The sequence below is a fragment of the Pseudooceanicola marinus genome, from assembly GCF_020177265.1.
Taxonomy (GTDB): domain Bacteria; phylum Pseudomonadota; class Alphaproteobacteria; order Rhodobacterales; family Rhodobacteraceae; genus Pseudooceanicola; species Pseudooceanicola marinus_A.
Genome location: NZ_JAIVMC010000003.1, coordinates 226626 through 283874 on the forward strand (window position 1 = coordinate 226626; position 57249 = coordinate 283874).

The following is a 57249-nucleotide window of genomic DNA, read 5'->3' on the forward strand; positions in this document are numbered from 1 at the left end:
GCGCCTGCGTCGGCGCCGACGAGGCGGTCCTGGCGCATCTGGTCAGCATCGCGACCGGCGGCGACAGCGAGGACGCCATGCTGATGGCCTGCCTGCTGGTGCGCGCCGACATGGCGCCCGCCGTGGTCTCACAGGCGCGACTGCTGGGCCTGGAACTTCAGCGAGGTGCGCCGGATCACCCGCATCCGCCCGCGGCGCCGGGACGCGCCGTCACCCTGCACTGAGCCTGACGATCAAGACGACTGAAAACGCAGACAACATGCGAACAGAAGGGACTTCCATGACACGCATTCTGAAAGCCGCCCTGGCCACCACGGCCCTGGTTGCCGCCCCCAGCCTGGCGCTGGCCGTCGAGAAGGCGGAGGTGCTGGACACCTACGCCGACATCGCCGCCGCCGCCTACGGCGACAGCCTGAGCACCGCCAAGACGCTGCAGGCTGCCGTGGATGAGCTGATCGCGAACCCCTCGGCCGAGGCGCTGGAGGCCGCGAAGGCCGCCTGGCTCGAAGCCCGCGTGCCCTACCAGCAGACCGAGGCCTACCGCTTCGGCAATGCGATCGTGGATGACTGGGAAGGCAAGGTGAACGCTTGGCCGCTGGACGAAGGCCTGATCGACTACGTTGACGCCTCCTATGGCGGCGCCACCGACGAGAACGAATATGCCGTTCTGAACGTGATCGCCAACCCGACCTTCACCCTGTCGGGCGAAGAGGTGGATGCCGCCGCAATCACGCCCGAGCTGCTGGAAAGCACCCTGCACGAGGCCGACGCGGTGGAGGCCAACGTGGCCACCGGCTACCACGCCATTGAATTCCTGCTCTGGGGCCAGGACCTGCACGGCACCGAAAAGGGGGCGGGCGAACGCTCCTGGACCGACTACGCCGCCGGTGATGACTGCACCAACGGTCATTGCGACCGCCGCGGTGAATACCTGAAGGCCGCGACCGACCTGCTGGTATCGGACCTGGAATGGATGGCCGGCCAATGGGCCGAGGGCGGCGAGGCGCGCGAGACGCTGATGGCCGATGAGGACGCGGGCATCGTGGCCATGCTGACCGGCATGGGCAGCCTGTCCTACGGTGAACAGGCCGGCGAACGCATGAAGTTGGGCGTGCTGCTGAACGACCCGGAGGAAGAGCATGACTGCTTCTCCGACAACACCCACAACTCCCACTACTACGACGGTCTGGGCATCCGGAACGTCTACTTCGGCAGCTATACCGGCGTCGACGGCACCGTGACCGAGGGCCCGTCGCTGTCCGACCTGGTGGCCGAGGCCGACGCCGACGTGGATGCCACCCTCAAAGCCGACATCAGCGACACGATGTTCAAGCTGGCGACGCTGAAATCGGCCGCCGAGGCGGGCTTCAGCTACGACATGATGCTGGAGCGCGGCAACGAGAAGGGCGAGGCCCTGATCATGGATGCGGTCGACGCGCTGGTCACCCAGACCCGCGGCATCGAACGCGCCGTCACCGCCCTGGAGCTGGATCAGATCGGCTTCGAAGGCTCCGACAGCCTCGACAACCCGGACGCCGTCTTCGAGTGATCCGGCATGGGCGCGCGGATCGTCCCGCGCGTCCCCACACCTCCGGGTCGTGGCGGTGCGCCGCCCCGACCGTCTCCCCAAGAGCCTGCGAAGGACCCCTGCCATGATGGTCTGCCACTGCCACTCGCTCACCGATCGCGACATCCGTTCCGCCGTGGACTGGATGCGCGCCGCCGACCCCGAGACGATCATCACACCCGGTAAGGTCTACCGGGCATTGGGGAAAAAGGCCGAATGCGGGGGCTGCCTGCCGCTTTTCATGGACACCATGCGCGATTGCGATAGTTTCGAAGTACCAGACATTCTGCGCGGCCTGCGCCGCGCGACGACAAAGGAGACTTCGGATGAAAGGCGACGCAAAGGTCATCGAGTACCTTAACGCAGCGCTGCGTAGCGAGCTGACGGCGATCAACCAGTACTGGCTGCACTACCGGCTGCAAAAGGACTGGGGCTACGGCAAGATCGCGGCCAAGTCCCGTGAAGAAAGCATCGAGGAGATGCACCACGCCGACAAGCTGGTCGACCGGATCATTTTCCTGGAAGGCCACCCGAACATGCAGAAGCTCGATTCGCTTCGCATCGGCGAGACCCTGAAGGAAACGCTGGAGGCCGACCTGGCCGCCGAGCATGACGCCCGCAACCTCTACAAGGAAGCGCGCGATCATTGCGACAGCGTGGGCGACTACGTCAGCAAGAACCTCTTCGAGGAGCTGATGGCGGACGAGGAAGGTCACATCGACTACCTCGAAACTCAGCTGGAACTCTACACCTCGCTGGGCGCCGAGAAATACGGCCTGCTCAACGCCTCCTCGGCGGACGAAGCCGAGTAAGCGCCTCTGGCGACTCGATGTTAGGGGGAGGTCCGCTGGGCCTCCCCTTTTGCATTCAGGCAGGGGGGCTGCCCCTTGAGCCCGGGGATCTTCCCAGACGCGGTTCAGCCCCGGGGAACATTTGGGCCAGCATATCGAGAGAGTGGCGGGCAGGGGCGTACCCGCCGGGGCATAGGGCGGGCGTCATGCCGCAGGGCGGGGCCGCATTTCCGATTGAACCGCTCAGGAATTGGTGGCAAGCCACGGGGCATCCTGAAGAGCACGAGTTGCCGATGTCCACGCACCTGACCCATCCGATCCGTCCGGCCGGCAGAGGGCTGGCCTCCGTCCTGGCCATGACGCTGGCGCTGTCGCCTCTGGCCCTTCGTGCCGAGACCGTGCAGCTGTCCGACAGGCTGACCGCCCCGATCCTGGACGTCGTGCCCCGCACCGAGGCAGAGCGCGCGCGCATCGCCGCCGTCACCGCGCCCACGACGGATTTCAGCGCCCCCGAGCGGTTCGAGCAGAACCCGGCCGGCGCCGCCACCACCCGGGCACGCACCGATGCCGATGCCTTCAGCCAGTTCTCGGCCAATATCGGCTTCGAGGGGGAGATGAATTTCAAGCTGGGCAACGGGCTGTTCAAGAAGCTCTGGGTCAGCTCTCCCAGCTCCACCAAGGCCAGCGACGGGCTGGGGCCGCTCTACAATGCGCGCGCCTGCCAGCGCTGTCACCTGAAGGACGGGCGCGGCCATCCGCCCGAGGGTCCCGAGGATGACGCGGTGTCGATGTTCCTGCGCGTCTCCGTGCCTGCGGACGAGGCGGAGCCGATGTCGGAGATCGAGGCCTTCCTGCTGTCCGCCGGCGCGCCGAGCGCGGCGCGCACCCGGCCCGATCCGGTCTACGGCGGACAGATGCAGGACTTCTCGGTCCACGGGTTGCCGGCGGAATACCGGCTGGGCGTGACCTGGGAAGAAGAGGTGGTCGAGCTGGCCGGGGGCGAAACCGCCAGCCTGCGCCATCCCACCTGGACCGCCGAGGACCTGGGCTATGGTCCGCTGGCGCCGGGCGCCATGCTGTCCCCGCGCGTCGCGCCGCAGATGATCGGCCTCGGCCTGCTGGAGGCGATCCCGGCGGAGGACATCCTGGCCAAGGCCGACCCCGAGGACGCCGACGGCGACGGCATCTCGGGACGGGCGCAGGTCGTCTGGTCCTTCGAGAACGACCGTCCGGAACTGGGCCGCTTCGGCTACAAGGGGGGCGCGCCCAGCATCAAGGAACAGTCGGCGGCGGCCTTTGCCGGGGACATCGGCATCTCCACCCCGCTCTTCGACGCGCCCTGGGGCGATTGCACCGAGGCCGAGACGGGCTGTCGCGCCGCGCCCCATGGGGATGGCGACGTACGCGGCACCGAGATCGACGCAGAGGGGCTGGATCTGGTGACCTTCTACAGCCGCAACCTGGCCGTGCCGGAGCGCCGCGACGTGGGCGATCCGCAGGTCCTGGCCGGCAAGCAGGCCTTCTACGAGGCCGGCTGCACCTCCTGCCACACGCCGAAATACGTGACCCACCGGCTTGAGGGGCAGGACGCGCAGAGCTTCCAGCTGATCTGGCCCTACACGGACCTTCTGCTGCACGACATGGGCGAGGGACTGGCCGATCACCGGCCCGAGGGCCGGGCCGATGGCACGGAATGGAAGACGCCGCCGCTCTGGGGGATCGGGCTGACGCCGCAGGTTAACGGGCACAGCTACTACCTGCACGACGGCCGCGCGCGGTCGCTGCTGGAGGCGGTTCTGTGGCACGGGGGCGAGGCTTCACAGGCGCGGCAGAATGTGGTCGACATGGATCCCGACACCCGCGCCGCCCTGATTGCCTTCCTGGAGAGCCTGTAATGCGTTTCCTGCCCGCCGCCGCCCTGATCCTGAGCCTGACCGCCACCACGGCCACGGCCGATGTCGCAGACGCTGTGGAGCAGGAGATCCTGCCGGGCACCGCTGCCTTTGCCGGGGCCGCCGAGGCGCTGCAGGTGCAGGCCGGCGCCACCTGCACGCCGACCCCGGAGCTGGAGGCCGCGTGGAACGACGCCTTTGACGCATGGATGGGCGTCTCGCACCTGCGCTTCGGCCCGCTGGAGGTGGATGGCCGGGTCAACGCCATCGCCTTCTGGCCCGACAAGAAGGGCTTCACCCCGCGGATGCTGGGCCAGATGGTCGCCGACGCGGACGAGATCGTCGATCAGCCTGATGAGTTCCATGAGCTTTCGGTTGCGGCGCGCGGTCTCTTCGCCTTGGAATACCTGCTCTACGATGACCAGTTCGCCGGTTACGAGGCCGACAGCTATACCTGCCGTCTGGTGCAGGCCATTTCCGCCGACCTGGCGCGGATGGCCGAAGAGATCGACCAGGAATGGCACGACGAGGCCGCCCCGGCGCTGCTGAGCGCGGGGGAGGCGGGCAACACCACCTATCTCGACCGGGACGAGGCGGTGCGCGTCCTTTACACCTCCTTGCTGTCGGGGCTGGAGTTCACCGCCGACAGCCGTCTTGGACGGCCCCTTGGCACGTTCGACCGCCCCCGCGCCAGCCGCGCCGAGGCGCGCCGCTCGGGCCGGTCGCTGCGCAATGTCACCCTGTCGCTGGAGGCCCTGCAGGGCCTCGCCCGCGCTCTGATGGCGCCGGAGGCAATGCCGCAGAGCGAGGCAGCCTTCGCCTCCGTCTTCGAGGCAATCGAGGCGGTGGAAACGCCGGACCTGTCGCAGGTCGATGACATCTCGGGTCGCCTGAAGGTCGAGATCGTGCAGCAGCGCGTGCAGCTTCTGCGCCGGAGCGTCGAAGGAGAGGTCGGCGGGCATTTCGGGCTGTCCGCCGGGTTCAACTCGGCCGACGGCGACTGAGCGCGGCGACCGCGCCAGGCTCTCACATCCGCCCGTGCCGGCCGGACCGGCACGGGTCCGCATCCGAACGGAGTTCGCCATGATCCCCCGCCGCGCTTTCCTTGCCGCCATGGCCGCCTCGGCCCTGACCCCGCGCCTGAGCTGGGCCGACGCCGGGTCCCCTGCTTTCCTGGCCTTCGCCAAGGAACCGGACGGGCAGCATGCCCTCTTCGGGATCGACGTGATGGGCCATGACGTCTTCCGGGTGCCGATGCCGGGGCGCGGACACGCGGGCGCGGCGCATCCGGTGGCACCGGAGGCCGTGGGCTTCGCCCGCCGCCCGGGCACCTTCGCCCGCGTCATCGACTGCGCCAATGGCCGGGTCCTGACCGAGCTGCACAGCCCCGAGGGGCGGCATTTCATGGGCCATGGCACTTTCCTGCAGGGCGGCGACATCCTGGCCACGCTGGAGAACGACTACATCACCACCCGCGGCAAGATCGGGCTGTGGTCGCGCAGCCAGGGCTACAGGCGCGTGGGTGAGATCGAGACCCATGGCGTCGGCCCGCATGAGGCGCTGCAGATGGCTGACGGCACGCTGGTAGTGGCCAATGGCGGCATCCAGACCGATCCCCGGGTCGAGGACGGGCGGGGCAAGTTGAACCTGCCCACCATGCAGCCGTCGCTGGCCTATATCACGCCGGAGGGGGAGCTGCTGGAGCAGGTGGTTCTGGATCCCGATCTGCACCTGAACTCGATCCGCCACCTGGCGATGACCGGCGACGGCCTGGTCGGTTTCGCCATGCAGTGGCAGGGCGACACGATGGACGGGGTGCCCCTGCTGGGGCTGCACCGCCGGGGCTGGGCGGAGGCCAAGCTGGCCGAGGCGCCCCTGGGTGAGCAGCTGGCGATGAATGGCTATGCGGGCTCCGTCGCGCTGTCGGGCGACGGGCAGTATTTCGGTATCACCAGCCCGCGCGGCGGTCGGCTGCATATCTTCGACCACGATGCCAATTTCGTCGCCGTGCACCGTCGCCCGGACATCTGCGGCCTGGCGGCGGGGCCCGAAGGGTTCCTGGCCACCGACGGGCTGGGCGGTGTCTGGCATGCCACCGCGGAAGAGTTTCAGCCCTTCACCCGTGCCGAGCGGGCCTGGGACAACCACGTCGTCACGCTCTAACGCGGGGACAGGTGGCAAGGGGCAGGGGGCAGTTGATCGCGGCAGGGGCCTCGCCTAACGTGGTGCGACCCCGAGGAGGACGGACATGCCGCCCCGACAGTTTGATGCCCGTTTGCGCTCCTATCTCATGGGCTGTCTGGGCCCCCTGACCCTGGCCGCGCTTCTGGCCTTCAGCCTGAAAGGCGCCGCCATGGCCGATCCCTCCGCCCCGATGGGCACAGACCCCGCGCTGATGCTGGATTTCTCCGTCGCCCCGGAAAGTGGCCCCTTGAACTATTTCCTGGTGCCCGACGGCGTCGCCACCTTCTGCGCCGTCGACGCGGGACAGGATCCGGCGGCCCGGGCGGAGGCCGATCCGCAGGGTGCGGCCTTCTACGCCCGTCTGACCCCGGCACCGGTGGCCGAGGCGCATCTGCGCCTCGCGGCCTTCGATGCCCAGGGGGATCTGCTGTTGGAACTGGAAGTCGAGGAGAAGCGCGAGGATGGCATCTGGACCATGCTGTCGGGCGCCGACGCCGTCTGTGCCGCGCCCGAGGAGGTGTCCGCGCGTTTCTCGTTCTTCGAGGGCAAGCTGGTGGCGCTGATCGAACCCTGAGAGCCGCTGCCCGCGACCTGGGCAGAGGCGCACACGACGGGTCGGGTCACGTCACTTTCCGCTTTGCCGGGCGCCCGCGCTTCGGCTAGAAAACCCCCACGGACCCGCGTGCCGATGGCGTCGGCGCGCATTTCCGGTCCGATAGGTTCAACCCTGTCCTGTACGCCCGGACGTTTGCGCCGGGTCGTGGACGTCTCTCCCGCTCCGGCCTCCGGAATGAGGATTGAGACATGGCCGATCTGGCAACCCAACTGAACACCCGCGTCGATACCTTCACCTGCCACAATGGCGAAAAGGCCCCGCTGCCCTTCTCTGCCGCCGAATACGCCGCGCGTCTGGCGCGGCTGCGCGCGATCATGGCCGGGATGGATCTGCCCGTGGTCGTGCTGACCTCGATGCACAACATCGCCTATTATTCGGGCTTTCTCTATTGCTCCTTCGGCCGGCCCTATGCCTGCGTGGTGACGGCGCAGGCCTGCACCACGGTCAGCGCCAATATCGACGCCGGCCAACCCTGGCGGCGCAGCCATGGCGAGAATGTCATCTACACCGACTGGCAGCGCGACAACTACTGGCGCGCGGTGCGGAACCTGGCGGGCGGCGCGCGCCGTGTGGGGATCGAGGGCGATCACCTGACCCTGGCGCAATCGGCCAAGCTGGCCGAGTTTCTGGGCGCCCCCGAGGTGGTCGACGTGGCCCCCGCCACCATGCAGGCGCGAATGATCAAATCTCCCGAGGAGATCGCCCTGATCCGTGAAGGCGCCCGCATCGCTGACCTGGGCGGCGCCGCGATCCGCGCCGCGATTCACGAGGGCGCGCGCGAGATCGACGTGGCCATGGCGGGTCGCGACGCGATGGAGGCCGAGATTGCCCGCGCCCATCCCGACAGCGAGCTGCGCGACACCTGGGTCTGGTTCCAGTCGGGCCTGAACACCGACGGCGCCCATAACCCGGTGACCACCCGGGCGCTGGAAATGGGCGACATCCTGTCGCTGAACTGCTTTCCGATGATCTCGGCCTATTACACCGCGCTGGAACGCACTCTTTTCCTGGGCGAACCCGATGCGGGCAGCCTGAAGATCTGGCAGGCCAATGTGGCCACGCATGAGCTGGGCCTGTCGCTGATCAAGCCGGGCATTTCCTGTGCCCAGATCTGCGATGAGCTGAACCGCTTCCTGGCCGATGAGGGCCTGCTGCAACACCGCAGCTTCGGCTATGGCCACAGCTTCGGCGTGCTGTCGCATTACTATGGCCGCGAGGCGGGGCTGGAGCTGCGCGAGGATATCGACACGGTGCTGGAGCCGGGCATGGTCGTGTCGATGGAGCCGATGCTGTGGCTGCCCGAGGGGATGCCGGGCGCCGGGGGCTATCGCGAGCATGACATCCTTGTGGTGGGCGAAGAGGGGGCCGAGAACATCACCAAGTTCCCCTACGGCCCGGGGGCGAACATCATCGCCTGAGCGGGGCGGCGGAGGACGGGGAGTCCTCCGCCCTTTGTCTTGGGGGCGCCCACTCCGGCCATTCCTGGCGCGGGCTGCAAGCCCGGGCCGCGCCCGACCCTCCCCCCGGGAGGGCGCATGGCGATGTCGGAAAGAGCACAGGCGACAAATGAGTTTTGGGGTGCTTCCCCAGCAAAGAGGGATCAAGGCGCCCACCCAGGGTCGGGCGCGTCCCTCCTCGCTCCGATGCGCCCCCGGGGCTCCGCCCGGGCATTCAGTCAGCGCCAACAGGAAGGGTTGGAGGGGTTAATCCGACACAGGCGCGATCTGCCGCGCTCCGCCCACAGGGGCGATGCGCCGGGCGGTGCCGGCGTCGATGGCCGACAGCCGGTCGGTGCCATAGCGCGTGGTCGAGGCGAGGAAGCCATTTACCTCCGGGTTCTGCCGCGTCGTGCGTTGGCCTGCCGAGATCGACAGGTCGACCTCGGCCTCCTCCAGCGCCAGCCGGGTGGGAATGGCGTTCAGCCGGTCCTCCATCTGCCCGCCCAGATCGTCGAAACTGACCATGCCGACGAAGAACTTCAGGTCGCGGCAATCCCAGCCCGCCGCCGAGCCGCGCAGCCGAGCCACCTCGGCCAGGGTCAGGGAACAGCGGAAGTCCACCAGATCCTCCTGCCAGCGGTCCAGTTGCAGGCGCATGGCGTCGAACCCGGTGCGAGAGGCTGCCGTCATCGCCGATTGCACGATGGCCCGCGCCAGCTGCCCGCCGCCCGGGCCCTGCATCCGCGTGGTCCAGTCGTTGGGCTGCTCGACGCCCGCATCGGCCACCAGGAAGAGCAGGCGCGACAGCTTCACCGCCTCGCGGGCCGAAAGCGGGGCATGGGGAGCCTCGGCGCGGGCGCGCTCCACCGCCAGGCCGGTGGTGCCGAAGTTGTCGGTGATGCCCCCGTCCAGCAGCTTTACGAAGCGCATGTCGGGGTCGCTGGCATAGCTTTCCAGCGCCGCCGCATGGGCGCGCATGGCACCCGTCGCCTCGGAATTGTAGCGCGCCGCTGTCAGCCAGTCGGGCGCGCGGTAGGCGCAACCGCCCTGGTGGCTGTCCACGACGATGGGCGAGAAGACCAGCGGATAGGCGGCCGAGGCCGCAACCGCGTCGGAGATCGGGAAGCTGGCCAGGTCGGAACAGAGCGCATCGAAAGTCTCGGGCGTGAACAGGAAGGTGGTTTGATTGGCCACATCGGTGGCATTGATCCAGGTGGTGATCGGGGATCGCCGCGCCAGGTCGCCGAAGGTGGCGCCGTGGAACAGCGCCTCGTCGAGGAACCGTCCGAAGGTCTCGCGCCCGTTGGCCCCGCCCGAGAGGCCGCGCGCGATGGTCAGCGGGTTCAACGGATTGTTGGCCATGTAGCGTTCGGCGTCGCGCACCAGGTAACCGTCACGATAGCGATCCACGCCCTCGGCACCGTGGAGCCCGTAGTAGGCCGCCGTGACCGAGCCGCCCGAGACGCCGGTGACCAACCGCAGCTCCGACAGGATGCCGTCCGGGTCGCCGGGGCCAGCGGTCATGGCGCGAAGCTCCTCCACCACCCCATGGGCGAAGGCCGAGGCGCGCATGCCCCCGCCGGAGAAGGCCAGGCCGACCCACAGCTCTTCATCGCCCGCAGGCGCGGCGCGGGCGGTGTCGTTTGGGCCGTTGTCGCGCAACTGGTTCAGGGGCGGGTTCAGGACGGCGCAGGCCGACAAGGCGAGGGCCAGGGGCAGGGCGGTCAAAAGGCGTGTCTGAAATCGCATGCGGGTCCCGGGGTCGGGGGATCAATCCCGCGACAGCTTAGGCCAGGCGATCTCGATCCGGAAACCCTTTTCGCTTGCCGGCAGGGTGAGTTTGGCACCGTGGCGGGTGGCGATCGCCTGCACCAGCGCCAGGCCCAGGCCGTGACCGGCCACGTCGCGATCCCGCTCGGCCCGGACGAAGCGGCGGGTGATCTCGGCGCGTTGCGCCTCGGGCAGGCCGGGGCCGGTGTCGGCGAGGATCATCACCAGGCGGTCGCCCTCGGCGGTTAGGGTCATCGCGATGCTGTCGCCGGGGCGGCAGAACTTCATCGCGTTGTCGAGGAGGTTGGACAGAAGCTGGGCGATCAGGCTGCGTTCCCCCAGGACCTGCAGGCCGGGCGGGGCGTCGAGGGTCAGGGCCATCGCACGGTCTTCGGCCAGCGGCTGGTAGAGGTCATGCACCTCCGCCATCAGGGCCGAGAGGTCCACCGGCACCAGTCCGGGCCGCGCGCCACTGGCGGCCTCGGCGGCAGAGATGTCCAGCAGCGCATTGAAGGTGCGGGTGGTGGCATGGATCTCCGCCTCTAGCGCCTGTTTTTGCGGGGCGGGGGCGTCGAGGGTGCGGATGCGTTGCAGCAGGCGGTTCAGGGGCGTGCGCAATTCATGGGCAATGGTGTCCGACAGGCGTTGGGTGGCGCGGTTCAGCGCCTCGATCCGGTCGAGCATGGCATGCACATGGGTTTCCAGCAGACCGAATTCATCGCTGGACCGGGGCTCGGGCAGGCGGGCCGACAGGTCGCCTGCCGCCACTAGATCGGCCAGCCGGTTCACCCGCGCGATGCGCCCCAGCACCCAGCGGGAGGTCAGCCACCCGGCCAGCAGCGCCAGCGCCACCAGCCCGGCGGCCACTGGCCAGATCACCCGGCGGAGCCCGGCCAGTGTCGCCTCGCGCGGGGTTTCGGCCCGGGCGGTCAGGAAGCGAAAGCCGCCGGGCAGTTCCCGCGCGATGCCGCGATAGCGGATCGCCTCGCCGCCGGGGCCGAGGGGCAGGGCGTAGTGCAGCACGGGCGCCGGGTCGAAGCGCGCGCCCACGGGCGTGATGTCCACGGGCCAGCCCCCGATATTGCCCGCAAGTTTCACACCCGTACGATCCTGCAGCAGATAGATCGCCTCGCCCGGTTCCATGCTGCGGGATCGGAAATCGATGGCCTGGCGCAGCGCCGGGATGCGCCTTTGCTGATAGGTGGCGGCGAAGGCGTCGAGATCCGCGGTCAGCAGCTCGGCCTGGCGCGCGTCCAGCGCCCGGGCGGTCACCCGGTATTGCAGGCCCATGGCCGAGAGGGAGATCACGATGATGCCGGCCGCGATGGCCAGGGTGACCCGCAGGCTGGCGGAGCCGGCCAGGCGCCTCATGCCGGGGCGTCGTCCATGGGAGCGGCCCGTTGCGGGTCAAAGACATAGCCCGCGCCGCGCTCCGTATGGATCACCGGGCGCCCGGCGGCCTGCTCCAGCTTGCGGCGCAACCGGCCGACGTGGACATCGACCACGTTGGTCTGCGGGTCGAAATGCAGGTTCCAGACCTTTTCCAGCAGCTGCATCCGCGTCACCACCGCCCCGGCATTGGCGGCGAAGAAGGCGATCAGATCGAACTCCTTCGGGCTGACGGGGACGTGGGTGGCGCCGATATGGACGGTCCGCGCCTTCATGCGGATCTCCATCTCACCGAAGCTGACCAGGTCGTTGTCCAGTACCGTGATCGTGGCCCGGCGCAGCAGGGCGCGCAGGCGCGCGCGCAGCTCATCGGGGTCGAAGGGCTTGGCCAGGTAGTCGTCCGCGCCCTTCTCCAGCCCCTCGATCTTGTTCGCGGCCCGCCCCAGGGCGGAGACGATCAGCACCAGCGCGGTGGAGCCTGCGGCGCGGATCTTTGCCAGGGCGTCGATGCCGTCGCCGCCGGGCAGCATCCGGTCGAAGACGATGACGCGGAAATCGTCGGCCCCGGCGGCAGCCAGCCCCTCGGGGTAGGTCGTCACCCAATGCGGATCGGCGCCGAGGTCGCGTGCCGCCGCGCAAAGGGCCTGGCCCGCTTCGGTGTCGTCCTCGACGATGAGGATGCGGGGCGGCAGGCGGGGCGGGGTCGGGTCGGTCTCTGGCATGGTCACTCCGGATGGCTGGTCAGAAGGGCACGACGGCCGGGTCGAGCGCATTGCCCGTGACCGGCCGACCCAGCGAGGGGGCGGCGGCGGGATCCAGCAGCAGGTGCATCTGCCGTTCGTCCCGCTGGATGCGCAGCAGCTGCGCCGTGGCACTGCGCAGCGCGACTTTCGCCCCGGCGAGACCGTTAACCGCGCGGATCTCGTCCCCCGGCGCGAGGCCCGCGGCAAAGGCCGGGCTGTTCTCGGTGACCGACAGAATGCGGGCCGTGCCGGGCGCGAGGGTCAGGCCGAGGGGCACAGGTGCCGGAGCTGCTCTGGACGCGGCAGACGCTTCGGGCATGTCCGTGGGCGTCAGTCGCAGGGTCAGCTGCTGCTCCATCGGGTGCGCGCCCGGGCGCATGAGGACCAAAGGCAAGGTATCGCTGCGGCGGCCCTCCAGCGCGAAGGCCAGCGTGCCCGGGCGGTCCAGCCGCCGGCCATCCAAGGACAGCAGGACATCGCCAGGGCGAAGGCCGGCGCGTGCTGCGGCGCCGCCGTCGTCCACGTCGTCCACTAGGACGCCGGTTTGATCCTCGCCGAGGCCCAGCAGGCGCGCGGTCTCCCCGTCGAGCGGTCGCAGGCGCAGCCCCAGGCGGGGCACAGGCACCAGGGTGTCGTCGATCAGCCCCTGCAGGGTCGCCACGGGCACCGCATAGGCGACGCCGGTGAAGAAGCGTGAGCCGTCGGCAATCCGGGCATTGATCGCCACCACGCCCCCCCGCGCATCCAGCAGCGGGCCGCCGGAGGATCCAGGGTTGAGGGCCGCGTCATGCTGGTAAAGCTGCAACGGCACCGCCGGGTCCACCTGTCGCCCGACATGGGACAGGCTGCCCCGGGTCACGCTCTGCCCCAGCTCCAGCGGGGCGCCAAGCGCGAACAGGGGCTGGCCCAGGACCGGCGCGGTCGGGGCGGGCGAAAGGCCTGGCGCAGGGGCGGGCCCGGTCAGGGTGAACAGGGCCAGGTCCCGCGCCCGGTCCTGCCGCAGCAGCGTCGCCTCGCGCCTCTGGCCATCGCTGAACCGCGCGACGATATGGGCGTGTGCTCCGATCACATGGGCATTGGTGACCAGGACCGGTTCCGTGCCGAAGAGGAAGCCGCTGCCGAGGAAGGCAGGCGCGCCTGTGTCGGTGTAAAGCTCCACCGTCGCTGCCAGACCGCGCGCCAGGGCCGCGGCGATCAGGGCGTCCGGCCCGGTCTCGACCCTCAGGGCGGCCCGGGGCAGGTCGATGCGGGCGAGGGCGGCGCCGGGGAGAAGGGCAAGGGCCGTTCCCAGCCAGACGACCCCCAGCCCGACCACGACCGGCCAGGCCCATCCCCGCGCGGGGCGACCAGCGGGGCGCATCGGGCGCGTGAAGGGGCGGCGGGGCAGGGGCATGGGCAGTCCTTTCAGGCCTCCGGCGGGGACGGTCCTGTCAATTTGTAGTGCTAACGCCGCGATCCGGGCAACTCACATGACAAGTTGTGTCATCGGGCCGGATGGCGGCGGCAGGGGCGGCCAGATGCCAGATTTTCGTTGAAATGCCTCCGGCTGGGGGCAATCCTTCGGGCAGCATTTCCGACACGAGATTTTCCCATGCCCGTTTCGCTGCCCCGTCCGCCCGTTCTGCCCCGCCCCGCCATGGCGGTGGCCCTGGCGGCCCTTGTCGGCCTGGGGGGCGCCTTGCCCGCCGCGGCCCAGAGCGTGATCCGCAACGCCGAGCTGTCGGCGCGGCTGTTCGAGGCGGCGCAGGATCTTCGGGATCCGATGCTGGCGGTGGCGGCGGCCCGGTTGCGCAAGTCGGTGCTGGCCATGCAGGTGCAGCGCCAGCCGGTGAAGGAGGGGCCGCCGGCGGAGGGGATCGCCCCGGAACCCCGGCTCCTGTCCTGGCAACGGATGCTGGACGCGGCGCTGGAGATGTCGGGCGGGTCCGAAACGATTGCCAAGCTGGCCGACGACGTGCGGTTCGCCGGGACAAAGGGCGTGGCGTCGGGGCAGGTCTATTCGATCACCACGATCTCGGGAAATGGCAAGGATACCTATCCGCCGCTGGAATACATCGGCGGCGACTATGCGGAGGTTTATGTCGAGGCGAAGGATACCGGAGCGGACCTGAACCTTTTCGTGCGCGACGGACACGGGCGCCTGGTCTGTTCGGATACCGACATAAGCGCCATTGCCTATTGCGGCTGGCGCCCTGCCACCTCCGAGTTCTTTACCGTCGAGGTGGTCAATCGTGGCCCCGCCGCGAGCTCCTATTCGCTGATTACCAACTGATCCAACGGGCCGCATCACCGCAAACCTGTCACGGCAGGACGGCGTGGAAGGTGGCGCTGGCGGGGAAGGGACGGGCGGCGTGGCTGGCGATTGGCTGGCGCGCGGCTCGGCCTGGGATCCGCCGGGCGACACGGGGCGACCGGCGGTAAGAGAGGTGGCCCTTGAGGGCCTGTCCCGGGGCTATCGGCTTTCAAGCCCTCGCAGAACCTGATCGAGGAAGGTCTCGGCCGTGATGGTGGGATCGGCGCGTCCGCCGTGCTGTTCCAGGCTGTAGGCCATGATCCAGTTGACCGCGGCGAAGAGGAACAGGGCCGTGCTCTCGGTCTCGACCTCACGCAGGCGGCCCTCGGCCACGGCCCCGTCGAGAAGGCCCTGGATATGCGCGCGCAACGTCTCGCGGCGTTGCACCAGCTGCTGCTGCATTGAGGCCGGCAGGGCGCGGATGTTGATCAGCGTGGCATAGGTGCCGCCATCCTCGATGACGTGCCGCAGGAAGGCGAGGTAAAAGGCGCGGAACCGATCAAAGGCGTCCGGACCGGCCTCTTCGGTCTCGACCCTGGCGCGTTCCCCGGCTTTCAGGCTGACCTCGATGCACTCGTAGAGCAGCTCTTCCTTGTTGCGGAAGTAGTAGTAAAGCGCCGTCTTGGTCACGCCGATACGGTCGGCGATCTCGTCCAGCGATGTTGCGTGGTAGCCCTTTTCGTTGAAGAGACGGGATGCGACCCGAAGTGCGGCGCGGCGTTTGCGTTCACGCATCTCCTCGCGCGATGCGATCTCCCCATTCCAATCTGCCATTTGCCCCTCAGTCATTTGTTGGTGTGTGATTCGGGAATCGCACCCGTTTCACGACGAAGCTGTAGACAAACAATATTGCCGATTAATCCGGAGCGACATTGTCGCGCAAGAAACTCTCCAGACTCGCGGGTCATTGAACCCGCGTCTAAGAGTGGCCGCATGCTCTAAGCCGGAAGCTAGGCACAGAAAACCCCCGGATCTGAGAAACCGGCGGAGCGACCTGCAATAAAACCCAATACGCCGACATTCCGCTCGGAATGGCGGAAACGCGCCCTATCGGATTTTAATTTGGTCTTTGCATACGCTGGCGACGGGTCTTGTCGCAAGAGATCTCTCCCTATCCGCGTACGTTTTATTCCTTGCAAGTATCAACTGTATTCACATGGAATGAGCCGCTCAAGGGGAGGTGCAACCTTTGGGCGTATAAAAGCCGCAGGCGCCACCCTGGGTGGCGGGGTGGCGCCTGAACAGTTGCTCAATTTTTGAGCGGGTATTCGCCGATCAGCCCCGGGTCCAGCCGAGCTGCGCGGCGAGCCGGTCCTGGGCGGCGATGAACTCGGCCTCCAGGCGGTCGACCAGCTTCGCCGCCGGAAGGATCTCCTTCACTGCGCCGATGCCCTGGCCCGAGCCCCAGATCTCCTTCCAGCTTTTCGGCTTGGCGCCGCCGAAGTCCATTTTCGACGGGTCCGAGATTTCCAGCGCCTCGGGGTCCATGCCGGCCGCGGCGACCGAGGGCTTCAGGTAGTTGCCCCAGACGCCGGTGAAGAGGTTGGAATAGACGATGTCGGAGGCGCCGCAGTCGGTGATCATCTGCTTGTAGGCCTCGTCTGCATTGGCCTCCTCCGTGGCGATGAAGGCGGAGCCGGCGTAGCCGCCGTCGGCACCCATGGCCAGCGCGGCCAGCAGGCTGTCACCGCGCGCGATGGCGCCCGAAAGGAACAGCGGGCCGTCGAACCAGGCGCGGATTTCCTGCACCAGGGCGAAGGGAGATTGCGCGCCCGCGTGGCCGCCGGCACCGGCCGCCACGGCGATCAGACCATCAGCGCCCTTTTCGATGGCCTTGTGGGCGAAGCGGTCGTTGATGACGTCGTGTAGGACGATGCCGCCGCCGGCGTGGGCGGCCTCGTTGACCTCGGGCCGGGCCCCGAGCGAGGTGATCCAGACCGGCACCTTGTGCTTCATGCAGATTTCCACGTCACGCTCCAGCCGGGCGTTCGACTTGTGCACGATCTGGTTCACCGCGTAGGGCGCCGCCGGGGTGTCCGGGTTCTCCTGGTTATGCCGGTCCAGCTCTTCGTTGATCCGGGTCAGCCAGCGTTCCAGCTCGATCGGCTCGCCCGCCTTCTCGCGCGCATTCAGCGCCGGGAAGGAGCCGACGATGCCGGCCTTGCACTGGGCGATCACCAGATCGGGGTTGGAAATGATGAAAAGCGGGCTGCCGATCAGTGGCAGACGCAGGTTGGAGAGCGCTTGGGGCAGGCTCATGGGTTCCTCCCGGGTGTTGTCCTCGGCGTCAGAGGTGGCACGCGGCAGGCCGGGTGTCACCTCTGTCGCTGCGTCACGGGCGGGTACGGGGACCCGGCATCAGCAGTACATAAGGGGAGGGGCGCGCAGGTCCGGGGTAAGGTCGGCGTCAGGGCATCGCCCAGACCGGGCCGGCGCGCAGGCTGACGGCTTCGCCGCGTTGCAAGGGGCGCGCGCAGCTGAAGGGCAGGGGCTCGGCCAGTCCCGGCACCTCGGCAAGGGCCTCCCAGTGGCCGCCGCGATAGGTCACGCGCGAGACGGTGCCGCGCAGCGCCTCGGGGCTGCCGGGATCCGTCCGTCGCAGGTCGGCGGGGCGGATCACCACGCGGCCCGGACCCTGCCGGTGGCGCGCGGCCTCGGCCAGTGGCACCTGGACGGGACCAAGATCGGCCAGGCCATCGGCGAAATGCGCATCGAGGACTGCGGATTGCCCGATGAAGCGCGCCACATGCTCACTGGCGGGCCGGTCGTGGATCTCTTCGGGCGTGCCCTCCTGGGCGAAACGGCCGTCTTCCATCACGGCGATCCGCGTGGCAAGCGCCATCGCTTCGCGCTGGTCGTGGGTGATGTAGATGATCGTCGCGCCAGATGCGGCGTGGAACGCGGCCAGTTCCTCTTCCATCCGCGTGCGCAGATGCGGGTCGAGGTTGGCCAGGGGTTCATCCATCAGGACGATCCTGGCTCCGCTGGCCAGGCAGCGGGCCAGGGCGACCCGCTGGCGCTGCCCGCCCGACAGTTCGGCCGGCTTCCGTGTGGCATAGGGGGTCAGCGAGACGGTCTGCAGATGCGCCTGTGCGGCCTCGCGGGCGCGGGCCCGGGGCATGCCGTCGCATTCCAGCGGAAAGGAGACATTGCCGGTCACGTCCATGTGGGGCCAGAGGGCGTAGGTCTGGAACACCACGGCGACATCGCGATCCTCGGGTGGCACGTGGATGTCGGCGCCGGAGGCCGGGGCGCCGTTCAGGCGAATCTCGCCGCCGTCGAGAGGTTCCAGCCCGGCGATCAGGCGCAGCAGGGTGGACTTGCCGCAGCCGGAGGGGCCGAGCACAGTGAAGAAAGCGCCCTCGGGAATCTCGACAGAGATCCCGTCGACGGCTGTTTCCGCGCCGAACCGCTTCACTGCATCGGTGATGCTGACCGCCATACCTGACCCTCTTTTGACCGACGGTTTAGTATGGGATGCGTATCAAGTTAAGAGCAAGCCGCGTGAAGCTTTTGCGACACCGCCAAGCCGTGCACGACGTCCAGAAACGTCACCGGCCCCGAAGGGCAAAGGCTGGTCTGTAAGAGAGAAATTGGAGCGGGCGAGGCGATTCGAACGCCCGACCCTTACCTTGGCAAGGTAATGCTCTACCCCTGAGCTACGCCCGCATCCGGTTCGACAGGTGGGTCCCTGTCTGGGGTCCAAAATGGAGCGGGCGAGGCGATTCGAACGCCCGACCCTTACCTTGGCAAGGTAATGCTCTACCCCTGAGCTACGCCCGCTTCCTTTTGGTGAGGCACGATGTACAAAGACGGCCCGGCGGCTGCAAGAGGAAAATTCGGGCTTTTCGCGGAAATTTTCCGACGCGCGCCTGACCTCAGGGGCGGCTGGTCCGGCGCCCCGGTGACAGGCCGGGGCGCGCTGGCGTCCCGGCCTTTGCTGCAAGGCGTGCCGCTCAGGCGCGGCCCACGGTCACGTCGATATTGCCCCGGGTGGCATGGCTGTAGGGGCAGACCTCATGGGCGGCGCTAATCAGCTGATCCGCCGTGTCGGCCTCCAGACCGGGCAGGTCGACCGTGATCGCCACCTGCAGGGCGAACCCGTCATCCGCGCGCTTTCCGATCGAGACCTCTGCTTTGGCCGTCGCGGTGTCAGGCACCTTGATCTTCTGTCCCCGGGCGACGGCCTTCAGCGCCGAAAGGAAGCAGGCGGCGTAGCCTGCGGCGAACATCTGTTCGGGGTTGGTGCCGTCGCCACCGGCGCCGCCCAGCTCCTTCGGGGTGACCAGGGCGACCGACAGGGCGCCATCGGCAGTTTCGGCGCGCCCTTCGCGACCGCCGGTTGCTAAGGCGCTGGTGGTGTAGAGCGGGGTGATGGACATGAGGGGCTCCTTTCGAGTCGAGAGCGATTAGGTCGCATGCGATACAGTTAGGGCCCCTTGTCCCGCTGGCAAGGCCTTGGCGCGCACTTGCGATAAAATCGCCTGCGATCTATCTCGGAAACATGACGCAGGCCCCTGATCCCTCCGCGCCACTGCCTGGCGCCGCTGTAAAAGAACCCGACGCGCCCCTGGCCGCAACGGAGGCCCTGCTGTGCTTCAACCTCTACGCCGCCAGCCACGCCTTCATCCGGCTCTATGCGCCCTATCTGGAACGGTTGTCGCTGACCTATCCGCAGTTCCTGGTCCTCTTGCTGCTGCATGAAAAGGACGGGCAGGGGGTGGGCGAGATCGGCCGGGCGCTGTCGATGGAGACCAATACCCTGTCGCCCCTGCTGAAACGGATGCAGGGGGCGGGCCTGTTGGATCGGGTGCGGTCGCAGGCGGATGAACGGCGGGTGGAGATCCGGCTGACAGAGGCCGGGCGGGCCCGTGCGGCCGAGGCGGCGGAGGTGCCGGGCTGCATCGCCCGTGACGGCGGGATGACCGAAGAAAGCTATCACCAGAGCCTGGCCACCCTGCGCGCGTTGCGGCGCGAGATCGCGGAGACCGAGGCGCGGGCACAGTCTCGGGGCGAAGGCGATCAGCGGTAGGGCGCGCGCCAGCCGGCGGCCAGGGCCTCGGCCTCGCTGCAGAACCAGCGTTCACCCTTGGCGGTGTTGATCCGGGTCCGGTCATAGTGGGCGGAATAGGGGGTGTGGTAGATGCGCTGACCCTTGCCATTAATGTTGCCCTTGATCGGACAGTCGGCCTGCGGCGCGCTGGCCGCGGTCTGTTGCCAGCGCCCGGCGCGGTAGTCCCAGGGCATCACTGGCGTGCCCCGCGCCCAGAGGCCGCGCCCCTCGATCCGGGCCACCTTTTCCTGGTCGATATAGGTCAGCCCGTAGCGGCGGAAGGCGACAGCCTGGCCGGCCAGCACCATTTCGGCGCCCAGGTCACGACCGGCGACGGAGCAACGAGCCAGCAGTCGGTCGTAGGCATCCACCTCATCCCCCCGGCAGGTGACCTGCTGCCGCGCCGTCAGGCGTTTCAGAAAGGCAGTGGCCTCTGCGCCGCAGGGGGCGCCATGGCAGTCCTGCCCGGTTTCCGGCGCGTCGATGTCCAGCAGGCGCACGACCTGGCCGCGCAGCTCCAGCGTGTCGCCGTCGATGATCCGCGCGGGGCCCTTCACCTCTCGCGCCAGGGCCGAGACCGGCAGGATGAGGCAGAGCAGCAGCAGGAGGGGCAGGCGCATGGGAGGTCCAAGTGTTAACGAAGGTTAACGAAAGACCTAGTCCTGAACGGCCCGGGCGAGCAAGCGCTTGCCGGAGGCGTGGTAAAGAGGCATGAGCAGCGACAGCATGGGCCAAGGAGACAGCCATGGATTATTCGAAGATGGGCGCGGCCAAGCCGCACAAGGGCGTGCCGCGTCACACCGAGAAGGGCCAGGATCGCGCCGCCGGGCAGAAGGGGCGCCCGTCGAAGGCTGATCTTCTGGCGCGGATGAAGAAGGCCGCGGAGCGCAAGGAGGGCTGAGGCTTCGGCACGGGCGGCCGCGCAGGGCCTGAACGCAGCGCGAAGCCACCCGAACCCCAAGGCTTGCAGGAAAAAGGGCGCCTCACGGGGCGCCCTTTCTCATATACGATGGCTGGAAATGCTCCGGGGGAGGCGCCCGCAGGGCGGCGGGGGCAGAGCCCCCTTTTTCCTCCCATCTGCCGCCCTTCGGCGGCGGGGGCAGCGCCCCCTGCAGTCTCCTCAGTCGTCGTATTCCACCAGCAGGTCCTTGGCGTCGATCTGCGCGCCCGGGGTGACATGCACGGCCTTGATCGTGCCGTCGCGGTCGGCGTGCAGGCCGGTTTCCATCTTCATCGCCTCGATGGTCAGGATCAGGTCACCCTGTTTCACCGCCTGGCCAGCGTTGACCCCGATGGAGGCCACGACACCCGGCATCGGCGCGGCCACATGGGCGGCGTTCGTCGGGTCCGCCTTGGGCCGTGCCGCCGCGCCGCCGGTGGCGGAGCGGTCGGCCACCCGGATCACCCGCGGCTGGCCATTCAGCTCGAAGAAGACCCGCGCCTCGCCATCCTCATGGGTTTCGCCCACGGCCTGCAGCCGGATCTCCAGCGTCTTGCCCGGATCGATCTCCGCCGAGATCTCCTCGCCCTGTTCCATGCCGTAGAAGAAGGTCTTCGTGGGCAGGGTGCGGACGGGGCCATAGAGCTCGTGGCGGGTGGCGTAGTCGAGGAACACCTTGGGGTACATCAGGTAGGAATTGACGTCCTCGTCGTCGATCTCCCGCCCGCCGAGCTTTTCGGAGATTTCGCGGCGCACCGCCTCGAAGTCGACGGGGGGCAGATGGGCGCCGGGGCGCTCGGTGTTGGGCGCCTCGCCCTTCAGGATCTTGGCCACCAGCGCGGGCGGGAAGCCGCCCGGGGGCTGGCCCAGATTGCCGCGCATCATGTCGATCACGCTGTCGGGGAAGGAAATTTCGCGATCCGGGTCCTCGACCTCCTCGCGGGTCAGGCCCTGGCTGACCATCATCAGGGCCATGTCGCCCACCACCTTGGACGAGGGCGTGACCTTCACGATGTCGCCGAACATCTGGTTCACCTGGGCATAGGTGTGCGCCACCTCGTGCCAGCGTTCTTCCAGCCCCATGGACCGCGCCTGCGCCTTCAGGTTTGTGAACTGACCGCCGGGCATCTCATGCAGGTAGACCTCCGATGCGGGGGCCTGCATGCCGGATTCGAAGGCCACGTATTGCGCCCGCACTGCTTCCCAGTAATCCGACATCTGGCGGATCTGTTCGATATCCAGCCCGGTGTCGCGGTCGGTGAACATCAGCGCCTCGACGATCGAGCCGAGCGTCGGCTGCGAGGTGTTGCCGGAGAAGCTGTCCATCGCCGCATCGGCGGCATCCACGCCGGCCTCGGCGGCGGCCAGGATGGTGGCGCCCGCGATGCCCGAGGTGTCATGGGTGTGGAAGTGGATGGGGATCTGGATCTCGTCCTTCAGCGCCTTGAACAGCACCCGCGCGGCGGAGGGTTTCAGCAGGCCCGCCATGTCCTTCACGCCCAGCACATGGGCGCCGGCGGCCTCCAGCTCCTTCGCCATGGCGACGTAGTATTTCAGGTCATACTTCGCCCGGTCGGGGTTCAGGATGTCGCCGGTGTAGCAGACGGTGCCTTCGCAGATCTTGCCGGTGTCGATCACTGCATCCATGGCGACGCGCATGTTCTCCACCCAGTTCAGGCTGTCGAAGACGCGGAAGACGTCCATGCCGGTCTCGGCGGCCTGTTTCACGAAGGATTGCACCACGTTGTCGGGGTAGTTGGTGTAGCCCACCCCGTTCGAGCCGCGCAGCAGCATCTGGGTCAGGATGTTGGGGCAGGCGGCGCGAATGTCGCGCAGCCGCTGCCAGGGATCTTCCTGCAGGAAACGGAAGGCGACGTCGAAGGTGGCGCCGCCCCAGCATTCCAGGCTGAACAGCTGCGGCAGGTTGGCGGCATAGCTGGGCGCGGCGCGGATCATGTCGACCGAGCGCATGCGGGTGGCCAGCAGCGACTGGTGGCCGTCGCGCATGGTCGTGTCGGTGATCAGCAGCGGCTCATGCGCCAGCATCCAGTCCGCCACGGCCTTCGGGCCCTTCTCGTCCAGCAGGGTCTTCGAGCCGGGGGGCACCTCCGGCCCGGCGGGCGGCGGGCTGGGCAGCTTGAACCCCTCGGGCAGGCCGGCGCGACCCTTGGTTTCCGGGTGACCGTTCACCGTCACGTCGGCGATGTAGGTCAGCACCTTGGTGCCCCGGTCGGCGGGGGTGCGGAAATCGAACAGCTCCGGCGTCGTGTCGATGAACTTCGTCGTGTACTGGTTGTTGAGGAAGGTCGGGTGCTTCAGCAGGTTCTGCACGAAGGCGATGTTGGTGCTGACCCCGCGAATGCGGAACTCGCGCAGGGCACGGTCCATTCGCGCGATGGCTTTCTCTGGCGTCTGGGCGCTGGCCGTCACCTTGACCAGCAGGCTGTCGTAGTAACGGGTGATCACCCCGCCGGCGTAGGCCGTGCCGCCGTCCAGGCGGATGCCCATCCCGGTGGCGGAGCGATAGGCGCTGATGCGGCCATAGTCGGGGATGAAGTTGTTCTGCGGATCTTCGGTGGTAATCCGGGTCTGCAGGGCGTGGCCGGTCAGGCGCACGTCATACTGGCTGGCCTTGCCGGTGGCTTCCGACAGGCTCTTGCCCTCGGCGATCATGATCTGCGCCTGCACGATGTCGATACCGGTCACTTCCTCGGTGACGGTATGTTCCACCTGCACGCGGGGGTTCACCTCGATGAAGTAGAAGGCGCCGGTGTCCATATCCATCAGGAACTCGACCGTGCCCGCGCATTCGTAATTCACATGGGCACAGATCTTGCGGCCCAGCTCGCAGATCTCCTCGCGCTGCGCCTCGCTTAGGTACGGGGCAGGGGCGCGTTCCACGACCTTCTGGTTGCGGCGCTGGACCGAACAGTCGCGTTCGTAGAGGTGGTAGATATGCCCCTGCTGGTCGCCCAGGATCTGCACCTCGACGTGGCGGGCGCGGGTGATCATCTTCTCCAGATAGCCCTCGCCATTGCCGAAGGCGGCCTCGGCCTCGCGCCGGCCTTCCAGCACTTTCTCCTTCAGCTCCTCCGGACCGTTGATCGGGCGCATGCCGCGCCCGCCGCCGCCCCAGCTGGCTTTCAGCATCAGGGGATAGCCGATTTCGCCGGCCTCTTTCTCGATGGCATCGAAATCGTCGCCCAGCACTTCGGTGGCGGGAATCACCGGTACGCCGGCGGCGATGGCCACCTTGCGCGCGCTGGCCTTGTCGCCAAGCGCCCGCATGGTTTCGGCCCGGGGCCCGATGAAGGTGATGCCGGCGGCGACACAGGCATCGACAAACTCGGGGTTCTCCGACAGCAGGCCGTAGCCCGGGTGGATCGCATCGGCGCCGGACATCTTGGCGACGCGGATGATCTCCTCGATCGACAGGTAGGCGGCGACAGGGCCCAGGCCCTCCCCGATCTTGTAGGCCTCGTCCGCCTTGAAGCGATGCAGCCCCAGCTTGTCCTCCTCGGCATAGATGGCGACGGTTTTCTTGCCCATCTCGTTTGCCGCACGCATGATCCGGATGGCGATTTCGCCCCGGTTCGCGATGAGAATTTTCTGGAATTCGGCCATGTCTGCTCCTCGTCTGCAGGCTAGGGTCGCGGCGCGGGCGCCGTCCTTTCGGACAGCAAACGCGATGCCGCAACGCAGCGCAAGTCTGGAAGTAATTTGCGTGAACAATTATCCCGCGTGGCGAATAGCTTGATTGCGCAAACACTCAGCCAGAGCGGGCCCGCTATGCCGAAGGCTGTGGCCGACCCCGGCGCAGCCATGCGCCTGGCGCCGTGGCCGGACGCGCGCGAAAAGCGTAGGAACAGAATGGGAACGTCTCTTTTCCTCGTTGCCGCTTTTCGTTATTCTGGCGCGCATGAGCAGTTATTCCGAAGACGACGCTTTCGAAGCGGCCGCCGCCCCCGCACGCGGATCCCTCAGCCAGCAGGCGATGGCGGGGATGCGCAGCACGGCCTATCTGGACGACCTGAACCCGGCGCAGCGCGAGGCGGTGGAAACGCTGGACGGCCCGGTCCTGATGCTGGCCGGCGCCGGCACCGGCAAGACCAAGGCCCTGATGGCGCGCGTGGCGCATCTGATGACCACGGGCCGCGCCCGCCCGGACGAAATCCTCTGCGTCACCTTCACCAACAAGGCCGCGAAGGAGATGAAGGACCGGCTGGCCGCGCCGCCCTTCGGCGTGCGCGAATCCGTCCGCTGGATGGGCACCTTCCACGCCATCTGCGTGAAACTGTTGCGCCGCCATGCCGAACTGGCCGGGCTGAAGTCGAACTTCACCATCCTCGACAGCGATGACCAGATCCGCCTGCTGAAACAGGTGATCTCGGCCGCCAACATCGACGAGAAACGCTGGCCCGCGCGCCAGCTGGCCGGGCTGATCGACCATTGGAAGAACCGCTGCTGGATGCCCTCCAAGGTGCCCAGTGCCGAGGCCGCGCATTTCAACAACCGCGGCACGGAGCTTTACGATCATTACCAGACCCGCCTGCGGGAGCTGAACGCGGTCGATTTCGGCGACCTGCTGCTGCACATGGTCACCATCTTCCAGGCGCATCCCGATCTGCTGGCCCAGTACCAGCGGTGGTTCAAGTACATCCTGGTGGACGAATACCAGGATACCAACGTGGCGCAGTACATGTGGTTGCGGCTGCTGGCCGGCGGGCACAAGAACATCTGCTGCGTGGGGGACGACGACCAGTCGATCTATGGCTGGCGCGGCGCCGAGGTGGGCAACATCCTGCGGTTCGAAAAGGATTTTCCGGGCGCCAAGGTGGTCCGGCTGGAACAGAACTATCGCTCCACCCCGCATATCCTGGCCGCAGCGACCTCGGTGATTTCCGGCAACGAGAATCGGCTGGGCAAGACGCTCTGGACCCAAGCGGAGGAGGGCGAGAAGCTTCGCCTGATCGGCCACTGGGATGGCGACGAGGAAGCTCGCTGGATCGGGGATGAGATCGAGGCGCTGGAGAAGGGCACACGGGGCCTGCGCCCCTATTCGGCGGACGACATGGCGATTCTCGTGCGCGCCTCGCACCAGATGCGCGCCTTCGAGGATCGGTTCCTGACCATCGGTCTGCCCTACAAGGTGATCGGCGGTCCGCGATTCTACGAACGGCTCGAGATTCGCGATGCCATGGGCTATTTCCGCCTGGTGACCTCGCCCGCCGATGACCTTGCGTTCGAGCGCATCGTCAACACCCCCAAGCGAGGCTTGGGCGACAAGGCCCGGCAGAAGATCCAGATGGTGGCGCGCGCAAACGGCACCTCGCTGCTGGATGGCGCCCGGATCCTGCTGCAGGACAAGGGGCTGACCGGCAAGGGCGCGGCGCAGCTGTCGCTGTTCATCGACCAGATCGACCGCTGGCACGAGGTGGCGCGGCTGCATGCCACCGCCACGACCCTGGCGGACGAGGACGACGTGGTGATGGATGACGACCGCCCGCAGGCCCCGTTTTCCCACGTCGAACTGGCCGAACAGATCCTGGACGAGAGCGGCTACACGGAGATGTGGCAGAACGACAAGACGCCTGAGGCGCCCGGCCGGCTTGAAAACCTCAAGGAACTGGTCAGCCAGCTGGACAATTTCGACAACCTCCAGGGGTTCCTCGAACACGTCAGCCTGGTGATGGACAACGAGCAGTCGGGGGATGAGCCCAAGGTCTCGATCATGACGCTGCACGCCGCCAAGGGGCTGGAATTCCCGGTGATCTTCCTGCCCGGTTGGGAAGATGGGCTGTTCCCGTCGCAGCGGTCTATGGACGAATCGGGCCTCAAGGGTCTGGAGGAGGAACGCCGCCTGGCCTACGTCGGCATCACCCGCGCGGAGGAGCTTTGCACGATCTCCTTCGCCGGCAATCGGCGCGTCTTCGGCCAGTGGCAAAGCCAGCTGCCCTCGCGATTCATCGATGAGCTGTCCGAGGAGGACGTGGAAGTGCTGACGCCCCCGGGCCTCTACGGCGGCGGCTATGGCGCGGCCTCGGGCGGATCGGTGCAGTCGGGCATGGAGAGCCGCATGGCGGAGGCCAATGTCTACAACTCCCCCGGCTGGCGCCGGATGCAGGCACGTGCCTCGGACCGTCCGGTCAGCCAGCCGCGCGAAACCCGCGGCTCGGTCATCGACATGACGGCGGCCTCGACTCACACGGTGGGCGAGCGGGTTTTCCACCAGAAATTCGGCTATGGCGAGATCCTGGGCGTCGAGGGCGACAAGCTGGAGATTGCCTTCGACAAGGCCGGGGTGAAGAAGGTCGTGGCGAAATTCGTCACTAACCCCGACGACGTCCCCTTCTGAGGGCGCTTGGCTGGCCGGATCCTCTCCTGCAGCTACCTTGATCTGGTGTCCCCGAAAGGACGCCGCAGCCGCAGCTCGGCTGTAGGGTGGCCTACTTTTACCAAGGGCGATCGGACCGCCCGATCCCGCGCGGCTCCATGCCCTGTATCGCGCTGCCCCCCTGCTTCACCTTGTCGGAAATACTCACGGAGCTGACCTGCGTCCCGGGAAGCACCCGTTGGATGCAGCCCTCAGCAAAGGGGAAGCACCCGTTCCCGTTTCTCATGTCCTGAAAAAGAAAAACGGCGGCGCTCAGGGAGGAGGAGAGAGCGCCGCCGTCATTCAACGCGGACCCAGGGAGGAGGAGAGGGGCCGCGTATGGGGTCCAAGTGTCCGGCGGGAGCAGGGAGGAGGAGAGCTCCCGCCGGTCTTGGCGTCACCGCTCAGGGAGGAGGAGAGAGCGGCGAAAGACTGGGGAAGGACCTTTCGGAACGTCCCCTATGTAGGTCCGGAGATGCCAGGGAGGAGGAGAGGCATCTCCGGGAACAACGCGCGCCCAGGGAGGAGGAGAGGGCGGCGTATGTCTGGGGAAGGACCTTTCGGAACGTCCCCTGTGTGGGTCCGGAGATGCCAGGGAGGAGGAGAGGCATCTCCGGGAACAACGCGCGCCCAGGGAGGAGGAGAGGGCGGCGTATGTCTGGGGAAGGACCTTTCGGAACGTCCCCTGTATGGGTCCGAAGATGCCAGGGAGGAGGAGAGGCATCTCCGGAATACAACGATCGCTCAGGGAGGAGGAGAGAGCGACCGTATCTGTGGTCAGTGTCCGGCGGGAGCAGGGAGGAGGAGAGCTCCCGCCGGTCCTGACATCACCACCCAGGGAGGAGGAGAGGGTGGCGAACTGTTGGAGCGTTCAGCCCCGATATAGGTGCGGCGGTGCCAGGGAGGAGGAGAGGCACCGCCGCCAGTCTCAGTGGCCCAGGGAGGAGGAGAGGGCCGACTGATCCCAAGTGTCGTTACGCCGAGGCGCCGTAAGCTTCCTCGTAGGCGACCGACTTGATCATCGAACGGTGCAGGCCCAGGTCCGACAGCTCACGGTTGGTGAGAGCGGACAGCTCGGAGATGCTGCGCCGGTATTTGGAGTAGCGGGCGTAACGGGTCGCGACCGACCCCAGGATCCGGGAGAAACCTTGCTGGGGGGCCAGAGCGGCCGGAGATTGCGTTGCGTATGCCATCTTACTCATCCTTCACGTAACGAACTCGACAACGTTGAAACGGTCGAAACTGGTGTTGCGGGTCTGGGGCCGGGCGGTGGCGCCTCGTGTTGGCGCTAACGTTCCGGCTTGCCTCGCCGCTGCTGTTGGAACCTTATTTGCGCATTTGCTGCGGATGCACAATGACCCGTTCTACAACGCCGCTATGCAGCAAGCGCATAAGCATTGATGACCTAAAGTTACGTGGTCACGGCTGCCCGATTTCTGGGCGGAATGTGAACGCAGGCCCAGTAAAACAAGACCGCGCGTCGTGACGCCACGTCGCACAACATGTTTGCACGAAAATGAAGCGCCTGAGTCAGCTTTGGCGTTTGAGGTGATTTTCCCGGTCCACATCGACGACGCCCCAAACCGCTTTGGTTAACGCGGATGCTGCGGTGCAGAAAGTCTGTGCGCCGCGGCGCAATCGGTTGCGGGGCCTCAAGCGGCCACGCCCCCTTGTTCCGCGCGTCAAAATGCGCACCTTGGCCCAAAGCCCGTCGTTGGCCAGAAGGAGTGCCCCCGTGACCGTGACCCGTGACCAGATTCTGGACGAACTGAAACGCCTGACCCTGCCCGACGGGGGCAATCTCGTCAGTCGGGACATGGTGCGTGCGCTGTCCGTCGACGGCTCTCAGGTGCGGTTCGTCATCGAGGCCCCCGATCCCGCGACCGCCCGCAAGATGGAGGCGATCCGCGCCGCGGCCGAGGAGTTGGTGCAGGCGCTGCCGGGGGTGGAGAAGGCGAGTGCCGCCTTGACCGCCCACGAGGGCAAGCCCACGGGCGTCCCGCGCAGCGCGCCGGCGGCACCCGCCGGCGGGGACTCCGCCCCCAGCCTGAAGATCGGTGGCCACCCGAAGCCCCAGACCGCGCCGATGAAGCCGGCGGGCATCAAGCATGTCCTGGCTATCGGCTCCGGCAAGGGTGGGGTGGGCAAGTCCACCGTCTCGTCGAACCTCGCCGTGGCCCTGGCGAAACAGGGCAAGAAGGTGGGGCTGCTGGATGCCGACATTTATGGCCCGTCGCAGCCGCGCATGATGGGCGCCACCAAACGGCCCGCCTCGCCCGACGGCCAGACGATCGAACCGCTGACCGCCCATGGTGTCACGCTGATGTCGATCGGGCTGATGCTGGACGAGACCAAGGCCGTGGTCTGGCGGGGACCGATGCTCATGGGGGCGCTGCAGCAGATGATGACCCAGGTGAAATGGGGCGAGCTGGACGTGCTGCTGATCGACCTGCCGCCGGGCACGGGCGACGTGCAGCTGACGCTGGGCCAGCGTTCTGCCCTGGACGGGGCGATCATCGTCTCGACCCCGCAGGATGTGGCGCTGCTGGATGCGCGCAAGGCCATCGACATGTTCCAGACCCTGAAGGTGCCGCTGGTCGGCATGATCGAGAACATGGCGTCTTACATCTGTCCCGAATGCGGGCATGAGGCGCATCCCTTCGGTCATGGTGGCGTCGCCGCCGAGGCCGCGAAGCTGGGCGTGCCCCTGCTGGGCGCGCTGCCGCTGGACCTGGAGACGCGGCTGGCTGGGGATGCCGGCACGCCGATTGCCCTGGGCGACGACAAGCAGGCGGCGGCCTATGCCGCCCTGGCAAACCGACTGATCGAAGATGGCTTGGCCTGATCCGTCGGCTGGTGCGCGATCCGTCAGGTGAGGCCACGTCTTCCTAGACCCCCGGCGCCGCTGTGCCGGGGGTCTTTTGCTGCCCGTTCTTGATGGCTCCGGCCGGCGCGCGTTCCTGGTGGCTCTTGGTCGTGGGAGGGCATGGGGCATTCCCATGGGATCGCCCGGCACAGACCATGGGATCCCACGGCACCGGGTCATGGGATAGCCGGGCACTGGCCGTGGGATCGGATGGGTCAGGGTGTGGGATGGGCCGCCACCGGCGGTTTTGACCGTCCCTCACGAACCAATCGCTTTCCGCTCGCAGCGAATCACCCCGACGTGACCGTGGAATGGGGTGGGCTGACATGGGATTCAGCCTGCCTTTACCTCGATTTCGCGCGACTGGTGGTCCGGCATGGGACTTTCCGGCACACATGGCGTGGGCCTGCTGGGGGTACCATATCTGGTGTTTTGGCCCCTGGCGCTCCGCTAATTGAGCTCTCCTGGTCGGCCTGGCACCCCAAGACCTTGTTTCGCGGAGGCCTCACGGACTAGATTTTCCCATGAAATCCCGCAAAAACCATTTGCGTTCCATGAAATCCCGTGACAACCATGACGACAGATGAGGACGGGAACACATAGGGGCCCAAGAGGCGCAAGACCTCCCAAGATGTCCCAAGGCAGTGAGTAGTACAGGCCCCGCCTTCATCACACATAACCAGAGATCCGGCGCGCGGGGCGAGCAGACATCCCCCCAGGTGGCCGCGCGCAGTCGGACTACCCGGAAACGGGACGAGGGCGGCGGATAGGGCAGTGGCAGCAGTCCTATCCGCCGTTTTCCGTTTCAGGGAATCGCATCTGGAGAATCAGGTCAAGGGGGGCAGGGGACGAGTGGAACCTTGAGCGAAAAAAGGTTCACGGGTGAGGAGGAGTTCAAGGTGGACTCCAAGGGTCGGGTCTCCATCCCGGCCAAGTTCCGTGCCGTGCTCGAATCCCAGGACAGCGAATACGCCCCCGGCAAGACCGCCCGCATGTATGCCGTCTTCGGCGGCCACCTCGACAATCACGTGGAATGCTACTCGGCCGAGACCATGTCCGAGACGGTCGAGATGATCCTGCGTCTGCCGCAGTCGAAGCCGCGCACCAAGCTGATGCGCCGCTGGTACATCTCCCAGTCCACCGAATTTGCCATCGACGACACGGGCCGCATCGTCCTGCCCGCCAAGCTGCGCGAGAAGATCGGCGTTGGGGCGGGTGAAACCGTGCTGTTCGCCGGCGTCGGCAAGACGTTCCAGATCTGGCGGCCCGAGGCCTACGACGCCATGGTCGAGGAGCAGGAGGCCCTGCTGGACGGTGAGGACGAAGATTTCGATCCCGAGGCGCTGCTGGATGACCTGCGCGCCGAGGCCCAGGCGCGCCCACATCTCTCTGTTGTCCCGACGGAGGAGTGAGAGATGGCTGATCGCCCCGAGACCCCTTCCACCTCCGGGCCCGAAGCCAAGGCCGAGGCCCCGCATGTGCCGGTCCTGTTGCGCCCGCTGCTGGCGGCCGTGGCCCCGGTCACCGGCACCTGGATCGACGGCACCTTCGGCGCCGGCGGCTATGCCCGCGGCCTGCTGGAGGCCGGCGCGGACCGGGTGATTGGCATCGATCAGGATCCGCTGGCCTTGCAGATGGCCGAAAGCTGGGCGCCCGCCTGGGGGGATCGTCTGCAAATCGTGCAGGAGAACTTTGCAAACATGGATGCCGTGGCCGAAACCCATGCGCCCGAAGGGCTTGCGGGGATCGTGCTCGACCTCGGGGTCTCTTCCATGCAGCTGGACCTGGCGGAACGGGGCTTCTCCTTCCTGCGCGACGGCCCGCTGGACATGCGCATGTCGCAGTCGGGGCCGTCGGCGGCGGACCTGGTGAACGAGATGGAAGAGGGGCCGCTGGCCGACATCCTCTACCTTTACGGCGAGGAGCGTGCCTCGCGCCGCATCGCCCGCGCCATCGTGCGGGCCCGCGAAGAGGCGCCGATCACCACCACCCTGCGCCTGGCCGAGCTGATCGAACGCACCCTGCCGCGCACCAAGCCGGGGCAGAGCCACGCCGCCACCCGCAGCTTCCAGGCGCTGCGCATCGCGGTGAACGACGAATACGGTGCCCTGGCCGAGGGGCTGATGGCCGCCGAACGTGCCCTGCCACCGGGTGGCGCGCTGGCCGTGGTCACCTTCCACTCGATCGAGGACCGGATGGTGAAACGCTTCTTCCAGCTGCGCACCGGCCATTCCGGCAACGTGAACCGCTACGCCCCCGTGCAGGAGGCCGAGGCCGCCGCCTTCACCCAGAAGACAAAGAAGGGCATCGGCCCGGATGACGACGAACTGGCCGTGAACCCCCGCTCGCGGTCCGCCCGCCTGCGCGTCGGATTCCGCACCAGTGCCCCCGCCGAGGATGTCGATCGTGCCGCCATGGGCATGCCCGGCGCGGCGAAACCCGGCGGCAAAGGAGGAAGAAGACGATGAGGACCTTTCTCTACCTGATTTCCGCCCTGTCGGTGATCGGCCTGGCCTTCTGGGCCTACCGCGAGAACTATGAAACCCAGTCGGCCATCGCGCAGTCCGAACAGCTGCAGGACGACATCGCGCGGGCTCGGGCCCGGCTGAACATGCTGCGCGCCGAATGGGCCTACCTGAACCGGCCCGATCGCCTGCGCGACCTGGCCGAGATCAATTTCCCCGACCTGCAACTGCAGCCGCTGGACCCGTCGCAGTTCGGCAAGGTGGCCCAGGTCCGCTTCCCGCCGGCCCCCGCGCCGGAAGCGGAGGTGGTGTTCAACAATCCCGTCGATGTCTCTTCGCTGGGGCCCGCCCCCGACCAGAGCGGCGCCGATGACAGCACGGAGGGCGCGGAATGACTCGCACGCCGCTGCGCCCGCTGGCCCGCATCCTCGACGCCCGCGCCCGGGGCGAGAACCCCGACGTGATCGAGCGTGAGAACATCCGCCGCCGCCACGAGGAGATGCGGGATCATTCCCGTGCCCGCGCCGAAACCCGGCTGCTGGTCATGGGGTTGGCCTTCTTCTGTGCCTTCTCGGTCATCGGCCTGCGCATGGGCGTCATGGCCGGCTCCGAGGGGGAGGAGCCGCGCACCGCCCGGGCCGGGGTCGCGCAGATCGTGCCGACGCGGGCGGAGATCGTCGACCGCCGGGGTCGCATCCTGGCGACCAACATGGAGACCTCGGCGCTTTATGCGCACCCGCACCAGATGATCGAGCCCGAGCGCGCGGCCGAGGAACTGGCGAAGATCTTCCCAGAACTGGATGCCGAGACCCTGACCCGTCGGTTCACCACGCCGGGATCGAAATTCTACTGGATCCGTCGCACCCTCAGCCCCGAACAGCGCCAGCAGGTGCATGATATCGGCGAGCCGGGCCTGCATTTCGGCCCGCGCGAGATGCGGCTTTATCCCAACGGGCCGATCGCGGCGCATATCCTGGGCGGCTCCACCTTCGACAACGAAGGCACCCGCTGGGCCGAGATCAAGGGCTCCGCCGGACTGGAACATGCCTTTGACGAACGGCTGCGCGACCCGGCCAAGGCCGGGCAGCCCCTGCGCCTGTCGCTGGACCTGACGGTGCAGGCGGCGCTGGAACAGGTGCTGGCGGGCGGCATGTCCCTGATGAAGGCCAAGGGCGCGGCAGCCGTGCTGATGGATGTCGACAGCGGCGAGGTCGTGGCCATGGCCAGCCTGCCCGATTTCGACCCCAACGACCGCCCGCACAACCCGACCTCGGGGCATCCCGACGACAGCCCGCTGTTCAACCGCGCGGTGCAGGGCGTGTATGAGCTGGGCTCCGTCTTCAAGGCCTTCACCATCGCCCAGGTGCTGGAGGAAGGCATCGCCACCCCCGACACGGTGATCGACATTCGCGGGCCGATCCGCTGGGGCCGCTTCTCGATCTCCGACGACCACTACCTGGGCACCGAGACCGACGTGCGCGAGATCCTGGTGGAAAGCTCGAACATCGGCACGGCGCGCCTGGCGCAGAAGATCGGGCCGGAACGGCAGCAGGAATTCCTGCGCCGTCTCGGCATGATGGAGACGGTGCCGCTGGAGATCGCGGAAGCCTCCAGCGCCGATCCGCGCACCCAGTCGAACTGGTCCGAGCTGACGACGATGACAGTCTCCTACGGCCACGGCATGTCGGTGTCGCTGGCCCATGTGGCCGCCGCCTATGCCGCCATCGCCAATGGCGGGCGCCTGCTGAAACCCACGCTGCTGCGGCGCGACACGCCGCCAGAGGGCACCCGCGTGATGTCCGAAGGCACCTCCGCCACGCTTCGCCAGATGCTGCGCGAGGTGGTGACCGAGGGCACGGCCTCCTTCGGCGACGTCGAGGGCTACGAGGTGGGCGGCAAGACCGGTACGGCGAACAAGCTGCGACCCTCGGGCGGGTATTACGAGGACAAGACGATCGCGACCTTTGCCTCGATCTTCCCGGCCTCCGATCCGCGCTACACGCTGATCCTGATGCTGGATGAGCCGGAAACCCATATCTACGGCATGGACCGGCGCACCGCCGGCTGGACCGCCGTGCCGGTCGCGGCCGAGGTGATCCGCCGGATCGCCCCCCTGCTGGGCCTGCGGCCTGCCGTTGAACCCGTCTCGGCGGCTGATATAACGCTGACATCGAACTGATCCGCCCCGCGACGCCCCGGGCGGGCCTGGCCTGCGGGCTGCGGCCCCCGGGCCCCGGCGCCGGGGCGGAGACAGCGCACAGCGTGGGCGGGGGCCCGGAAAGGCGACGCGAATGACCGACGAACAGGGCAGGGTGAACGGAGGCGGCGCACGGGCCAAGAGCCTGGCGGAACTGGGGCTGACGGCCCGGGCGGGCCGCGAGGTGCAGGTCACCGGACTGGCCGTCGACAGCCGCGAGGTGGCGCCGGGCTTTCTCTTCGCCGCCATGCCGGGCACCCGCATCCACGGAGCCGAATTCATCGCCACCGCCCTGACCCAGGGCGCGGCCGCCATCCTGACCGATGCCAAAGGCGCGCGCATCGCCGCCGAGGCGCTGACCGGCTCCGACGCCGCGCTGGTGGTGGCCGAGGATCCGCGCCAGGCGCTGGCCTGCGCCGCCGCGCTGTGGTTCGGCGTGCAGCCGCGCATCATGGCCGCCGTCACCGGCACCAACGGCAAGACCTCCGTCGCGACCTTCCTGCGGCAGATCTGGCAGGCCTTGGGGCATACGGCAATCAACCTCGGCACCACCGGGGTCGAGGGGGATTTCACCCATGCGCTGGCCCATACCACGCCCGAGCCGATCACCCTGCACCGGGTCCTGGCCGAGGCCGCCCATGCCGGGGTGACCCATTGCGCGATGGAGGCCTCCTCCCACGGGCTGGCGCAGCGGCGACTGGACGGCGTGGTGCTGGCCGCCGGCGGGTTCACCAACCTGACGCAGGATCACCTCGACTACCACGCCAGCTTCAACGACTATTTCGAGGCCAAGGCCTCTCTCTTCACCCGCGTCCTTGCGCCGGAAGGTCACGCGGTCATCAACCTCGATGGCGCGCGCGGCACCACTATGGCGACCCGGGCGGAGGAGCATGGGCTGGACGTGCTGACCGTGGGCGAGTCGGCGGAGGCCGAGATGCGCCTGATCGCGCGCCGCTTCACCCCCCACGGGCAGATCCTGCGCGTCGGGTTCAACGGCCAGGAGTACCAGGTGCCGCTGGATCTGATCGGCGGGTTCCAGGGGGAAAACGTCATGCTGGCGGCGGGCCTTGCCCTACTGACCGGGGAAACCCCGGACGAGGTCTTCGGCGTGCTGCCCCACCTCAAGGGCGTGCGCGGCCGGATGCAGCTGGCCGCCACCCGCGACAATGGCGCGGCGATCTTCGTCGATTATGCCCATACGCCCGATGCCGTGGCCACCGCCCTGAAGGCACTGCGCCCGCATGTGATGGGCCGCATCCTGTGCATCGTCGGCGCCGGCGGCGACCGCGACCGCACCAAGCGCCCGCTGATGGGGGAGGCGGCGGCGGAAAACGCCGACCTTGTCTTCGTGACCGACGACAACCCGCGCTCCGAGGATCCGGCGGCGATCCGTCAGGCGGTCCTGATGGGCTGCCCCGAGGCGATCGAGGTCGGCGACCGGGCCGAGGCGATCCTGCGCGCCATCGACGCGCTTGGCCCCGGCGACGCCCTGCTGATCGCGGGCAAGGGGCATGAGACCGGTCAGACCGTGGGTGACACCGTCTATCCCTTCGATGACGTGGAACAGGCCTCGGTGGCCGTTGCCGCCCTCGACGGGAGGCTGGCATGAGCACGGATCTGTGGCCCGCCGCCGAGGCCGCCCGCGCCACGGGCGGCGCGGCGCGCGGCGACTGGACGGCCTCTGGCGTTTCCATCGACACCCGCACCCTGGTGCCCGGGGACCTTTTCGTGGCCCTTTCGGCGGCCCGCGACGGGCATGAGTTCGTGGCTCAGGCGCTGGAGAAGGGCGCGGCAGCCGCCCTTGTCACCCATGTGCCCGAGGGCGTCGCCCCCGATGCGTCGCTGCTGATCGTCGACAACGTGCTGGAGGGGCTGGAGGGCCTGGCCCGTGCCGCCCGCGCCCGGATGACGGGCCGGGTGGTGGCGGTGACCGGCTCGGCCGGCAAGACCTCCACCAAGGAAATGCTGCGCGAGGTCTTCACCGCGCAACGCAAGACCCACGCCGCCGAGGCCAGTTATAACAACCATTGGGGTGTGCCCCTGACCCTGGCGCGGATGCCGCGCGACACCGAACTGGCGGTGATCGAGATCGGCATGAACCACCCCGGAGAGATCGCGCCCCTGACCCGGCTCGCCCGGCCCCACGTGGCGGTGGTGACCACCGTTGTCGCCGCGCACTTGGAGGCCTTCGACAACATCGAGGGGATCGCGCGGGAAAAGGCCACCATCGTCGAGGGGCTGGAACCCGGCGGGGTGGCGGTGCTGAACGGGGACCTGGACACGACGCCGATCCTGGTGGCCGCGGCGCGGGCGCAGAAGGCCAAGGTGCTGCGCTTCGGCGAAAGCCGCAACTGCCACCACCGGCTGATGCAGGTCACCCTGGCCGAGGATTGCCTGGTCTGCGAGGCGCGGGCCTGGCGCACGCCGGTCACCTGGAAGGTCCAGGCGGCGGGGCGGCACTTCGCTTTGAACGCGCTGGCCGTGCTGGCGGTGGCCCATGTGCTGGGCCTCGACCGGGCGCTGGCGCTGGCCGCGCTTGGTCGCTGGGTGCCGCCGCCGGGCCGCGGCCTGCGCCAGTGGCGCATCCTCGACCCGCTGGACCGCGCGCTGTCCTTCGAGCTGATCGACGACGCCTTCAACGCCAACCCGGCCTCCATGGGGGCGGCGCTGGACGTGCTGGCCGCCTCGCGTCCGCGCGACAACTTGGGCCGTCATGCCCAGGGGCGCCGCATCGCCGTTCTGGGCGAGATGCTGGAGCTGGGCGCGCAGGAGATGGAAATGCACCGCGCCCTGGCCGAGCACCCGGCGCTGGAACGGGTCGATCTGGTCCATTGCGTCGGCAGCCGGATGAAACCCTTCTACGATGCGCTGCCCCTGCATCAGCGGGGCCGCTTCTGCGAGACCGCCAAACCCCTGGCGGCGAACGCGCTGCGGTTGGTGGATGCGGGCGATGTCGTGCTCATCAAGGGCTCCAAGGGGTCGAAAGTCTCGACCGTGGTTGACGCCCTGCGCAAACTGAGCCATCCCGCCGACGAGTGAGGCCCCGCCCGACCCGGCGGCCCGCTCCGCCCCCGTATACGCCCGAAAGGACCCTTCCCAGATGCTTTACTGGCTGACCGCCCTGTCCGATGGCGGTGACGTGTTCAACCTCTTCCGCTACATCACCTTCCGCGCGGGCGGGGCCTTTCTCACGGCGCTCTTCTTCGGCTTCTTCTTCGGGCCGCGCCTGATCAACGTCTTGCGCCGCAGCCAGGGCAAGGGCCAGCCGATCCGCTCCGACGGGCCGGAAGGGCACCTGTCGAAGGCCGGTACGCCGACCATGGGCGGGCTGCTGATCGTTGGCGCTCTGACCACCGCGACGCTCTTCTGGGCGCGGTGGGACAACCCCTATGTCTGGCTGGTCCTCTTCGTGACACTGTCCTTCGGCGCCATCGGCTTTGCCGACGACTATGCCAAGGTGTCGAAGCAGAACACCGCCGGGGTCTCGGCGCGCATGCGTCTGCTGCTTGGCTTCCTGATCGCGCTGGTGGCCTCGCTCTGGGCGTCCTGGTCCCATCCCGAGGACATGCAGTTTGCCCTGGCCTTCCCGATCTTCAAGGACGTGCTGCTGCACCTCGGTGTCTTCTTCGTGCCCTTCGCCATGTTCGTGATCGTCGGCGCGGCCAATGCGGTGAACCTGACCGACGGGCTGGACGGGCTGGCGATCATGCCGGTGATGATCGCCTCCGCCGCGCTCGGGGTGATCGCCTATTTCGTCGGCAACACCACCTTTACCGACTACCTCGGCCTGCATTACGTGCCGGGCACGGGGGAGATCGTGATCTTCGTGGCGGGCCTGATGGGCGGCGGTCTGGGCTTCCTGTGGTACAACGCCCCGCCGGCGGCGGTCTTCATGGGCGACACCGGGTCGCTGGCCCTCGGCGGCGCGCTTGGCGCCATCGCCGTGGCCACCAAGCACGAGATCGTGCTGGGCATCGTCGGCGGCCTCTTCGTGGTCGAGGCGCTGTCAGTGATCATCCAGGTCCTCTACTTCAAGCGGACGGGCAAACGTGTCTTCCTGATGGCGCCGATCCACCACCACTACGAGAAGAAGGGCTGGGCGGAACCGACTATCGTGATCCGCTTCTGGATCATCTCGCTGATCCTGGCAATCGTCGGCCTGGCCACGCTGAAACTGCGCTGAACGGGGCCTTGGCCCGGCGGGGCGGGGGCTCTGCCCCCCTTGAGCCCTGGCGCCCTCTATTCCCCCCGGGATATTTCCGGCAAAGAGAAGAGGCGGGACAGCGCCAGTGCGGCGCCCGCCGTTCGGGCCGGGCCGGTACAACCGACGGCAGGAGAACGCGGGCGCCTGGCTGGCGCCGCCACCCTGTCTTCACCTTGTTCCAAATACTCACGGCGCAACAGCCGCTGCGGGGCGTGATCCCGGGGCAGGGCGCCTAGCGGCGGGCAAGCTCCAGCCGCGCGACGAGCCCGTGGACGCCGTCCTGGAAGGACAGGCTCCCGCCGTGCTGTTCGGCCACCGCCTGCACGATGGTCAGGCCGAGGCCGAACCCCTCGGCCGTCGCGGCGTTCTCGCCACGCTGGAAGGGGCGCATCAGGGCCTCGACCGCACGGGCGTCCATCCCCTGGCCCGCATCCTCCACCAGAACCGCCACGCGGTCGGCGGCAACCTCCAGCGCGACCTCGGCGTGGCGGCCGTATTTCAGGGCGTTGTCGATCAGGTTGCCGATGGCGCGGCCCAGGGCCACGGGGCGGGCGGTGACCAGCACGGGGCCGGCGCCGGGGCCGGGCAGGGCGCCGGCGCGGGCCCCGCCCTTGGGGGCAAAGAGCGTGCCCTGCGCCGCGATCCGCGCGGGCGCCGCCGCGCGCAGCCGCACCGGGCGGCCCATGTCGCAGTAGTCATCCACCAAGGCCTCCAGCAGGGAACTGAGCGACAGCTCGCGCGGGGCCTCTGCCGACATCTCGGATCGGGTGTAGGACAGCACGCTGTCGATCATCCCGGTCATCCGGTCGATGTCATGCTCGATCTTGCCCCGCAGGGTGTCGTCGGCGATCAGGCGCGCGCGCAGGCGCAGCCGGGTGGCAGGGGTGCCCAGGTCGTGGCTGACGCCCGACAGGATTTCCGCCCGCCGGGCGAGGCGGGCACGTTCATCCGCCAGGTGATCGTTGACCGCCTCTACCAGCTCCGCCAGTTCGGCCGGTCCGTCGGCGGAGTAGCGTTCCGGCCCGCCCGCCACCCGGCGCCGGCCAAGGGCGCGGGCGAAGCCGGAGAAGCGCGCGGCCACCTCGGTCACCCGGGTCCACAGCACGGCGAGGGCGACCAGCGCCAGCAGCAGTGCGCCCAGCCGGTAATCCCCCGGCGCGGCGGCGCAGCCCCAGACGGCGGCCCCGTCGATCCGCATCCACGGCGCCTCGCCCGCGCGGGCAAAGAGCACCGGATCGCTGCAGTAGCTGGCCAATAGCCGGGTGACCTGGCCCAGCTTCTCGGGGGCGGTGCGCGCGCCGCCCTCCAGCCGGGCGACCTCGTAGCGCAGCCCGTCGGAGACGATGGCCAGCCGCAGGACCGGGCTGCCGAAATCCTCTGCCGTGCCGTCGCGGATCGAGGCGCGGGTGACCTGCGCGGGCACAGGTACCCCGTCCAGCCGGGCGAAATCCCCGGCCTCGGCCAGGGCCTGGTCGTCGCGGGCCAGCGGGGTCATCACCAGGTCCGCCGGCGGGGTCGTGCCTCGGGTCAGGCTGTCGTAGAGGGTGACACCCGCGATCTGCGCCCGGCCCAGGTGCTGGGCCCAGGCGTCGCGCGACCCCATCCACAGGGCGGTGGCCGCCACGCCTGCGGCGAAGGCCACCATGACCCAGATCGTGCCGATCCCGCGCAGGCCGGGGCGCCAGGGCAGGGTCACGCCGCGCCCCTCTCCACGTCGCTGGCCAGGACATAGCCGGTGCCGCGCACCGTCTTCAGGATCGCTGGCGCCTTCGGGTCCCGCTCGATCTTGCCGCGCAGCCGGCCCATGAGGACGTCGATGGCCCGGCCCGAACCTTCCTCCTCGGCGCCGAGCGCGGCGGCGATCTCCTCCCGGGTCAGGGGGATGCGCGGGTTGGCCAGCATCACCTTCAGCAGCTCCGTCTCGCGCCGCGACAGGGCGACCTGGAAGCCGGCGGGGGAGGTTACCTCGTCACGCTTGCCGTCGTAGGTCCAGCCGGCGAATTCGAACCGGTCGGAGGCGCGGCGATAGACCAGCGAGGGCGTGCGCCGGGCACGCTTGAGGACCGCGCGTACCCGGGCCAGCAGCAGGTCGGGGTTGAAGGGCTTTGCGATATAGTCGTCCGCGCCCACCTCGTAGCCCGCCATGCGCTGGTGATCGGCCGAGAGGGCGGAGACCAGGATGATCGGCATGTCATGATCGGCGCGCAGGCTGGCGCAGATTTCGACCCCGCTTTCATCACCCAGCATCACGTCCAGCAGGATCAGGTCGATCCGGCCCGCGGCGAGGGCGGCGTCGATCTCGGCCCCGGTCGCGGCGGCGTTGACGAAGAACCCCGAGGCGCGCAGATACTCCGTCAGCATCTCGCGCATCTCGACATCGTCATCGACGACCAGCAGGCGGGCAATGGTCATGGGGCCTCCCTTCTCCACCCGCGAAGACTAGTGGTTGGCGCGGGACGGAGCAATCGCCGCGATCCGCGAGGCATTTACGCAGCGGGCCTCGATGCCGGCGCCCCTCGGGGCCTTCCCCTGCGGCAGCGATCCGCGCTGCGTCGCGGCAATTTTCCCTTTCGTAACAGCCTGTAACAGACGGGCGGAAAATCTGTCGCTTCCCCCAGGGTCAGCCCCTTTGTCGGACTTGTCAAAGGCCCCTCTGCACGGAAAGACTGCCCCATCACCGCGCCGGGAGGGGTGCGGGAGAAATGTTCAAGGGAGGACATTCCTATGAAGACGACATCCGTTCTGGCGGCCTCTGCCGCCGTCACCTGCCTTGCGCTGCCCGCGCTGGCCGAACCCCAGGCAGAGGTGCTGCACTGGTGGACCTCCGGCGGCGAGGCGAAATCCGTGGCGGTGCTGCAGGAAGAGTTCGCCGAGCGCGGCGGCAGCTGGACTGACATGCCCGTGGCGGGTGGCGGCGGTGACGCCGCGATGACCGCCCTGCGCGCCCGCGTCCTGTCGGGCAACGCCCCGACGGCCGTGCAGCTGAAGGGCCCGGCGATCCAGGAATGGTACGAGGAAGGCGTTCTGGCCGACATCTCGGACGTGGCCGAGGAACAGGGCTGGGCCGACGTGCTGCCCGAGCAGCTGGCCGCGCACATGAAATGCGACGGCAGCTGGTGCGCCGCGCCGGTGAACGTGCACCGCGTCAACTGGATGTGGGGCAACGCCGAGATCCTGGAAGCGAACGGCATCGAGATGCCGACCACCTGGGAGGAGTTCAACGCCGCCGCCGAGAAGCTGCAGGAAGCGGGCATCACGCCGCTGGCCCACGGCGGTCAGGCCTGGCAGGACGCCACGATCTTCGAGACCGTGGTCCTGGGCATGGGCGCCGATTTCTACCAGCAGGCGCTGGTGGAGCTGGACCCCGAGGCGCTCGGCTCCGACACGATGGTGCAGGTCTTCGACCAGATGCGCACCATTCGCGGCTACGTCGACGACAACTTCTCGGGCCGCGACTGGAACCTGGCCACGGCCATGGTGATGAACGGCGAGGCTGCCTTCCAGATCATGGGGGACTGGGCCAAGGGCGAGTTCCTGGCCGCCGGCAAGGTCCCGGGTGAGGATTTCACCTGCGCCGCGACGCCGGGTGACGGTTTCCTCTACAACGTCGACAGCTTCGCCATGTTCGACGTGGGCGGCGACGAGGACAAGGTGGCGGGGCAGAACCTGCTGGCCGAGCTGATCGTCGGCCCCTCCTTCCAGGAGACCTTCAACCTCAACAAGGGTTCGATCCCGGTGCGGTCCGACGTGTCGCTCGACGCCTTCGACATGTGCGCCCACGTGTCGGCCGAGGATATGGCCGCGGACGCCGAGGCCGGCACGCTGCTGCCTTCCTACGCCCACGGCATGGCCCTGCGCGGGGAACCCGCCGGCGCCATCACCGATGTGGTGACCGCGCACTTCAACTCCGAGATGTCCTCCGACGAGGCCGTCGAGATGCTGGTGGATGCCGTCGCCAACGCGATGTGATCCGTCCCACAGCCCCACGCCGCCCGGCCCCCGCGCCGGGCGGCGCTTTCTCTCCCCGCTTCCTTCTTTCCGCCCGGACGCGCCGCGCGTCCGCCTCTATCCGGACACCCCATGACCAAATGGCTTGAAAATCATGTGCCGAAGCTGGTCCTGGCGCCCAGCTTCGTGGCCATCCTGCTGTTCGTCTACGGCTTCATCGCCTGGACGGCCTGGGTTTCGCTGACCCAATCACGCCTGATGCCCCGCTACGAGTTCGAGGGCTTCGGCCAGTACGTGAAACTCTTCTCCACCCCCCGCTGGGACACGGCGATGACGAACCTTGCCATCTACGGCATCCTGTTCATCGCGATCTCCATGGCGCTTGGCCTGATGCTGGCGATCCTGCTGGATCAGCGCATCCGCGTCGAAGGGGCGATCCGCACCGTCTATCTCTACCCGATGGCGCTTTCGATGATCGTCACCGGCACCGCCTGGAAATGGATCCTGAACCCCGGTCTGGGGCTGGAGGCCATGGTGCGGGGCTGGGGGTTCGAGAGTTTCACCTTCAACTGGCTGGTGGACCCGAACATGGCGATCTACACGATCGTCCTGGCGGGGGTCTGGCAATCGGCGGGCTTCGTCATGGCGCTGTTCCTCGCCGGGCTGCGCTCCGTCGATGGCGAGATCATCAAGGCCGCACAGGTCGACGGCATCCCGCACTGGCGGATCTACACGGCGATCATCATCCCCTCGATGGCGCCTGTCTTCCTGTCGGCCTTCATCGTGCTGTCGCACCTGGCGATCAAGAGCTTCGACCTGGTCATCGCCCTTACGGGGGGCGGTCCGGGCTACGCCACCGACCTGCCCGCGACCTACATGTACGCCATGGCGTTCTCGCGCGGGAACCTGGGCCAGGCGGCCAGCTCCGCCATGGTCATGATGGCCGTCGTCTTCGCCATCGTGGTTCCCTACCTCTACTCCGAGCTGAGGGCGAAACATGACTGACCTCGCTTACGTCTCTCCCCGCGCGGGCCAGCGCAGCACGGCCTCGCGCCTGGGCCGCGTCGCCCTGCGCTGGACGCTCTACCTGCTGCTTGGTGTCTTCGCCCTGTGGTTCCTGATGCCGCTTTTCGTGATGGTCACCACCTCGCTGAAATCGCTGGACGAGATCCGCACCGGATCGCTGGTGGCCCTGCCGCGCGACGTGACTTTCGAGGCGTGGAAGACCGCCTGGGGGTCTGCCTGCACCGGCATCCAGTGCGAGGGGCTGAAGCCCTACCTGTGGAACTCGGTCCTGATCGCGGTGCCCGGCGTGGCGATCTCCACCATCATCGGGGCGCTGAACGGCTATGTCTTCGCCCAGTGGCGGTTCCGCGGCGCCAACCTGCTGTTCGCGGCCCTCCTGTTCGGCTGTTTTATCCCCTTCCAGGTGGTGCTGCTGCCCATGGCGCGGATGCTGGGCATCCTGGGGCTGGCAGGCACCATTCCAGGGTTGATCCTGGTGCACACCGTCTACGGCATCGGCTTCACCACGCTGTTTTTCCGCAACTACTACGTGACGATCCCGCAAGAGCTGGTGCGGGCGGCCAAGATCGACGGGGCGGGGTTCTTCCGCATCTTCTGGTCGATCTTCCTGCCGCTGTCGCTGCCGATCTTCGTCGTCTCGGTGATCTGGCAGTTCACCCAGATCTGGAACGACTTCCTCTTCGGCGTCTCCTTCAGCTCGGCCGGCACCCAGCCGGTGACCGTGGCCCTGAACAACATCGTCAACTCCACCACCGGCGTGAAGGCCTACAACGTGGACATGGCCGCCGCGATCCTCGCGGCCCTGCCCACGCTTCTGGTCTATGTCGTCGCCGGCAAGTATTTCATCCGCGGCCTGACGGCCGGATCCGTGAAGGGATAAGCCCATGGCACCGATCCTCGACATCAAGAACCTCGACAAGTCCTACGGTCAGACCAAGATCCTGCGCGACATCAACGTGGCGATCGACCAGGGCGATTTCCTGGTCCTCGTCGGCCCCTCGGGCTGCGGCAAGTCCACGCTGCTGAACTGCATCGCCGGGCTGGAGCCGATCTCCGGCGGCTCGATCGAGATTGCCGGGCAGGACATGACCGACGTCAGCCCCAAGGACCGCAACATCGCCATGGTGTTCCAGAGCTACGCGCTCTACCCCACCATGTCGGTGGCGAAGAACATCACCTTCGGCATGAAGGTGCGCGGCATCGACCAGGCAACGCAAAGCGCGAAACTGGCCGAGGTGGCGGACCTGTTGCAGATCTCGCAGCTTCTGGACCGCAAGCCGGGGCAACTCTCGGGCGGCCAGCGGCAGCGGGTCGCCATGGGCCGCGCCCTGGTGCGCGATCCCGCGCTCTTCCTCTTCGATGAGCCGCTGTCGAACCTCGACGCCAAGCTGCGGGTCGAGATGCGCACCGAGATCAAGAAGCTGCACCAGACCCTGGGCGCCTCGATCGTCTACGTGACCCACGACCAGATCGAGGCGATGACTCTCGCCACCCGCATCGTGGTGATGAAGGGTGGGGTGATCCAGCAGATCGGCACGCCCTCGGAGATCTACAACACCCCCGCGAACCTCTTCGTGGCCGATTTCATGGGCAGCCCGGCGATGAACCTGATCCCGGCCAAGGTCGCCAAGGATGGCAGCGGCCACCGGATCGAGATCGCCCGCGCGTCGGAACCGCCGCTGGTGCTGGCCGATCCGCGCCCGCTGGACCTGCCGGCCGATGTCATCCTCGGGCTACGTCCCGAGGACATCGCCGAAGCCGGCTATCGCTCCGGCGACCAGGTGCAGGAGGCCGCTTGCCAGGTCGACATGGTCGAGCCGGCGGGCGCCGACACCTACGTGGTGTCGCATCTGGGCGGCAAGCAGGTGACGGCACGGCTGCATGCGGAGACCTCCGCCAAGCCCGGCGCACCGCTGAACCTGGCCTTCGACCTGGCGAAGGTGTCCTACTTCGCGCCGGAAAGCGGTGAGCGCCTGAACTGAGGGGCCAGGGGGCAGGGCGCCTGCCCCCCTCTTGCGCCTTCGGCTCGTCCGGAGCGCTGCCCTTTGAGTATTTTCGACGAGATGAAGCAGGGGCGCGTCCCCGTTCGTCCTGCCGTCGCGCAGCCCCCGGGTGCCTGTCCGGGCGCCACCCCTTGTCTTCACCTTGTTTCAAATACTCCCGCCGGAGGCATGGCGCGCAGCGCCATATCGGGCGCTACGCCGGGCCTGGCCGGGCAGGGGTGCCTTGCAACTTCCCCGCCGGCAGGGTCAGTCTCGGCGCGACGCAAATCAGGAGGCGCGCATGATTCCGGTCGATGGGTTTTCAGGTCAGACCGTGGCCATTCTCGGGCTCGGCCGTTCCGGCCTTGCCGCCGCCCGCGCCCTGCGCGCCGGGGGCGCCGAGGTGGTGGCCTGGGACGACGGCCCTCGCGCGGCCGAGATTGCCGAAACCGAGGGCCTGGAGCTGCGCGACCTGACCAAACTCGGCGCCTGCGAGGGGCTGGCCTGTCTGGTGACCTCGCCCGGGATCCCGCATCTCTACCCGCGCCCGCATCCGGCCATCGCCAATGCCCTGGCCGCCGGCGTGCCCGTGGACAATGACATCGGTCTTTTCTTCCGTTCGCTGGGCCAAGGCGACTGGATGCACTTCGACACCCCGCCCAAGGTGGTGGCGGTCACCGGGTCCAATGGCAAGTCCACGACCTCGGCGCTGATCGCCCATGTGCTGGCCGAGGCGGGGCGCGAGGTACAGCTGGCTGGCAACATCGGGCGCGGGGTGCTGGACATCTCGCCCCCGGGGGACGGCGGCGTGGTGGTGCTGGAGCTCAGCTCCTACCAGACCGAACTGGCCCGCGCGCTGACGCCGGACATCGGGGTCTTCACCAACCTGTCGCCGGACCACCTGGACCGCCACGGCGGGCTGGGCGGCTATTTCGCTGCCAAGCGACGCCTCTTCGCCGAAGGCGGGCCTGATCGCGCCGTGATCGGCGTGGATGAACCGGAGGGGCTGTTCCTCGGCGGGCAGCTGTCCGAGGGGCCGACCGATGATCGGGTGATCCGGATTTCCTCGGGTCAGAAACTGACGGGCCCGGGCTGGCTGGTCTTCGCCCGAAAGGGCTTCCTGTCGGAGTACCGCAAGGGCCGCCAGGTCGGCTCGATCGACCTGCGCGAGGTCACGGGGCTGCCGGGCGCCCACAACCACCAGAACGCCTGTGCCGCCTACGCGGTGGCCCGCAGCCTCGGCCTGGCGCCGCGGGTGATCGAACGCGCCTTCCACAGCTTCGAGGGCCTGCCGCACCGCTCGCAGCGGGTCGCGGAGGTCAACGGTGTCACCTACGTCAACGACAGCAAGGCGACCAATGTCGACAGCGCGAAACAGGCTCTGGGCGCCTTCAAGCGTATCCGCTGGATCTGTGGTGGCCTGCAGAAGGAAGGCGGGCTGGAGCCGCTGCTGGAGGCCGCGGGCGAGGTGGTGAAGGCCTATGTGATCGGTCGCGAGGCGGAGGATTTCGCCATGCAGCTGAAGGGGATCGAGGCCGAGGTCTGCACCGACATGGCCACCGCGGTGGCACGGGCGGCAGCCGAGGCGCAGCCCGGCGAAACGGTGCTTCTGGCGCCCGCGGCGGCCAGTTTCGACCAGTACGACAGCTTCGAGAAGCGGGGCGAGGATTTTGCCGCCCGGGTGATCGCGCTGTCCGGGCGCTGATCCTGCCGGGATCTACCAGACCTTGCGCCGGGTGGTGACGTTTCCGTGATCGCCTGTCCGGGGCGGAATTTCGTCTTGCATACCGGGCGGTTGCGGCGTCGAAGGTGACGCAGCGGCCGCCTGTCGCGGTCTTCTCGGAAAGGTCTCCCCCATGAAATGTCTCGCCGCCGGTGTCGCCGGAGCCATCCTTCTTGCCAGCGCCGCCCAGGCGCAGCCCGTCACCCGTGCCCAGACCGCGGCCGAAAGCGCGCCGGTCATCCACCTCAGCTGCTATCGTGGCCCCACGGAGCGGGTGATCTGGGATCGTCCGGACGGCACCTTCGTCGAGGATCTGGTGGCCTATGGCTATGACTATGCCAATGCCGAGGCGATCGCCCGCACGATCTGCACCGATCAGTCGCTGGTCGGCAAACCCGATGCCATGGCCGAAGCCCTGAAGGCAGCGATGCGCAGCGTGCCCCCGGCGGGGCGTCGCTGACCCCGGCGCAGGCGCGGCATCAGTCCGCGCCTGTGTCCCCGGCGCGCAGCGCCCCGGCGGCGGCCATGGCGCTGGCCCAGGCCCACTGGAAGTTGTAGCCGCCCAGCCAGCCCGTCACGTCTACGCATTCCCCGATGAAATAGAGCTGGGGCAGGGACTTGGCCGCCATGGTCTTGCTGTCCAGCCCGTAGGTCGCCACGCCGCCCAGGGTCACCTCGGCGGTGCGGTAGCCTTCGCTGCCCGAGGGCGTGAGGCGCCAGGCCGTCAGCTGGTCCGACAGGGCCTGGAGTGCACGGTCCGATTGGTCGGCCAGGTTGCCCGACAGCCCCCAGGCCTCGCCCAGGTGATCCGATAGGCGCGCGGGCAGCAGCATGTCGAGGCTGCGCACCAGGCTGCGGCGCCCGACCTTGGGGCGTGCGGCGCGCAGGGTGTCGAAGGGCGCGGCACCGGGCAACAGGTTCACCTCGATCTCCTCGCCCTCGCGCCAGTAGGAGCTGGCCTGAAGGATCGACGGGCCCGAAAGGCCTCGGTGGGTGAACAGCAGCGCCTCGTCGAAGGCGTGGCCGGTGGTGACGCGGGCCGGCAGCGACAGGCCCGACAGCCCGGCGAAGCGGCCCTCGGGGAAGGTCAGGGGCACCAGCCCGGGGCGCGTGTCCGTGACGGCCAGGCCGAACTGGCGCGCGATGTCGTAGCCCAGCCCGGTGGCGCCCATCTTGGGGATCGACTTGCCCCCCGTGGCCACGACCAGGTTGGGCGCGCGTGCGCTCAGGGGGCGGCCGCGTTCCGTCAGCGCCACGGTGAACCCCTCGGGGCCGTGATCGACCCGCTCGACGGAGGTTTCCAGCGCCAGGCGCACGCCGGCAGCCTCGCACAGGCCGGTCAGCATCGCCACGATCTGTTTCGCGCTGTCGTCGCAAAAGAGCTGTCCCAGCGTCTTTTCGTGCCAGGCGATGCCGTGTTCACTGACCAGCGACACGAAATCCCAGGGCGTGTAGCGGGCTAGGGCGGATTTGCAGAAATGCGGGTTATCGCTGAGGAAATTCGCCGGGCCGGTGTCGGTATTGGTGAAGTTGCAGCGCCCGCCACCGGAAATGCGGATCTTCTCTCCCGGCCGTTTCGCGTGGTCCACCAGCAGGACGCGCCCGCCCGCATGGGCGGCGCACATCAGGCCGGCCGCGCCGGCGCCGAGGATGATCGTGTCGAAGTCCATGGCGCCCTCTTGTGCGAGAAGCGGGGCGGGCGCAAGGGGGCCGTACAGGTCGGCGCCACGCGGCCCCTGTTTTGCAAGGGCGGAGACCCGCCCCTGACGCCTCCGTGAAAGCTTTGGTGCTGGCCTCAGGGGGGGAAAGGCGCTACAGTTTCCGCCAGAGGTCCTGCCAAGGGACCCGATGAGGCAACAGAGCACCGGGAAACCCGGGCATCGAGCGGACGTCATGACTGAGATGGTATATGGCGCCATCCCCGTGCGGGATGGCGAACCGGTGGTTCCCAAGTGGTGGCGCACGGTGGACAAGCTGACCCTGGCCTGCGTGCTGGGGTTGTTCGGGGTGGGGCTTCTGCTGGGCTTCGCGGCCTCGCCGCCCCTGGCCGAACGCAACGGCGAGGCGCCGTTCTACTACGTGCAGCGGCAGGCCTTCTTCGGCGGCCTGGCCCTGTCGGCGATGGTCATCACCTCGATGATGACGCCCGCGACGGTTAGGCGGCTAGCGACCATCGGCTTTGCGGTGGCCTTCGTCGCCCTGGCGGCGCTGCCGGTCTTCGGCACCGACTTCGGCAAGGGCGCGGTGCGCTGGTACTCGCTGGGCTTTGCCTCGCTGCAACCCTCGGAATTCCTGAAGCCCGTCTTCGTCGTGGTCGCCGCCTGGATGATGTCCGCCGCGCAGGAGATCAACGGCCCACCCGGCCGTGCCTATTCCTTCGCCATGATGTGCGTCATCGTCATGATGCTGATCATGCAGCCCGACTTCGGCCAGGCCAGCCTGATCCTCTTTGGCTGGGGCGTGATGTATTTCGTCGCCGGGGCACCGATGCTGCTGCTGGTCGGCATTGCCGGGTTGGTCGTCCTGGGCGGCACCGTGGCCTACGAAAGCTCTGACCACTTCGCGCGCCGCATCGACGGCTTCCTGGCGCAGGACGTGGATCCCACGACGCAGCTGGGCTTTGCCGCCAATGCCATCCGCGAGGGCGGTTTCTTCGGCGTCGGCGTGGGCGAGGGGCGGGTGAAGATGTCGCTGCCCGACGCCCATACCGACTTCATCATCGCCGTGGCGGCCGAGGAATACGGCCTGGTCCTGGTGATGATCATCATCGCGCTATACGCCACGGTGGTCCTGCGCAGCTTCAGCCGGCTGATGAAGGAACGTGACCCGTTCATCCGCCTGGCCGGCACCGGGCTGGCGGCCGTCTTTGGCGTGCAGGCGATGATCAACATGGGCGTCGCCGTGCGCCTGCTGCCCGCCAAGGGCATGACGCTGCCCTTCGTGTCCTACGGGGGCTCCTCGCTGATCGCGGGGGGCATCGCCGTAGGCATGTTGCTGGCCTTTACCCGAACCCGCCCCCAGAACCAGATCGTGGATCTTCTGGCGGGCCGTGGACGATAAGACGACTATGAACCTGAATGCGCCTCTCCTTGTCATCGCCGCCGGAGGGACCGGCGGCCATATGTTCCCTGCCCAGTCCCTGGCCGAGGAAATGCTGGCCCGCGGCTGGCGGGTGAAACTGTCGACCGATGCGCGTGGCGCGCGCTACTCGGGCGGGTTTCCGAAGGAAGTGGAGGTCGAACAGCTGTCCTCGGCCACCTTCGCCCGCGGCGGTCTGCTGGCCAAGGCCGTGGTGCCGCTGCGCATCGCCGCCGGCGTCGTCGGAGCCACCTTCCGCATGTGGCGCGACCGCCCGGCGGCCGTGGTGGGCTTCGGCGGCTACCCGGCGATCCCGGCCATGGCCGCGGCCTTCCTGCTGAAGAAGCCGCGCATGATCCATGAACAGAACGGTGTGCTGGGCCGGGTGAACCAGGTCTTCGCCAGCCGCGTCGATGCCATCGCCTGCGGCACCTGGCCGACCGAGCTGCCCGAGGGGGTCCAGGGCTGGCACGTGGGCAACCCGGTGCGCGCCGCGATCCGCGACCGCGCGGGCGCGGGCTACATCGCCCCCGGGGATTACCCGATGTCGGTGCTGGTCATGGGCGGCAGCCAGGGGGCCCGCATCCTCAGCGACGTTGTGCCCGCCGCCATCGCCGCGCTGCCCGAGGCCTCCCGCGCGAACATCCGCGTGGCCCAGCAGGCCCGCCCCGAGGACATGGAACGCGTCGCGCAGGCCTATGCCGAGCAGGGCGTCGATGCCGAGGTTGAGCCCTTCTTCCACGACGTGCCCCGCCGCATGTCCGAGGCGCAGCTGGTCATCACCCGCGCCGGGGCCTCGACCATCGCGGATCTGTCGGTGATCGGACGCCCGTCGATCCTGGTGCCCCTGGCCATCGCCATCCGCGATGAACAGACCGCCAATGCCCGCGGCCTGGCCGAGGTGGGGGCCGCCATCGTCATGCCCGAAAGCAAGTTCACGCCGGAAACCCTGGCCGAGAACATCCAGCTTGTGCTCGACCACCCGCAGGGGGCAGAGCAGATGGCCCGGGCCGCCCTGTCGCTGGGCAAGCCCGAAGCCGCCACGACCCTGGCCGACATGGTCGAGGACCTGGCCGCCCGCGCCACGACGACGAAGAAGGACTGAGCCGATGAACGCCGCCACCAAACTGCCCGGAGACGTGGGACCCATCCATTTCGTGGGGATCGGTGGGATCGGCATGTCCGGCATCGCCGAAGTGCTGCTGAATCACGGCTACACCGTGCAGGGGTCGGACCTGAAAAGCTCGCCCATCACCGAACGGCTGGAGGGCCTTGGCGCCCATGTCTTCGAGGGGCAGAGCGCCGAGAATCTGGAGAATGCCCAGGTTGTCGTGATCTCGTCGGCCATCAAGCCGGGTAATCCCGAACTGGACGAGGCGCGCCTGCGCGGCCTGCCGGTGGTGCGCCGGGCCGAGATGCTGGCCGAGCTGATGCGGCTGAAGTCGAACATTGCCGTGGCCGGCACCCATGGCAAGACGACCACCACCACGATGGTCGCCACCCTGCTGGACGCGGGCCATTTCGACCCCACGGTCATCAACGGCGGCATCATCCACGCCTATGGCTCCAACGCGCGTGTTGGTCTGGGCGAGTGGATGGTGGTCGAGGCCGATGAAAGCGACGGCACCTTCAACCGCCTGCCGGCGACCATCGCCATAGTGACCAATATCGATCCGGAACACATGGATCACTGGGGCGATTTCGACACGCTGCGCCAGGGCTTCCTGGATTTCGTCTCCAACATTCCCTTCTACGGCATCGCCGTCTGCTGCACCGATCATCCGGAAGTGCAGGCGCTGGTCGGCAAGATCACCGACCGCCGCGTCGCCACCTATGGCTTCAACGCCCAGGCGGACGTGCGGGCCGTGAACCTGACCTACAAGCAGGGCGCGGCGCATTTCGACGTGGCGCTGCAGGCCGAGGGGCAGGTGATCGAGAACTGCATCCTGCCGATGCCCGGAGATCACAACGTGTCCAACGCCCTGGCTGCCGTCGCGGTGGCCCGGCATCTGGGTATGAAGCTCGATGAGATCCGCGAGGCGCTGGCCGCCTTCAAGGGGGTGAACCGTCGCTTCACCAAGGTAGGCGAGGCCAACGGCGTCGCCATCATCGATGACTACGGCCACCATCCGGTGGAGATCGCGGCGGTGCTGAAGGCGGCCCGCCAAGCCACCGAGGGCCGTGTCATCGCCGTACACCAGCCGCACCGCTACTCGCGGCTGCATTCGCTGTTCGATGACTTCTGCGCCTGCTTCAACGAGGCCGACGTGGTGGCCATCGCGGAGGTCTACGGCGCAGGCGAGGACCCGATTCCCGGCGCCTCCCGCGATGACCTGGTCGCTGGGCTGATCCGCCACGGCCACCGCCACGCGCGGGCCATCGACTCCGAGGAGGACCTTGAACGGCTGGTGCGTGAACAGGCGCAGCCGGGCGACATGGTGGTCTGCCTCGGCGCCGGTACGATCTCGGCCTGGGCGAACCGGCTGGCGGGACGCCTGACCGACTAGGGGCAGGCGCGGCGGACGCCTTTGAAAAGGGGCGCGCGGCGGGTCGGCGGATTGCCGCGCCGCGCGCGGCCCTCCTGTCGCCATTTGCATGAGCATCTTTCTGCCGCCCTGTCGCGGGTGGTCTGGGATCGGCTGCCGTCGGTTTCTGCAACGACGCCTGCGCAATCATCGAAGTCAAAAACTTTCTTGTGGATGCAGGGTGTTGCGGGTACGTTATTGCGTAAGAGCAACAGGCCGCGAAAAAGTGCATTCGGCTGGGGTTGTGCGGCACCAGGCGGGTCGCACCGGCAAGGCCCCGCCGAAAAGACCCGAGGAGGCAGCACGATGAGTGAATCGATTCTTCTGGCAGCCCTCTGGGGCGTTGCGGCCAATATCCTGGCGATGGTCCCTTCGCGCGACAACCACTGGAGCCGCGCCTATCTGCTGATCGCCTGCGGCATTCCCATCCTCGGTTTCGTCACTATGCAGCACGGGCCCGTCGCCGGGCTGATCGTCCTGCTCGGGGGCATGTCCATCCTGCGCTGGCCGGTCGTCTATCTGGGGCGCTGGGTCCGGTCGCGACTGGACTAGGGCGGCGGGGTGTGGGTCTGTTTCTGCTCCTCGGTATTCCGCTCGTTGCTGGGATCGTGGTGGCGGTGATCTGCTTTCGCTATGCGCTCGACGATGATCTGGGGTTGGCCTTTGCCTTGCCGGCGATCGGCCTTTTCACCATCCTTCCCATGCAGGTTCTCGGGCTTCCCCAAGCGGAGCCGGGGATGAATGCCTCGATGCTGCCCGGGATCCTGCTGATGCTGGGCTGGGCGGTGCTGGTCTTCGGTGCGGGCGGGGCGCTTCTGGGCTGGCTGATCGCGGCGCTGCGCGGCTGACGGGCGGGCGCACCGCTTGTCCGGTCGCTCCGGCGCTGCTATCTCGCGGCAACCGGGCAGGGGACCTTGCCCCAAGCACCCGGATTTCCTGCAGGCAAGAAGAAGGCATCCGCCCCATGGCCCGACCGGACGAGATCGAGATCAGGGGCGCCCTGACCCGCGACAAGGATTTGTCGCGTCTGACATGGCTGCGCGTCGGTGGCCCGGCGGAGTGGCTGTTTCAGCCCGCCGACGAAGAGGACCTTTGCACCTTCCTCGCGGCCCTGGACCCCGAGGTGCCCGTCTTTCCCATGGGGGTTGGTTCGAACCTGATCGTCCGCGACGGGGGCATCCGTGGCGTGGTGATCCGGCTGGGGAAGGGGTTCAATAACCATGAGATCGCCGAGGGTCAGCTGATCGCAGGCGCGGCCGCGCCGGACAGCAATATCGCCCGCAAGGCGGCGCAGGCGGGGTTGGACCTGACCTTCCTGCGGACGATTCCCGGCTCCATCGGCGGCGCCGTTCGGATGAACGCGGGATGCTACGGCGTCTACGTGGCCGACGTGCTGCGCGCCGTGCGCGTGGTCACCCGGGCGGGCGAGGCGCGGGTGATGACGGCGGCAGAGCTGAACCTGAGCTATCGCCACGCGGACCTGCCCGCCGATTGGGTCATCACCCAGGCCACCTTCGCGCCGCCCGCGGGCGATCCGGAGGCGCTGGCCACCCGCATGGCCGAGCAGCTGGCGATGCGGGATGCGACCCAGCCGGTGAAGGACCGTTCCGCCGGCTCGACCTTCCGCAATCCGGCGGGCTTTTCCTCCACCGGGCGCGCGGACGACGTGCAGGATCTGAAGGCCTGGAAGCTGATCGACGAGGCGGGCCTGCGCGGCCATGCCATCGGCGGCGCCCAGATGAGCGAGAAGCACTCGAATTTCCTCATCAACACCGGCGAGGCCACGGCGCGCGATCTGGAGCTGCTCGGCGAGGAGGTTCGAAAAAGGGTTTTTCAAAGCCGGGGAATAGAGCTACACTGGGAAATCATGCGGATAGGTGATGTCGCCCCGGGCGAGACCTCGGTCGAGGACGGTCTGGAAGACGCCGCACGATCCGCAAAGACCGATTGATAACAGCGCCTCAAGGCGCGATCATTATGACGCTGAACCGGCCTTTCGAGGTGGGGGAGGTTCCCGGCGCAATTGGGCGCCGGATGGAACGATAAAGGGCCGCAAAAGGTCCGGGATACTGAGGCAAATGGGTTCGTCGAGCAGGGCAAACCCGAAAGTGGCACTCCTGATGGGCGGCCCCTCCGCAGAACGCGAGGTGTCTCTGTCGTCGGGGCGTGAATGCGCTGCCGCTTTGCGGGATGAAGGGTTTGAGGTGGTCTGCGTGGATGCGGGGCCCGACCTTGCCGCACGTCTGATCGAGATCGCCCCCGATGCCGTCTTCAACGCCCTTCATGGTCGTTGGGGCGAGGATGGTTGCGTGCAGGGCGTGCTGGAATGGCTGCGTCTGCCCTACACCCATTCGGGCGTGCTGGCCTCGGCGCTAGCGATGGACAAGGAAAAGACCAAGGACGTCTACCGCGCCGCCGGCCTGCCGGTGGTCGACAGCGTGCTGGCCGACAAGGCTGCGATCCGCGCCGCCCATGTCATGGACCCGCCCTACGTGGTGAAACCCTACAACGAAGGCTCCTCCGTCGGGGTCTACATCGTGCCGGAGGGCGCCAACACGCCGCCCGCCGTGGCCGATGACATGCCCGACACGCTGATGGTGGAGGCCTATGCCCCCGGGCGCGAGCTGACCGTGTCGGTCCTGGGCGACAACGCCCTGGGCGTGACCGAGATCCTGACCGACGGTTGGTACGACTACGAGGCGAAATATGCCCCCGGTGGGTCGCGCCACGTCTGCCCCGCCGAGATTCCCGACGACATCGCCGAAGCCTGCCGCGATTTCGCAATGCGGGCTCATGCGGCACTTGGCTGCCGCGGGCTGTCGCGCACCGATTTCCGCTGGGATGACGCCAAGGGCCTCGCGGGCCTTGTGCTTCTGGAAACCAACACCCAGCCCGGCATGACGCCCACCTCGCTGTCGCCCGAACATGCCGCGGCCTGCGGCCTGTCTTTCGGTGCGCTCTGCCGCTGGCTGGTGGAGGATGCCTCATGCGAGCGCTGATCCGGTCCCGCCGCAAGGCCGCGCGCCACGACCCCGCGCCCTCCCGCTGGGCCTACCGCCTGCAACGGTTCATGCTGACGCCGGGCTACCGCCTGGGGCTGCGCATCGTGCTGCCCGCGGCGATCTGTTTCGGCGCCGTGCATTTCTACATGGCCGACGAGATGCGCCGCGATGCGGTCGTCTCCACCCTCTACGACTGGAAGCACCGGTTCGAGACCATGCCGCAGTTCATGGTGCAGGTGATGGAAGTCACGGGCGCCTCGCCGGTGACCGAGGAGGACATCCGCGAGGTGGCCGAGCTGGACCTGCCGCGCTCGTCCTTCGACATCGACCTGCCCGGGCTGAAGACCTCGATCGAAAGCCTGCCGTCGGTGGCCGAGGCGGCCCTGCAGCTGCGCGACGGCGGAGAGCTTCGGGTGCGGATCACGGAACGGCTGCCGGTGGCGATCTGGCGCGGGCGCGCCGGGCTCGACCTGGTGGACCCCGAGGGCGTGGTGACCGGCGCCGTGCACAAGCGGCTGGACCGGCCCGATCTGCCCCTGCTGGCAGGGGCGGGGGATCCCGCGGCCATTCCCGAGGCGCTGGCGATCATCGCCGCCGCCCAGCCCATCCGCGACAGGCTGCGCGGGCTGGAACGGATCGGCGAACGCCGCTGGGACGTGGTTCTGGATCGCGATCAGCGGATCATGCTGCCTGAAAAGAAGCCGGTGCAGGCCCTGGAACGGGTGCTGGCGCTGGACGAGGCGCAGGAACTGCTGGCGCGGGATCTGGTGGCGGTGGACATGCGGCTGGCCAGCCGGCCCACCCTGCGTATGAGCGAGGGGGCGGTGACCGAATGGCGCCGCATCCAGGACATGCTGCAGACGGCGAAGGCCGGCAATTGACGACGACGAGCACATAATTCGGCAAGCAAGACCGACAGGAAGAGGCACAGGCGACAGATGATGACGGAGCTCTATCAATCCCAGCGGGCCATGCGGAACATGCGCAAGGCGGCGATGCAGCGCGGTGTCGTGGCGGTGCTGGACGTCGGCACGTCCAAGATCGCCTGCCTGATCCTGCGCTTCGACGGCAACGGCCGGGGCGCCCTGCCGATGGATGGCGTGGGCAGCCTGGCGGGGCAGGCGGGGTTCCGGGTGATCGGCGCCGCCACCACCCGCTCGCGCGGGGTCCGCTTCGGCGAGAT

General features: G+C 68.0%; 50 protein-coding genes and 2 tRNA genes (2 of these 52 running past the window's edge). 36 read left to right on the top strand and 16 right to left on the bottom strand.

All coding sequences use genetic code 11. The features are described from left to right. The 9 genes from LC066_RS05700 to LC066_RS05740 form a co-directional block, all read left to right on the top strand. Positions 1–224: the 3' end of a hypothetical protein gene (locus LC066_RS05700; RefSeq protein WP_224897122.1), read on the top strand. Its footprint begins 244 nt before the window's first position; 224 of the gene's 468 nt are visible here — the last part of the coding sequence; the start codon falls outside the window, past its left edge; its stop codon occupies positions 222–224. Positions 225–280: 56 nt separating this feature from the next. Further along, entirely contained in the window at positions 281–1549 is a 1269-nt protein-coding gene (locus tag LC066_RS05705) for an imelysin family protein (RefSeq protein WP_224897124.1), read from the top strand. A gap of 103 nt (positions 1550–1652) precedes the next feature. Then, positions 1653–1928: a bacterioferritin-associated ferredoxin gene (locus LC066_RS05710; RefSeq protein WP_085888517.1), complete on the top strand. Its 276-nt coding sequence runs from the start codon at positions 1653–1655 to the stop codon at positions 1926–1928. After that, positions 1894–2379 carry a bacterioferritin gene (bfr, locus tag LC066_RS05715; protein ID WP_222476780.1) on the top strand — a complete coding sequence of 162 codons (486 nt, stop codon included), beginning with the start codon at positions 1894–1896 and terminating at the stop codon, positions 2377–2379. Before LC066_RS05710 ends, bfr begins: the two co-directional genes overlap by 35 nt. A gap of 335 nt (positions 2380–2714) precedes the next feature. Next, entirely contained in the window at positions 2715–4253 is a 1539-nt protein-coding gene (locus tag LC066_RS05720) for a di-heme oxidoredictase family protein (RefSeq protein WP_224897505.1), read from the top strand. Continuing rightward, positions 4253–5254: an imelysin family protein gene (locus LC066_RS05725; protein ID WP_224897126.1), complete on the top strand. Its 1002-nt coding sequence runs from the start codon at positions 4253–4255 to the stop codon at positions 5252–5254. Before LC066_RS05720 ends, LC066_RS05725 begins: the two co-directional genes overlap by 1 nt. A gap of 79 nt (positions 5255–5333) precedes the next feature. Continuing rightward, complete coding sequence (locus LC066_RS05730) at positions 5334–6413, top strand: DUF1513 domain-containing protein (protein WP_224897128.1); 1080 nt, start codon at positions 5334–5336, stop codon at positions 6411–6413. Positions 6414–6498: 85 nt separating this feature from the next. Continuing rightward, entirely contained in the window at positions 6499–7008 is a 510-nt protein-coding gene (locus tag LC066_RS05735) for a hypothetical protein (protein ID WP_224897130.1), read from the top strand. Positions 7009–7238: 230 nt separating this feature from the next. After that, positions 7239–8468, top strand: coding sequence for an aminopeptidase P family protein (locus LC066_RS05740; protein WP_224897132.1), 1230 nt, complete (start codon positions 7239–7241; stop codon positions 8466–8468). Positions 8469–8753: 285 nt separating this feature from the next. On the opposite strand, the gene LC066_RS05745 is transcribed toward LC066_RS05740, so the two are convergent. Genes LC066_RS05745 through LC066_RS05760 form a run of 4 tightly spaced genes read right to left on the bottom strand, consistent with a single transcriptional unit; the run spans position 8754 to position 13784 of the window. Continuing rightward, on the bottom strand, positions 8754–10238 hold the full coding sequence (locus LC066_RS05745; protein ID WP_224897134.1) for a patatin-like phospholipase family protein: 1485 nt from the start codon (positions 10236–10238) through the stop codon (positions 8754–8756). Between the two features lie 21 nt (positions 10239–10259). Further along, positions 10260–11630: a sensor histidine kinase gene (locus LC066_RS05750; protein ID WP_224897136.1), complete on the bottom strand. Its 1371-nt coding sequence runs from the start codon at positions 11628–11630 to the stop codon at positions 10260–10262. Then, the gene (locus LC066_RS05755) at positions 11627–12370 is read right to left on the bottom strand and encodes a response regulator transcription factor (protein WP_224897138.1); all 744 of its coding nucleotides are present in this window, start codon (positions 12368–12370) and stop codon (positions 11627–11629) included. The genes LC066_RS05750 and LC066_RS05755 overlap by 4 nt, the downstream gene beginning before the upstream one ends. A 19-nt stretch (positions 12371–12389) precedes the next feature. After that, positions 12390–13784 (bottom strand): S1C family serine protease, encoded by a 1395-nt coding sequence (locus LC066_RS05760; protein ID WP_224897140.1) that lies wholly within the window; start codon positions 13782–13784, stop codon positions 12390–12392. 198 nt (positions 13785–13982) lie between these two features. On the opposite strand from LC066_RS05760, the gene LC066_RS05765 reads away from it, so the two are divergent. Further along, positions 13983–14663, top strand: coding sequence for a hypothetical protein (locus LC066_RS05765; RefSeq protein WP_224897142.1), 681 nt, complete (start codon positions 13983–13985; stop codon positions 14661–14663). Positions 14664–14843: 180 nt separating this feature from the next. Here the strand turns inward: LC066_RS05765 and LC066_RS05770 are convergent, their stop codons facing one another. The 6 genes from LC066_RS05770 to LC066_RS05795 all read right to left on the bottom strand — a co-directional run bounded on the left by LC066_RS05770 (position 14844) and on the right by LC066_RS05795 (position 19066). Further along, a complete protein-coding gene (locus tag LC066_RS05770; protein ID WP_222476803.1) occupies positions 14844–15458 on the bottom strand; it encodes a TetR/AcrR family transcriptional regulator in 615 nt (204 codons plus the stop codon). Between the two features lie 501 nt (positions 15459–15959). After that, positions 15960–16943, bottom strand: coding sequence for an NAD(P)H-dependent flavin oxidoreductase (locus tag LC066_RS05775; RefSeq protein ID WP_224897144.1), 984 nt, complete (start codon positions 16941–16943; stop codon positions 15960–15962). A gap of 148 nt (positions 16944–17091) precedes the next feature. After that, a complete protein-coding gene (locus LC066_RS05780) occupies positions 17092–18126 on the bottom strand; it encodes an ABC transporter ATP-binding protein (protein ID WP_224897146.1) in 1035 nt (344 codons plus the stop codon). 152 nt (positions 18127–18278) lie between these two features. Then, positions 18279–18353 (bottom strand) — tRNA-Gly (locus LC066_RS05785). 39 nt (positions 18354–18392) lie between these two features. Further along, positions 18393–18467, bottom strand: a tRNA-Gly gene (locus tag LC066_RS05790). A gap of 173 nt (positions 18468–18640) precedes the next feature. Continuing rightward, positions 18641–19066: an organic hydroperoxide resistance protein gene (locus LC066_RS05795; protein WP_224897148.1), complete on the bottom strand. Its 426-nt coding sequence runs from the start codon at positions 19064–19066 to the stop codon at positions 18641–18643. A gap of 122 nt (positions 19067–19188) precedes the next feature. On the opposite strand from LC066_RS05795, the gene LC066_RS05800 reads away from it, so the two are divergent. Continuing rightward, entirely contained in the window at positions 19189–19716 is a 528-nt protein-coding gene (locus LC066_RS05800) for a MarR family winged helix-turn-helix transcriptional regulator (protein ID WP_224897150.1), read from the top strand. Here the strand turns inward: LC066_RS05800 and LC066_RS05805 are convergent. Next, entirely contained in the window at positions 19707–20357 is a 651-nt protein-coding gene (locus tag LC066_RS05805; protein ID WP_224897152.1) for a thermonuclease family protein, read from the bottom strand. The genes LC066_RS05800 and LC066_RS05805 overlap by 10 nt on opposite strands. A 125-nt stretch (positions 20358–20482) precedes the next feature. On the opposite strand from LC066_RS05805, the gene LC066_RS05810 reads away from it, so the two are divergent. Further along, on the top strand, positions 20483–20638 hold the full coding sequence (locus LC066_RS05810) for a hypothetical protein (RefSeq protein WP_224897154.1): 156 nt from the start codon (positions 20483–20485) through the stop codon (positions 20636–20638). Between the two features lie 219 nt (positions 20639–20857). Here LC066_RS05810 and LC066_RS05815 read toward each other — a convergent pair whose 3' ends face one another. Next, entirely contained in the window at positions 20858–24301 is a 3444-nt protein-coding gene (locus LC066_RS05815; RefSeq protein ID WP_224897155.1) for a pyruvate carboxylase, read from the bottom strand. A 295-nt stretch (positions 24302–24596) separates the two neighbouring features. Here LC066_RS05815 and LC066_RS05820 point away from each other — a divergent pair, with 295 nt between their 5' ends. Further along, positions 24597–27032, top strand: a complete 2436-nt coding sequence (locus tag LC066_RS05820; protein WP_224897158.1) for an ATP-dependent helicase — start codon at positions 24597–24599, stop codon at positions 27030–27032. A 992-nt stretch (positions 27033–28024) separates the two neighbouring features. Here the strand turns inward: LC066_RS05820 and LC066_RS05825 are convergent. Next, positions 28025–28243: a DUF1127 domain-containing protein gene (locus LC066_RS05825; RefSeq protein WP_222476822.1), complete on the bottom strand. Its 219-nt coding sequence runs from the start codon at positions 28241–28243 to the stop codon at positions 28025–28027. 542 nt (positions 28244–28785) lie between these two features. Between LC066_RS05825 and LC066_RS05830 the strand changes: the two genes are divergently transcribed. The 8 genes from LC066_RS05830 to mraY all read left to right on the top strand — a co-directional run bounded on the left by LC066_RS05830 (position 28786) and on the right by mraY (position 38761). Then, the gene (locus LC066_RS05830; RefSeq protein WP_224897160.1) at positions 28786–29895 is read left to right on the top strand and encodes an Mrp/NBP35 family ATP-binding protein; all 1110 of its coding nucleotides are present in this window, start codon (positions 28786–28788) and stop codon (positions 29893–29895) included. An 881-nt stretch (positions 29896–30776) separates the two neighbouring features. Further along, positions 30777–31328 carry a division/cell wall cluster transcriptional repressor MraZ gene (locus LC066_RS05835; protein WP_224897161.1) on the top strand — a complete coding sequence of 184 codons (552 nt, stop codon included), beginning with the start codon at positions 30777–30779 and terminating at the stop codon, positions 31326–31328. 3 nt (positions 31329–31331) lie between these two features. Beyond that, entirely contained in the window at positions 31332–32384 is a 1053-nt protein-coding gene (gene rsmH / locus LC066_RS05840; protein WP_224897163.1) for a 16S rRNA (cytosine(1402)-N(4))-methyltransferase RsmH, read from the top strand. Beyond that, positions 32381–32776, top strand: coding sequence for a hypothetical protein (locus LC066_RS05845; protein ID WP_222476828.1), 396 nt, complete (start codon positions 32381–32383; stop codon positions 32774–32776). Before rsmH ends, LC066_RS05845 begins: the two co-directional genes overlap by 4 nt. Continuing rightward, a complete protein-coding gene (locus tag LC066_RS05850) occupies positions 32773–34560 on the top strand; it encodes a peptidoglycan D,D-transpeptidase FtsI family protein (protein WP_222476829.1) in 1788 nt (595 codons plus the stop codon). Before LC066_RS05845 ends, LC066_RS05850 begins: the two co-directional genes overlap by 4 nt. A 112-nt stretch (positions 34561–34672) precedes the next feature. Continuing rightward, the gene (locus LC066_RS05855; protein WP_224897165.1) at positions 34673–36187 is read left to right on the top strand and encodes a UDP-N-acetylmuramoyl-L-alanyl-D-glutamate--2,6-diaminopimelate ligase; all 1515 of its coding nucleotides are present in this window, start codon (positions 34673–34675) and stop codon (positions 36185–36187) included. Further along, positions 36184–37617: a UDP-N-acetylmuramoyl-tripeptide--D-alanyl-D-alanine ligase gene (locus LC066_RS05860; RefSeq protein WP_224897167.1), complete on the top strand. Its 1434-nt coding sequence runs from the start codon at positions 36184–36186 to the stop codon at positions 37615–37617. Before LC066_RS05855 ends, LC066_RS05860 begins: the two co-directional genes overlap by 4 nt. A gap of 61 nt (positions 37618–37678) precedes the next feature. Further along, on the top strand, positions 37679–38761 hold the full coding sequence (gene mraY, locus LC066_RS05865; RefSeq protein ID WP_224897169.1) for a phospho-N-acetylmuramoyl-pentapeptide-transferase: 1083 nt from the start codon (positions 37679–37681) through the stop codon (positions 38759–38761). A gap of 253 nt (positions 38762–39014) precedes the next feature. On the opposite strand, the gene LC066_RS05870 is transcribed toward mraY, so the two are convergent. Further along, positions 39015–40478 (bottom strand): HAMP domain-containing sensor histidine kinase, encoded by a 1464-nt coding sequence (locus tag LC066_RS05870; protein WP_318246704.1) that lies wholly within the window; start codon positions 40476–40478, stop codon positions 39015–39017. Continuing rightward, on the bottom strand, positions 40475–41194 hold the full coding sequence (locus LC066_RS05875; RefSeq protein ID WP_222476839.1) for a response regulator transcription factor: 720 nt from the start codon (positions 41192–41194) through the stop codon (positions 40475–40477). The genes LC066_RS05870 and LC066_RS05875 overlap by 4 nt, the downstream gene beginning before the upstream one ends. Positions 41195–41506: 312 nt before the next feature. On the opposite strand from LC066_RS05875, the gene LC066_RS05880 reads away from it, so the two are divergent. The 6 genes from LC066_RS05880 (at position 41507) to LC066_RS05905 (ending at position 47921) form a co-directional block, all read left to right on the top strand. Beyond that, on the top strand, positions 41507–42751 hold the full coding sequence (locus tag LC066_RS05880; RefSeq protein WP_224897171.1) for an ABC transporter substrate-binding protein: 1245 nt from the start codon (positions 41507–41509) through the stop codon (positions 42749–42751). Positions 42752–42862: 111 nt separating this feature from the next. Next, entirely contained in the window at positions 42863–43735 is an 873-nt protein-coding gene (locus LC066_RS05885) for a carbohydrate ABC transporter permease (protein WP_222476841.1), read from the top strand. After that, on the top strand, positions 43728–44636 hold the full coding sequence (locus tag LC066_RS05890; protein ID WP_224897173.1) for a carbohydrate ABC transporter permease: 909 nt from the start codon (positions 43728–43730) through the stop codon (positions 44634–44636). Before LC066_RS05885 ends, LC066_RS05890 begins: the two co-directional genes overlap by 8 nt. A 4-nt stretch (positions 44637–44640) precedes the next feature. Continuing rightward, positions 44641–45738, top strand: a complete 1098-nt coding sequence (locus LC066_RS05895) for an ABC transporter ATP-binding protein (RefSeq protein ID WP_085888485.1) — start codon at positions 44641–44643, stop codon at positions 45736–45738. A 244-nt stretch (positions 45739–45982) separates the two neighbouring features. Then, positions 45983–47443, top strand: coding sequence for a UDP-N-acetylmuramoyl-L-alanine--D-glutamate ligase (murD, locus tag LC066_RS05900; protein WP_224897175.1), 1461 nt, complete (start codon positions 45983–45985; stop codon positions 47441–47443). A 151-nt stretch (positions 47444–47594) separates the two neighbouring features. Beyond that, on the top strand, positions 47595–47921 hold the full coding sequence (locus LC066_RS05905) for a hypothetical protein (RefSeq protein ID WP_222476852.1): 327 nt from the start codon (positions 47595–47597) through the stop codon (positions 47919–47921). A 19-nt stretch (positions 47922–47940) separates the two neighbouring features. Here LC066_RS05905 and LC066_RS05910 read toward each other — a convergent pair whose 3' ends face one another. After that, complete coding sequence (locus LC066_RS05910; RefSeq protein ID WP_224897176.1) at positions 47941–49131, bottom strand: NAD(P)/FAD-dependent oxidoreductase; 1191 nt, start codon at positions 49129–49131, stop codon at positions 47941–47943. 223 nt (positions 49132–49354) lie between these two features. Here LC066_RS05910 and ftsW point away from each other — a divergent pair, with 223 nt between their 5' ends. From ftsW to ftsA, 9 genes are all read left to right on the top strand, one after another. Further along, positions 49355–50521, top strand: a complete 1167-nt coding sequence (gene ftsW, locus LC066_RS05915) for a putative lipid II flippase FtsW (RefSeq protein ID WP_222476856.1) — start codon at positions 49355–49357, stop codon at positions 50519–50521. Positions 50522–50528: 7 nt separating this feature from the next. Beyond that, positions 50529–51644, top strand: coding sequence for an undecaprenyldiphospho-muramoylpentapeptide beta-N-acetylglucosaminyltransferase (gene murG, locus LC066_RS05920; RefSeq protein WP_198431917.1), 1116 nt, complete (start codon positions 50529–50531; stop codon positions 51642–51644). A 4-nt stretch (positions 51645–51648) separates the two neighbouring features. Next, entirely contained in the window at positions 51649–53046 is a 1398-nt protein-coding gene (gene murC, locus LC066_RS05925; RefSeq protein ID WP_224897179.1) for a UDP-N-acetylmuramate--L-alanine ligase, read from the top strand. Positions 53047–53370: 324 nt separating this feature from the next. Next, on the top strand, positions 53371–53616 hold the full coding sequence (locus LC066_RS05930) for a DUF2484 family protein (protein ID WP_222476861.1): 246 nt from the start codon (positions 53371–53373) through the stop codon (positions 53614–53616). An 11-nt stretch (positions 53617–53627) separates the two neighbouring features. Further along, positions 53628–53912: a hypothetical protein gene (locus LC066_RS05935; RefSeq protein ID WP_224897181.1), complete on the top strand. Its 285-nt coding sequence runs from the start codon at positions 53628–53630 to the stop codon at positions 53910–53912. A 116-nt stretch (positions 53913–54028) separates the two neighbouring features. Then, a complete protein-coding gene (gene murB, locus LC066_RS05940) occupies positions 54029–55015 on the top strand; it encodes a UDP-N-acetylmuramate dehydrogenase (RefSeq protein ID WP_224897183.1) in 987 nt (328 codons plus the stop codon). 127 nt (positions 55016–55142) lie between these two features. Then, positions 55143–56063: a D-alanine--D-alanine ligase gene (locus LC066_RS05945; protein WP_224897185.1), complete on the top strand. Its 921-nt coding sequence runs from the start codon at positions 55143–55145 to the stop codon at positions 56061–56063. After that, the gene (locus LC066_RS05950; RefSeq protein ID WP_224897187.1) at positions 56051–56947 is read left to right on the top strand and encodes a cell division protein FtsQ/DivIB; all 897 of its coding nucleotides are present in this window, start codon (positions 56051–56053) and stop codon (positions 56945–56947) included. The genes LC066_RS05945 and LC066_RS05950 overlap by 13 nt, the downstream gene beginning before the upstream one ends. Positions 56948–57007: 60 nt before the next feature. After that, on the top strand, positions 57008–57249 hold the start of the coding sequence (gene ftsA, locus LC066_RS05955) for a cell division protein FtsA (protein ID WP_198431915.1). 1096 nt of this gene lie beyond the right edge of the window; only the first 242 of its 1338 coding nucleotides appear in the window; the start codon lies at positions 57008–57010; the stop codon falls past the right edge of the window.

What these genes read in the sequence shown, in the direction of transcription:
- LC066_RS05810 (WP_224897154.1), top strand. Translation starts at nt 20,483, where the DNA reads ATGGATTATTCGAAGATGGGCGCGGCCAAGCCGCACAAGGGCGTGCCG.
- mraY (WP_224897169.1), top strand. Translation starts at nt 37,679, where the DNA reads ATGCTTTACTGGCTGACCGCCCTGTCCGATGGCGGTGACGTGTTCAAC.
- ftsW (WP_222476856.1), top strand. Translation starts at nt 49,355, where the DNA reads ATGACTGAGATGGTATATGGCGCCATCCCCGTGCGGGATGGCGAACCG.
- LC066_RS05760 (WP_224897140.1), bottom strand. Translation starts at nt 13,784, where the DNA reads ATGCCCCTGCCCCGCCGCCCCTTCACGCGCCCGATGCGCCCCGCTGGT.
- LC066_RS05895 (WP_085888485.1), top strand. Translation starts at nt 44,641, where the DNA reads ATGGCACCGATCCTCGACATCAAGAACCTCGACAAGTCCTACGGTCAG.
- LC066_RS05750 (WP_224897136.1), bottom strand. Translation starts at nt 11,630, where the DNA reads ATGAGGCGCCTGGCCGGCTCCGCCAGCCTGCGGGTCACCCTGGCCATC.
- LC066_RS05770 (WP_222476803.1), bottom strand. Translation starts at nt 15,458, where the DNA reads ATGGCAGATTGGAATGGGGAGATCGCATCGCGCGAGGAGATGCGTGAA.
- LC066_RS05890 (WP_224897173.1), top strand. Translation starts at nt 43,728, where the DNA reads ATGACTGACCTCGCTTACGTCTCTCCCCGCGCGGGCCAGCGCAGCACG.
- murC (WP_224897179.1), top strand. Translation starts at nt 51,649, where the DNA reads ATGAACGCCGCCACCAAACTGCCCGGAGACGTGGGACCCATCCATTTC.
- LC066_RS05795 (WP_224897148.1), bottom strand. Translation starts at nt 19,066, where the DNA reads ATGTCCATCACCCCGCTCTACACCACCAGCGCCTTAGCAACCGGCGGT.
- LC066_RS05805 (WP_224897152.1), bottom strand. Translation starts at nt 20,357, where the DNA reads ATGCGCCTGCCCCTCCTGCTGCTGCTCTGCCTCATCCTGCCGGTCTCG.
- murG (WP_198431917.1), top strand. Translation starts at nt 50,529, where the DNA reads ATGAACCTGAATGCGCCTCTCCTTGTCATCGCCGCCGGAGGGACCGGC.
- LC066_RS05735 (WP_224897130.1), top strand. Translation starts at nt 6,499, where the DNA reads ATGCCGCCCCGACAGTTTGATGCCCGTTTGCGCTCCTATCTCATGGGC.
- LC066_RS05885 (WP_222476841.1), top strand. Translation starts at nt 42,863, where the DNA reads ATGACCAAATGGCTTGAAAATCATGTGCCGAAGCTGGTCCTGGCGCCC.
- LC066_RS05720 (WP_224897505.1), top strand. Translation starts at nt 2,715, where the DNA reads ATGACGCTGGCGCTGTCGCCTCTGGCCCTTCGTGCCGAGACCGTGCAG.
- LC066_RS05740 (WP_224897132.1), top strand. Translation starts at nt 7,239, where the DNA reads ATGGCCGATCTGGCAACCCAACTGAACACCCGCGTCGATACCTTCACC.
- LC066_RS05710 (WP_085888517.1), top strand. Translation starts at nt 1,653, where the DNA reads ATGATGGTCTGCCACTGCCACTCGCTCACCGATCGCGACATCCGTTCC.
- rsmH (WP_224897163.1), top strand. Translation starts at nt 31,332, where the DNA reads ATGGCTGATCGCCCCGAGACCCCTTCCACCTCCGGGCCCGAAGCCAAG.
- LC066_RS05860 (WP_224897167.1), top strand. Translation starts at nt 36,184, where the DNA reads ATGAGCACGGATCTGTGGCCCGCCGCCGAGGCCGCCCGCGCCACGGGC.
- LC066_RS05910 (WP_224897176.1), bottom strand. Translation starts at nt 49,131, where the DNA reads ATGGACTTCGACACGATCATCCTCGGCGCCGGCGCGGCCGGCCTGATG.
- LC066_RS05725 (WP_224897126.1), top strand. Translation starts at nt 4,253, where the DNA reads ATGCGTTTCCTGCCCGCCGCCGCCCTGATCCTGAGCCTGACCGCCACC.
- bfr (WP_222476780.1), top strand. Translation starts at nt 1,894, where the DNA reads ATGAAAGGCGACGCAAAGGTCATCGAGTACCTTAACGCAGCGCTGCGT.
- LC066_RS05705 (WP_224897124.1), top strand. Translation starts at nt 281, where the DNA reads ATGACACGCATTCTGAAAGCCGCCCTGGCCACCACGGCCCTGGTTGCC.
- LC066_RS05820 (WP_224897158.1), top strand. Translation starts at nt 24,597, where the DNA reads ATGAGCAGTTATTCCGAAGACGACGCTTTCGAAGCGGCCGCCGCCCCC.
- LC066_RS05780 (WP_224897146.1), bottom strand. Translation starts at nt 18,126, where the DNA reads ATGGCGGTCAGCATCACCGATGCAGTGAAGCGGTTCGGCGCGGAAACA.
- LC066_RS05730 (WP_224897128.1), top strand. Translation starts at nt 5,334, where the DNA reads ATGATCCCCCGCCGCGCTTTCCTTGCCGCCATGGCCGCCTCGGCCCTG.
- LC066_RS05930 (WP_222476861.1), top strand. Translation starts at nt 53,371, where the DNA reads ATGAGTGAATCGATTCTTCTGGCAGCCCTCTGGGGCGTTGCGGCCAAT.
- LC066_RS05815 (WP_224897155.1), bottom strand. Translation starts at nt 24,301, where the DNA reads ATGGCCGAATTCCAGAAAATTCTCATCGCGAACCGGGGCGAAATCGCC.
- LC066_RS05825 (WP_222476822.1), bottom strand. Translation starts at nt 28,243, where the DNA reads ATGGCATACGCAACGCAATCTCCGGCCGCTCTGGCCCCCCAGCAAGGT.
- LC066_RS05755 (WP_224897138.1), bottom strand. Translation starts at nt 12,370, where the DNA reads ATGCCAGAGACCGACCCGACCCCGCCCCGCCTGCCGCCCCGCATCCTC.
- LC066_RS05875 (WP_222476839.1), bottom strand. Translation starts at nt 41,194, where the DNA reads ATGACCATTGCCCGCCTGCTGGTCGTCGATGACGATGTCGAGATGCGC.
- LC066_RS05905 (WP_222476852.1), top strand. Translation starts at nt 47,595, where the DNA reads ATGAAATGTCTCGCCGCCGGTGTCGCCGGAGCCATCCTTCTTGCCAGC.
- LC066_RS05745 (WP_224897134.1), bottom strand. Translation starts at nt 10,238, where the DNA reads ATGCGATTTCAGACACGCCTTTTGACCGCCCTGCCCCTGGCCCTCGCC.
- LC066_RS05850 (WP_222476829.1), top strand. Translation starts at nt 32,773, where the DNA reads ATGACTCGCACGCCGCTGCGCCCGCTGGCCCGCATCCTCGACGCCCGC.
- LC066_RS05880 (WP_224897171.1), top strand. Translation starts at nt 41,507, where the DNA reads ATGAAGACGACATCCGTTCTGGCGGCCTCTGCCGCCGTCACCTGCCTT.
- LC066_RS05855 (WP_224897165.1), top strand. Translation starts at nt 34,673, where the DNA reads ATGACCGACGAACAGGGCAGGGTGAACGGAGGCGGCGCACGGGCCAAG.
- LC066_RS05800 (WP_224897150.1), top strand. Translation starts at nt 19,189, where the DNA reads ATGACGCAGGCCCCTGATCCCTCCGCGCCACTGCCTGGCGCCGCTGTA.
- LC066_RS05945 (WP_224897185.1), top strand. Translation starts at nt 55,143, where the DNA reads ATGGGTTCGTCGAGCAGGGCAAACCCGAAAGTGGCACTCCTGATGGGC.
- LC066_RS05845 (WP_222476828.1), top strand. Translation starts at nt 32,381, where the DNA reads ATGAGGACCTTTCTCTACCTGATTTCCGCCCTGTCGGTGATCGGCCTG.
- LC066_RS05765 (WP_224897142.1), top strand. Translation starts at nt 13,983, where the DNA reads ATGCCCGTTTCGCTGCCCCGTCCGCCCGTTCTGCCCCGCCCCGCCATG.
- LC066_RS05950 (WP_224897187.1), top strand. Translation starts at nt 56,051, where the DNA reads ATGCGAGCGCTGATCCGGTCCCGCCGCAAGGCCGCGCGCCACGACCCC.
- LC066_RS05775 (WP_224897144.1), bottom strand. Translation starts at nt 16,943, where the DNA reads ATGAGCCTGCCCCAAGCGCTCTCCAACCTGCGTCTGCCACTGATCGGC.
- murB (WP_224897183.1), top strand. Translation starts at nt 54,029, where the DNA reads ATGGCCCGACCGGACGAGATCGAGATCAGGGGCGCCCTGACCCGCGAC.